This is a genomic window from Paenibacillus aestuarii, from assembly GCF_027789125.1.
In the GTDB taxonomy this organism is placed as follows: Bacteria; Bacillota; Bacilli; order Paenibacillales; family NBRC-103111; genus Paenibacillus_E; species Paenibacillus_E aestuarii.
This window is the reverse complement of sequence record NZ_JAQFVF010000049.1, coordinates 1-55962: the sequence shown is the minus strand read 5'-3', so window position 1 is coordinate 55962 and position 55962 is coordinate 1. Positions and strand designations below refer to the sequence as shown.

At 46.9% G+C, this 55962-nt stretch carries 73 protein-coding genes, 1 rRNA gene and 1 other annotated feature (1 of these 75 only partly in view); of the genes, 71 read left to right on the top strand and 3 right to left on the bottom strand.

Translation table 11 applies throughout. The features are described 5' to 3' along the window. The 4 genes from clpC to pssA form a co-directional block, all read left to right on the top strand. Window positions 1-933, top strand: partial view of an ATP-dependent protease ATP-binding subunit ClpC gene (clpC, locus tag O9139_RS20855; RefSeq protein ID WP_270881384.1) — the 3' end only. It extends 1509 nt beyond the left edge of the window; 933 of the gene's 2442 nt are visible here — the last part of the coding sequence; its start codon lies off the left edge, out of view; it ends in the stop codon at window positions 931-933. A gap of 180 nt (window positions 934-1113) precedes the next feature. Then, window positions 1114-2481 carry a DNA repair protein RadA gene (gene radA, locus O9139_RS20850; protein WP_270881383.1) on the top strand — a complete coding sequence of 456 codons (1368 nt, stop codon included), beginning with the start codon at window positions 1114-1116 and terminating at the stop codon, window positions 2479-2481. A 40-nt stretch (window positions 2482-2521) separates the two neighbouring features. Next, the gene (gene disA / locus O9139_RS20845) at window positions 2522-3601 is read left to right on the top strand and encodes a DNA integrity scanning diadenylate cyclase DisA (protein ID WP_270881382.1); all 1080 of its coding nucleotides are present in this window, start codon (window positions 2522-2524) and stop codon (window positions 3599-3601) included. Window positions 3602-3686: 85 nt separating this feature from the next. After that, window positions 3687-4439 carry a CDP-diacylglycerol--serine O-phosphatidyltransferase gene (pssA, locus tag O9139_RS20840; RefSeq protein ID WP_270881381.1) on the top strand — a complete coding sequence of 251 codons (753 nt, stop codon included), beginning with the start codon at window positions 3687-3689 and terminating at the stop codon, window positions 4437-4439. An 80-nt stretch (window positions 4440-4519) separates the two neighbouring features. Here pssA and O9139_RS20835 read toward each other — a convergent pair whose 3' ends face one another. Next, a complete protein-coding gene (locus O9139_RS20835) occupies window positions 4520-4915 on the bottom strand; it encodes a DUF1573 domain-containing protein (RefSeq protein WP_270881380.1) in 396 nt (131 codons plus the stop codon). Between the two features lie 153 nt (window positions 4916-5068). Here O9139_RS20835 and O9139_RS20830 point away from each other — a divergent pair, with 153 nt between their 5' ends. The 63 genes from O9139_RS20830 (at window position 5069) to O9139_RS20520 (ending at window position 52136) form a co-directional block, all read left to right on the top strand. Beyond that, the gene (locus O9139_RS20830; protein WP_270881379.1) at window positions 5069-6136 is read left to right on the top strand and encodes a PIN/TRAM domain-containing protein; all 1068 of its coding nucleotides are present in this window, start codon (window positions 5069-5071) and stop codon (window positions 6134-6136) included. Window positions 6137-6241: 105 nt separating this feature from the next. Beyond that, window positions 6242-6943 (top strand): 2-C-methyl-D-erythritol 4-phosphate cytidylyltransferase, encoded by a 702-nt coding sequence (ispD, locus tag O9139_RS20825; RefSeq protein WP_270881389.1) that lies wholly within the window; start codon window positions 6242-6244, stop codon window positions 6941-6943. A 2-nt stretch (window positions 6944-6945) separates the two neighbouring features. Next, the gene (ispF, locus tag O9139_RS20820; protein WP_270881378.1) at window positions 6946-7422 is read left to right on the top strand and encodes a 2-C-methyl-D-erythritol 2,4-cyclodiphosphate synthase; all 477 of its coding nucleotides are present in this window, start codon (window positions 6946-6948) and stop codon (window positions 7420-7422) included. A gap of 129 nt (window positions 7423-7551) precedes the next feature. Further along, complete coding sequence (gene gltX / locus O9139_RS20815; RefSeq protein WP_270881377.1) at window positions 7552-9006, top strand: glutamate--tRNA ligase; 1455 nt, start codon at window positions 7552-7554, stop codon at window positions 9004-9006. A 336-nt stretch (window positions 9007-9342) separates the two neighbouring features. After that, entirely contained in the window at window positions 9343-10014 is a 672-nt protein-coding gene (gene cysE / locus O9139_RS20810; protein WP_270881376.1) for a serine O-acetyltransferase, read from the top strand. Beyond that, window positions 9995-11395, top strand: a complete 1401-nt coding sequence (gene cysS / locus O9139_RS20805) for a cysteine--tRNA ligase (protein ID WP_270881375.1) — start codon at window positions 9995-9997, stop codon at window positions 11393-11395. Before cysE ends, cysS begins: the two co-directional genes overlap by 20 nt. Then, on the top strand, window positions 11392-11826 hold the full coding sequence (locus O9139_RS20800; RefSeq protein WP_270881374.1) for a Mini-ribonuclease 3: 435 nt from the start codon (window positions 11392-11394) through the stop codon (window positions 11824-11826). Before cysS ends, O9139_RS20800 begins: the two co-directional genes overlap by 4 nt. A gap of 49 nt (window positions 11827-11875) precedes the next feature. Next, window positions 11876-12616 (top strand): 23S rRNA (guanosine(2251)-2'-O)-methyltransferase RlmB, encoded by a 741-nt coding sequence (gene rlmB / locus O9139_RS20795; protein WP_270881373.1) that lies wholly within the window; start codon window positions 11876-11878, stop codon window positions 12614-12616. A 4-nt stretch (window positions 12617-12620) separates the two neighbouring features. Continuing rightward, window positions 12621-13133 carry an NYN domain-containing protein gene (locus tag O9139_RS20790; RefSeq protein ID WP_270881372.1) on the top strand — a complete coding sequence of 171 codons (513 nt, stop codon included), beginning with the start codon at window positions 12621-12623 and terminating at the stop codon, window positions 13131-13133. Between the two features lie 119 nt (window positions 13134-13252). Then, window positions 13253-13897, top strand: a complete 645-nt coding sequence (gene sigH / locus O9139_RS20785) for an RNA polymerase sporulation sigma factor SigH (protein WP_270881371.1) — start codon at window positions 13253-13255, stop codon at window positions 13895-13897. A gap of 253 nt (window positions 13898-14150) precedes the next feature. Beyond that, on the top strand, window positions 14151-14300 hold the full coding sequence (gene rpmG / locus O9139_RS20780; RefSeq protein WP_134756045.1) for a 50S ribosomal protein L33: 150 nt from the start codon (window positions 14151-14153) through the stop codon (window positions 14298-14300). Window positions 14301-14319: 19 nt separating this feature from the next. Beyond that, complete coding sequence (gene secE, locus O9139_RS20775; RefSeq protein ID WP_270881370.1) at window positions 14320-14532, top strand: preprotein translocase subunit SecE; 213 nt, start codon at window positions 14320-14322, stop codon at window positions 14530-14532. Window positions 14533-14557: 25 nt separating this feature from the next. After that, entirely contained in the window at window positions 14558-15091 is a 534-nt protein-coding gene (gene nusG, locus O9139_RS20770; RefSeq protein WP_188178396.1) for a transcription termination/antitermination protein NusG, read from the top strand. Between the two features lie 108 nt (window positions 15092-15199). Further along, complete coding sequence (gene rplK / locus O9139_RS20765; RefSeq protein WP_126144112.1) at window positions 15200-15625, top strand: 50S ribosomal protein L11; 426 nt, start codon at window positions 15200-15202, stop codon at window positions 15623-15625. A gap of 115 nt (window positions 15626-15740) precedes the next feature. Continuing rightward, on the top strand, window positions 15741-16433 hold the full coding sequence (gene rplA, locus O9139_RS20760) for a 50S ribosomal protein L1 (RefSeq protein ID WP_270881369.1): 693 nt from the start codon (window positions 15741-15743) through the stop codon (window positions 16431-16433). Window positions 16434-16487: 54 nt separating this feature from the next. Next, window positions 16488-16642: a sequence feature (ribosomal protein L10 leader region), on the top strand. A gap of 72 nt (window positions 16643-16714) precedes the next feature. Continuing rightward, a complete protein-coding gene (gene rplJ, locus O9139_RS20755) occupies window positions 16715-17224 on the top strand; it encodes a 50S ribosomal protein L10 (protein ID WP_270881368.1) in 510 nt (169 codons plus the stop codon). 45 nt (window positions 17225-17269) lie between these two features. Then, complete coding sequence (rplL, locus tag O9139_RS20750; protein WP_235120077.1) at window positions 17270-17632, top strand: 50S ribosomal protein L7/L12; 363 nt, start codon at window positions 17270-17272, stop codon at window positions 17630-17632. 126 nt (window positions 17633-17758) lie between these two features. After that, entirely contained in the window at window positions 17759-18358 is a 600-nt protein-coding gene (locus O9139_RS20745; protein WP_270881367.1) for a class I SAM-dependent methyltransferase, read from the top strand. 354 nt (window positions 18359-18712) lie between these two features. Then, entirely contained in the window at window positions 18713-22249 is a 3537-nt protein-coding gene (rpoB, locus tag O9139_RS20740) for a DNA-directed RNA polymerase subunit beta (RefSeq protein ID WP_270881366.1), read from the top strand. Window positions 22250-22319: 70 nt separating this feature from the next. Beyond that, window positions 22320-25940 carry a DNA-directed RNA polymerase subunit beta' gene (gene rpoC / locus O9139_RS20735; RefSeq protein WP_270881365.1) on the top strand — a complete coding sequence of 1207 codons (3621 nt, stop codon included), beginning with the start codon at window positions 22320-22322 and terminating at the stop codon, window positions 25938-25940. Window positions 25941-26118: 178 nt separating this feature from the next. Beyond that, window positions 26119-26370 carry a ribosomal L7Ae/L30e/S12e/Gadd45 family protein gene (locus tag O9139_RS20730; RefSeq protein ID WP_270881364.1) on the top strand — a complete coding sequence of 84 codons (252 nt, stop codon included), beginning with the start codon at window positions 26119-26121 and terminating at the stop codon, window positions 26368-26370. Window positions 26371-26528: 158 nt separating this feature from the next. After that, window positions 26529-26948: a 30S ribosomal protein S12 gene (gene rpsL / locus O9139_RS20725; RefSeq protein WP_028552020.1), complete on the top strand. Its 420-nt coding sequence runs from the start codon at window positions 26529-26531 to the stop codon at window positions 26946-26948. Window positions 26949-26992: 44 nt separating this feature from the next. Further along, the gene (rpsG, locus tag O9139_RS20720) at window positions 26993-27463 is read left to right on the top strand and encodes a 30S ribosomal protein S7 (protein ID WP_270881363.1); all 471 of its coding nucleotides are present in this window, start codon (window positions 26993-26995) and stop codon (window positions 27461-27463) included. Window positions 27464-27501: 38 nt separating this feature from the next. Next, window positions 27502-29577, top strand: a complete 2076-nt coding sequence (gene fusA / locus O9139_RS20715) for an elongation factor G (RefSeq protein WP_270881362.1) — start codon at window positions 27502-27504, stop codon at window positions 29575-29577. A 39-nt stretch (window positions 29578-29616) separates the two neighbouring features. Beyond that, the gene (gene tuf / locus O9139_RS20710) at window positions 29617-30807 is read left to right on the top strand and encodes an elongation factor Tu (protein WP_270881361.1); all 1191 of its coding nucleotides are present in this window, start codon (window positions 29617-29619) and stop codon (window positions 30805-30807) included. Window positions 30808-31046: 239 nt separating this feature from the next. After that, on the top strand, window positions 31047-31355 hold the full coding sequence (rpsJ, locus tag O9139_RS20705; protein WP_028557496.1) for a 30S ribosomal protein S10: 309 nt from the start codon (window positions 31047-31049) through the stop codon (window positions 31353-31355). A 45-nt stretch (window positions 31356-31400) separates the two neighbouring features. Then, window positions 31401-32024 carry a 50S ribosomal protein L3 gene (rplC, locus tag O9139_RS20700; RefSeq protein WP_270881360.1) on the top strand — a complete coding sequence of 208 codons (624 nt, stop codon included), beginning with the start codon at window positions 31401-31403 and terminating at the stop codon, window positions 32022-32024. A 17-nt stretch (window positions 32025-32041) separates the two neighbouring features. After that, the gene (gene rplD, locus O9139_RS20695; protein WP_270881359.1) at window positions 32042-32668 is read left to right on the top strand and encodes a 50S ribosomal protein L4; all 627 of its coding nucleotides are present in this window, start codon (window positions 32042-32044) and stop codon (window positions 32666-32668) included. Next, window positions 32665-32955, top strand: coding sequence for a 50S ribosomal protein L23 (gene rplW, locus O9139_RS20690; protein ID WP_188178383.1), 291 nt, complete (start codon window positions 32665-32667; stop codon window positions 32953-32955). Before rplD ends, rplW begins: the two co-directional genes overlap by 4 nt. 32 nt (window positions 32956-32987) lie before the next feature. After that, window positions 32988-33818, top strand: coding sequence for a 50S ribosomal protein L2 (rplB, locus tag O9139_RS20685; RefSeq protein WP_270881358.1), 831 nt, complete (start codon window positions 32988-32990; stop codon window positions 33816-33818). A gap of 39 nt (window positions 33819-33857) precedes the next feature. After that, on the top strand, window positions 33858-34136 hold the full coding sequence (rpsS, locus tag O9139_RS20680; protein ID WP_188178381.1) for a 30S ribosomal protein S19: 279 nt from the start codon (window positions 33858-33860) through the stop codon (window positions 34134-34136). A 31-nt stretch (window positions 34137-34167) separates the two neighbouring features. Then, entirely contained in the window at window positions 34168-34500 is a 333-nt protein-coding gene (rplV, locus tag O9139_RS20675; RefSeq protein WP_270881357.1) for a 50S ribosomal protein L22, read from the top strand. A 13-nt stretch (window positions 34501-34513) separates the two neighbouring features. Then, entirely contained in the window at window positions 34514-35176 is a 663-nt protein-coding gene (rpsC, locus tag O9139_RS20670) for a 30S ribosomal protein S3 (RefSeq protein ID WP_270881356.1), read from the top strand. A 3-nt stretch (window positions 35177-35179) separates the two neighbouring features. Next, window positions 35180-35614, top strand: coding sequence for a 50S ribosomal protein L16 (gene rplP, locus O9139_RS20665; protein ID WP_270881355.1), 435 nt, complete (start codon window positions 35180-35182; stop codon window positions 35612-35614). Then, window positions 35604-35801 (top strand): 50S ribosomal protein L29, encoded by a 198-nt coding sequence (gene rpmC / locus O9139_RS20660; protein WP_134756089.1) that lies wholly within the window; start codon window positions 35604-35606, stop codon window positions 35799-35801. Before rplP ends, rpmC begins: the two co-directional genes overlap by 11 nt. A gap of 32 nt (window positions 35802-35833) precedes the next feature. After that, window positions 35834-36097, top strand: a complete 264-nt coding sequence (rpsQ, locus tag O9139_RS20655; protein WP_270881354.1) for a 30S ribosomal protein S17 — start codon at window positions 35834-35836, stop codon at window positions 36095-36097. Window positions 36098-36130: 33 nt separating this feature from the next. After that, window positions 36131-36499: a 50S ribosomal protein L14 gene (rplN, locus tag O9139_RS20650; protein WP_270881353.1), complete on the top strand. Its 369-nt coding sequence runs from the start codon at window positions 36131-36133 to the stop codon at window positions 36497-36499. Window positions 36500-36538: 39 nt separating this feature from the next. Then, window positions 36539-36892 carry a 50S ribosomal protein L24 gene (rplX, locus tag O9139_RS20645; protein WP_270881352.1) on the top strand — a complete coding sequence of 118 codons (354 nt, stop codon included), beginning with the start codon at window positions 36539-36541 and terminating at the stop codon, window positions 36890-36892. A 32-nt stretch (window positions 36893-36924) separates the two neighbouring features. Further along, the gene (gene rplE, locus O9139_RS20640; RefSeq protein WP_270881351.1) at window positions 36925-37467 is read left to right on the top strand and encodes a 50S ribosomal protein L5; all 543 of its coding nucleotides are present in this window, start codon (window positions 36925-36927) and stop codon (window positions 37465-37467) included. 39 nt (window positions 37468-37506) lie between these two features. After that, the gene (locus tag O9139_RS20635) at window positions 37507-37692 is read left to right on the top strand and encodes a type Z 30S ribosomal protein S14 (protein ID WP_113022649.1); all 186 of its coding nucleotides are present in this window, start codon (window positions 37507-37509) and stop codon (window positions 37690-37692) included. Window positions 37693-37724: 32 nt separating this feature from the next. Next, window positions 37725-38123, top strand: a complete 399-nt coding sequence (gene rpsH / locus O9139_RS20630) for a 30S ribosomal protein S8 (RefSeq protein ID WP_270881350.1) — start codon at window positions 37725-37727, stop codon at window positions 38121-38123. A 29-nt stretch (window positions 38124-38152) separates the two neighbouring features. Beyond that, entirely contained in the window at window positions 38153-38695 is a 543-nt protein-coding gene (gene rplF / locus O9139_RS20625) for a 50S ribosomal protein L6 (protein ID WP_270881349.1), read from the top strand. Between the two features lie 62 nt (window positions 38696-38757). Next, window positions 38758-39126: a 50S ribosomal protein L18 gene (gene rplR, locus O9139_RS20620; protein WP_270881348.1), complete on the top strand. Its 369-nt coding sequence runs from the start codon at window positions 38758-38760 to the stop codon at window positions 39124-39126. Between the two features lie 29 nt (window positions 39127-39155). Continuing rightward, window positions 39156-39653 carry a 30S ribosomal protein S5 gene (gene rpsE, locus O9139_RS20615; RefSeq protein WP_235120097.1) on the top strand — a complete coding sequence of 166 codons (498 nt, stop codon included), beginning with the start codon at window positions 39156-39158 and terminating at the stop codon, window positions 39651-39653. An 11-nt stretch (window positions 39654-39664) separates the two neighbouring features. After that, the gene (gene rpmD, locus O9139_RS20610; protein WP_270881347.1) at window positions 39665-39853 is read left to right on the top strand and encodes a 50S ribosomal protein L30; all 189 of its coding nucleotides are present in this window, start codon (window positions 39665-39667) and stop codon (window positions 39851-39853) included. Window positions 39854-39889: 36 nt separating this feature from the next. After that, window positions 39890-40330 carry a 50S ribosomal protein L15 gene (gene rplO / locus O9139_RS20605; RefSeq protein ID WP_188178371.1) on the top strand — a complete coding sequence of 147 codons (441 nt, stop codon included), beginning with the start codon at window positions 39890-39892 and terminating at the stop codon, window positions 40328-40330. Then, complete coding sequence (gene secY, locus O9139_RS20600; protein ID WP_270881346.1) at window positions 40330-41634, top strand: preprotein translocase subunit SecY; 1305 nt, start codon at window positions 40330-40332, stop codon at window positions 41632-41634. The genes rplO and secY overlap by 1 nt, the downstream gene beginning before the upstream one ends. Window positions 41635-41719: 85 nt before the next feature. Beyond that, window positions 41720-42370, top strand: coding sequence for an adenylate kinase (locus tag O9139_RS20595; protein WP_270881345.1), 651 nt, complete (start codon window positions 41720-41722; stop codon window positions 42368-42370). Further along, window positions 42370-43122 carry a type I methionyl aminopeptidase gene (gene map / locus O9139_RS20590; protein WP_270881344.1) on the top strand — a complete coding sequence of 251 codons (753 nt, stop codon included), beginning with the start codon at window positions 42370-42372 and terminating at the stop codon, window positions 43120-43122. Before O9139_RS20595 ends, map begins: the two co-directional genes overlap by 1 nt. Window positions 43123-43141: 19 nt before the next feature. Continuing rightward, window positions 43142-43438: a KOW domain-containing RNA-binding protein gene (locus tag O9139_RS20585; protein ID WP_270881388.1), complete on the top strand. Its 297-nt coding sequence runs from the start codon at window positions 43142-43144 to the stop codon at window positions 43436-43438. 2 nt (window positions 43439-43440) lie between these two features. Then, window positions 43441-43659, top strand: a complete 219-nt coding sequence (gene infA / locus O9139_RS20580) for a translation initiation factor IF-1 (RefSeq protein ID WP_009676800.1) — start codon at window positions 43441-43443, stop codon at window positions 43657-43659. 106 nt (window positions 43660-43765) lie between these two features. Further along, entirely contained in the window at window positions 43766-43879 is a 114-nt protein-coding gene (rpmJ, locus tag O9139_RS20575) for a 50S ribosomal protein L36 (protein WP_003333770.1), read from the top strand. Window positions 43880-43897: 18 nt separating this feature from the next. Further along, on the top strand, window positions 43898-44266 hold the full coding sequence (gene rpsM, locus O9139_RS20570) for a 30S ribosomal protein S13 (RefSeq protein WP_270881343.1): 369 nt from the start codon (window positions 43898-43900) through the stop codon (window positions 44264-44266). 18 nt (window positions 44267-44284) lie between these two features. Further along, the gene (gene rpsK, locus O9139_RS20565) at window positions 44285-44680 is read left to right on the top strand and encodes a 30S ribosomal protein S11 (RefSeq protein WP_188178365.1); all 396 of its coding nucleotides are present in this window, start codon (window positions 44285-44287) and stop codon (window positions 44678-44680) included. 125 nt (window positions 44681-44805) lie between these two features. Beyond that, complete coding sequence (locus O9139_RS20560; protein ID WP_270881342.1) at window positions 44806-45750, top strand: DNA-directed RNA polymerase subunit alpha; 945 nt, start codon at window positions 44806-44808, stop codon at window positions 45748-45750. A gap of 24 nt (window positions 45751-45774) precedes the next feature. Beyond that, on the top strand, window positions 45775-46140 hold the full coding sequence (gene rplQ / locus O9139_RS20555; protein WP_270881341.1) for a 50S ribosomal protein L17: 366 nt from the start codon (window positions 45775-45777) through the stop codon (window positions 46138-46140). 98 nt (window positions 46141-46238) lie between these two features. Further along, window positions 46239-47000, top strand: coding sequence for a tRNA pseudouridine(38-40) synthase TruA (gene truA, locus O9139_RS20550; protein ID WP_270881340.1), 762 nt, complete (start codon window positions 46239-46241; stop codon window positions 46998-47000). Window positions 47001-47168: 168 nt separating this feature from the next. Then, window positions 47169-47606, top strand: coding sequence for a 50S ribosomal protein L13 (gene rplM, locus O9139_RS20545; protein WP_126144072.1), 438 nt, complete (start codon window positions 47169-47171; stop codon window positions 47604-47606). Between the two features lie 21 nt (window positions 47607-47627). Next, on the top strand, window positions 47628-48020 hold the full coding sequence (gene rpsI, locus O9139_RS20540) for a 30S ribosomal protein S9 (protein WP_270881339.1): 393 nt from the start codon (window positions 47628-47630) through the stop codon (window positions 48018-48020). 219 nt (window positions 48021-48239) lie between these two features. Further along, window positions 48240-48932 (top strand): phosphoadenylyl-sulfate reductase, encoded by a 693-nt coding sequence (locus O9139_RS20535; protein ID WP_270881338.1) that lies wholly within the window; start codon window positions 48240-48242, stop codon window positions 48930-48932. 40 nt (window positions 48933-48972) lie between these two features. Then, complete coding sequence (gene sat / locus O9139_RS20530; RefSeq protein WP_270881337.1) at window positions 48973-50145, top strand: sulfate adenylyltransferase; 1173 nt, start codon at window positions 48973-48975, stop codon at window positions 50143-50145. 96 nt (window positions 50146-50241) lie between these two features. Continuing rightward, on the top strand, window positions 50242-50997 hold the full coding sequence (cwlD, locus tag O9139_RS20525; protein WP_270881336.1) for an N-acetylmuramoyl-L-alanine amidase CwlD: 756 nt from the start codon (window positions 50242-50244) through the stop codon (window positions 50995-50997). 62 nt (window positions 50998-51059) lie between these two features. After that, on the top strand, window positions 51060-52136 hold the full coding sequence (locus O9139_RS20520) for an Mrp/NBP35 family ATP-binding protein (RefSeq protein WP_270881335.1): 1077 nt from the start codon (window positions 51060-51062) through the stop codon (window positions 52134-52136). A gap of 54 nt (window positions 52137-52190) precedes the next feature. Here O9139_RS20520 and gerD read toward each other — a convergent pair whose 3' ends face one another. Further along, window positions 52191-52940 carry a spore germination lipoprotein GerD gene (gene gerD / locus O9139_RS20515; protein WP_270881334.1) on the bottom strand — a complete coding sequence of 250 codons (750 nt, stop codon included), beginning with the start codon at window positions 52938-52940 and terminating at the stop codon, window positions 52191-52193. 135 nt (window positions 52941-53075) lie between these two features. Between gerD and O9139_RS20510 the strand changes: the two genes are divergently transcribed. Continuing rightward, window positions 53076-53666, top strand: coding sequence for a KinB-signaling pathway activation protein (locus O9139_RS20510; RefSeq protein WP_270881333.1), 591 nt, complete (start codon window positions 53076-53078; stop codon window positions 53664-53666). 29 nt (window positions 53667-53695) lie between these two features. Here the strand turns inward: O9139_RS20510 and pdaB are convergent, their stop codons facing one another. Continuing rightward, window positions 53696-54478: a polysaccharide deacetylase family sporulation protein PdaB gene (pdaB, locus tag O9139_RS20505; protein WP_270881332.1), complete on the bottom strand. Its 783-nt coding sequence runs from the start codon at window positions 54476-54478 to the stop codon at window positions 53696-53698. A gap of 112 nt (window positions 54479-54590) precedes the next feature. Between pdaB and O9139_RS20500 the strand changes: the two genes are divergently transcribed. From O9139_RS20500 to O9139_RS20490, 3 genes are all read left to right on the top strand, one after another. Continuing rightward, window positions 54591-55202 (top strand): stage II sporulation protein M, encoded by a 612-nt coding sequence (locus tag O9139_RS20500; protein WP_270881331.1) that lies wholly within the window; start codon window positions 54591-54593, stop codon window positions 55200-55202. A 163-nt stretch (window positions 55203-55365) separates the two neighbouring features. Beyond that, on the top strand, window positions 55366-55596 hold the full coding sequence (locus tag O9139_RS20495; RefSeq protein WP_270881330.1) for a hypothetical protein: 231 nt from the start codon (window positions 55366-55368) through the stop codon (window positions 55594-55596). Window positions 55597-55893: 297 nt separating this feature from the next. Beyond that, a 16S ribosomal RNA gene (locus O9139_RS20490) occupies window positions 55894-55962 on the top strand; the annotation flags it as partial.

The following is a 55962-nucleotide window of genomic DNA, read 5'->3' as shown; positions in this document are numbered from 1 at the left end:
GATATCCTTCACGAACGTGTGATCGGTCAAGAAGAGGCCGTCAAAGCCGTGAGCCGGGCAATTCGCCGGGCGAGAGCCGGTCTGAAAGATCCAAAACGTCCGATGGGCTCCTTCATCTTCTTGGGACCAACAGGTGTTGGTAAAACCGAGCTGGCGCGCGCACTCGCAGAGTCGCTATTTGGTGACGATAATGCCGTGATCCGCATCGATATGTCGGAGTACATGGAGAAACATTCGACGTCCAGACTGGTCGGAGCGCCTCCAGGGTATGTGGGCTATGAAGAAGGCGGTCAACTGACAGAGAAGGTGCGCCGTAAACCATATTCCGTTGTGCTGCTTGATGAGATTGAGAAGGCGCATCCGGAAGTGTTCAACATTTTGCTGCAGGTGCTGGAAGACGGCCGTTTGACCGATTCCAAAGGACGTACAGTTGACTTCCGCAACACGCTGATTATTATGACATCGAACGTCGGTGCGGAAGCGATCAAGAAGAACTCTTCCCTCGGTTTCACTGCAGCTAACGATGCGGGTAAAGATTACTCCAATATGAAAGACAAAGTTATGGGCGAGCTGAAGAAAAGCTTCCGTCCGGAGTTCTTGAACCGGATCGACGAAATCATCGTCTTCCACTCGCTAGATGAGAAGCACATTTCGCAAATCGTCAGCTTGATGGCCGATGATCTCCGCAAGCGCCTGAAAGAGCAAGAAGTGGACTTCGCCCTAACAGAGAAAGCGAAGATGTTCCTCGCCAAAGAGGGATATGATCCGACATATGGCGCGCGTCCGCTTCGCAGAGCGATTCAGAAGCATATTGAAGATCGTTTGTCTGAGGAGCTGCTCAAAGGCAATATCTCGAAAGGTGACTCCTTAACGATTGATGAAAGTGACGGCGAGCTTGTCGTTCGCAAAGGTGAAGGCGTAGCCGCACAATAATAAACAATGAAGGCATTTTGCCGTATCCTTTAGGGGTGGCGGCAAAATGCTTTTTTTGCTGTGAAAATGAGCGATTTTGTTACTTGCAGCCCTTTCACCTACATCTTAAAAATGGTAAACTTTATTTGGTAAGGATAGCCAGTTATTGTATGATTGTTTCACAAGGGAGCCAATTACGTCATGAGTAAACAGAAAACGAAGTTCTGCTGTCAGGAATGCGGTTATGAGTCGCCGAAATGGATGGGAAAATGCCCTGGCTGCCAGTCGTGGAATTCGATGGTGGAAGAGGTGGAAACGGTTGTTCGTACGCAGGGGATGAATTCATCCATTACGCGAACGAAAGAAAAACCGATGCCCCTCATACATATAGAAAGTAGCCCTGAACCTAGGGTTTTAACGAATAATAAAGAGCTGAATCGTGTGCTTGGCGGGGGAATCGTCCCCGGCTCCCTGATTCTCGTTGGCGGTGACCCGGGGATCGGGAAGTCAACCTTGCTGCTTCAAACTTCATTTGCGCTTACGCAGGCACAGCAAAAGGTGCTTTATATATCGGGTGAGGAATCGGTAAAACAAACGAAGCTTCGCGCAGACCGGTTGAACGCGTCATCTCCGCTGCTTTATGTGCTATGCGAAACGAATCTTGAGCTTATTGAAGAAGCAATTCAAGAGATCAATCCGGATTTCTTGGTGATTGACTCGATTCAAACCGTGTATCATCCGGCCATCGCCTCTGCACCGGGAACGGTGGGGCAAGTGCGGGAATGCACAGGCCACTTTATGAGAATAGCTAAAGGTAAAGGAATAGCAACCGTTCTGGTCGGGCATGTCACCAAAGAGGGGGCCATTGCGGGCCCGCGAATGCTGGAGCATATGGTCGACTGCGTGCTTTACTTTGAAGGGGAGAGGCATCACTCCTACCGGCTGCTCCGGGCAGTGAAGAATCGGTTTGGTTCGACGAATGAGATCGGTATTTTTGAAATGCAGGAAGCGGGCTTGGTGGAAGTCAGCAATCCGTCGGAATTGTTTTTATCCGAACGGCCTTTAGGGGTCGCAGGTTCTACGGTTGTAGCCAGTATGGAGGGGACTCGTCCGGTACTTGTAGAAATTCAGGCGCTGGTGTCGACGACGAACTTTCCATCGCCGCGAAGAATGGCTACAGGCATCGACCACAATCGGCTATCGTTAATTATGGCGGTGCTGGAGAAGCGCGTAGGTTTATTTCTGCAAAATCAGGACGCTTTTCTGAACGTGGCCGGCGGTGTCAAGCTGGATGAGCCGGCTGTCGATCTGGCCGTTGCGATCAGCATCGCCTCCAGTTTTAAAGATCAAGCTACACGTCCTTATGATGTGGTGTTCGGTGAAATTGGTCTAACCGGCGAGGTGCGCGGCGTATCGCGCATTGACCAACGGGTGAAGGAAGCGGAGAAGCTCGGATTCCGCCGAGTGATTATGCCGGAGAAGAGTCTCAAAGGCTGGACCCATCCGCCGGGTATGGAAATAATCGGAGTGAACACGGTGTCAGAAGCTCTTCAAGCTGCGCTGAGTTAACTCGTACGCCATTCAACTTGCAAGCTTCAGGAGGAAAATGATGACTAAAGAAGAGACAAAGCGAGACGTGATGAGCCAACTGCTGCAAATGGTAGCGCCAGGCACTCCGTTCCGCGATGGATTGGAGAATGTTCTGCGTGCCAAGACGGGAGCACTGATAGTGGTTGGCTATAGCCCGGAGGTGATGGAAATCGTTGACGGCGGTTTTTCCATTAACTGTGATTTCTCCCCCAACTATTTATATGAGCTTGCTAAGATGGATGGCGCTATTATTCTCAGTGAGGATTTGAAGCGAATCTTATATGCGAACACGCAATTAATTCCTGATTCCTCTATATCCTCGTCGGAGACGGGGATTCGCCACCGGACGGCGGAGCGTGTAGCGAAGCAGACGAATAAGCTTGTCGTTTCGATCTCGCAGCGGCGGAATATTATCACACTCTATCAAGGGAATTTGCGCTACGCGCTCAAGGACATCGGCGTGATACTGACCAAGGCAAACCAGGCGATTCAAACGCTGGAACGGTATAAGGTCGTACTCGATCAGTCCCTGACGAATTTAAGCGCATCGGAATTTGAAGAGCTTGTAACGCTTCATGACGTTACCAATGTAATTGCCCGCTTTGAGATGGTGCTGAGAGTAAAAACGGAAATTAACCGGTATATCAACGAGCTGGGGAATGAAGGCCGCTTGATCAGCATGCAGCTTGAGGAGCTGGTCGGCAATACCGAGCTGGAAGCACGGCTGCTGGTGAAAGACTATGTGCGCGAGCTGTCTGAAGACAAGGTGAAGGATATGCTGGCCGGACTGAAGCGCTTGTCTTCGGATGAATTGCTTGAGCCGCACCAAATCATTCGTTTGCTTGGTTACACGCATACGAATGCTATTCTGGAAGAACCGGTTTCGCCGCGCGGCTTCCGAGTGCTGGGCAAGATTCCGCGCCTGCCATCCATCATCATTGCCAACCTTGTCGAAAAATTCGGGTACCTGCCGCACATGATGATGGCGACCATCGAAGAGCTGGATGAGGTGGATGGAATTGGCGAAGTGCGTGCCCGCGCGATAAAAGAAGGATTAAAAAGAATTCAAGAGCAAGTCTTCATTGACAGACATATTTAAAGTAGATACAATCATAAAGTATCATTATTGAGGTTTTATTAAGATTGGATTAGGGTATAGTAAATCCAGAGGTGGACTAAAGCGTATGCTAACAAAATCAATTCCCAGCCTTTTTACAGTAGGGAACTTATTCCTCGGTGTTCTGTCGATTATTTTAGCCTTTAGTGGGAAGCACGGAATGGCGGCGGTGCTCGTTATTATCGCCATGCTGCTTGATGGACTGGACGGCCGTGTAGCCAGAGCGTTGAACGCGCAGAGCGAGTTCGGCAAAGAACTCGATTCGCTGTCGGACGTGATCTCTTTTGGCGTAGCGCCAGCGTTCATCATGTATGTGGTTGCGTTCAATGATCCAAGTGTGATCAGCCCGGCGTTTGCCTGGATCGTAACTGCAATCTTCCCGATTTGCGGTGCGCTTCGTTTGGCCCGCTTTAACGTAATTGCCGGTGTGCCAGGCTATTTCATCGGTCTCCCGATTCCGGCTGCGGGCGGTGTGCTTTGTACATTAGCTCTATTCGCAAGCGATATTAATGTGTACGTCTTGCTGGTGAGCACGGTGCTTCTCTCTTACTTAATGGTAAGCACAGTGAAGTACCCGAACTTCAAGAAGGCCGGCATTCCGAAAGCGGCGATTTGGGTGACACCGATCATAGTTGTCGTTGCCGTACTGATTGCTATTCAATGGCCTGAGTCGATTTCCAAAATGATCTTCGTACCGTTGCTGCTCTATGCATTGTATGGCTTAAAAAAAAACGTTGATGGCATCTTCATCCGCATCCGCCGCAAAAACAAGCAACGACGCGGGCATGAAGATACGAACTCCGTGAAATCGGACATCTAAGTGTTCAATCGCAATCAAAAAAGCATTTATTTTCTCTGAGTCCGTCTCAGAAGAAAATAAATGCTTTTCTTTTTTCATTGTCATGACATGTTGAAAAGTCCTAAAGTTGAGCACTTCTTGGATTCGTTCTCTACGACTTTCTCCAAATCCACATCCAAGAGGTTGCTCAGCGCTGACATGTAGAACAGGTTACGTCCAAGTTCAGCACTTACAATCTCCGCGCAGTTCTCGCATAAATGCCCTGTTACATGAGTGCCCAGCACGTCTTTGGCCTCATTCAGTGTCATCTCCGGATGATATTCCTGCTTGGCGGCGTGGACGCCGATACATCCGCATTCCGTGATGGATTTAACCACGGAACGGTTGGCCGCAGCGTTAGTTTGTTGGAATTTGGACAAGACATCGAGCAGACTTCGGTGACGGAGTAACAATTCAGACACTTGATCTTGAAACTGTTTTAAAGTCAAGGAACTCATTCCATCCACCTCGAGTGTGTTTGTATCTTCCAATTTCATTATAATGGAAGGTCTCTAATATTTCAATTTTCCGTAAAGATTCGTGATTAGCGATGGATAAATTGGAACATAATTGTAATATGGCATAAACATTGTTGATATGGAGGTGAAACTATGATGAGGAAATGGATACAAATCATTTTTGCCATCATGGGTGGAAGTTTAGGTTATGGGTGGAGCGATTCCATCATACAGCTGACTGGTTATACGGGCGCAGCAGGACAAGCGATGTGGATCAAAGGCTTGGGTGCAGTTGCGGCGTGCTTGATCGCGGCATGGGTGGCGAACGCCGGTATGAAGCTGTTGCTTCGCGGGGAAAGAAATATGGAGAGCATTCCGGCATTTGACTTGCTCGCCGGCACCGTAGGGCTGGTTATCGGGTTGCTAATTGCCGTGTTAGCGTTTCCGGTTCTGGAGAAAGCAACATGGATGGGCCCTTTTTTACCGGTTGTCGTAGCGGCTGTTCTGGCTGTGATGGGGTTCCGCATCGGTTACAGCAAGCGGGAAGAGCTTGTTCAAATTGTCAAGAACATACGTTCTGGCGGGCAGGATAAAGCCACTCATCGCCCTTATGAGGAGCACAAAATTTTGGACACGAGTGTCATTATTGACGGACGGATTGCGGACATTTGCAAAACGGGATTCATTGAAGGCACACTGGTCATTCCTGAATTCGTGCTGGAAGAATTGCAGCATATCGCAGATTCATCCGACTTGCTAAAACGCAATCGCGGCCGGCGCGGGCTGGACATTTTGAACAAGATCCAAAAAGAGCTGGAAGTGAAAGTCTTGATCTACGAAGGCGATTTCGAAGAAATCTCTGAGGTAGACAGCAAGCTTGTCCGCTTAGCCAAAGTGCTGCAAGGCAAAGTGATTACGAACGATTTTAATTTGAACAAGGTATGTGAATTGCAAGGAGTCTCAGTACTCAATATTAATGATCTTGCGAATGCGGTGAAGCCTGTCGTACTGCCGGGAGAAGAAATTATTGTTCAAGTCATTAAAGACGGCAAAGAGCATGGACAAGGCGTGGCTTATTTGGATGACGGCACGATGATTGTTGTGGAAGGCGGACGCGAGTTTATTGGCACGACGCTGGAAGTGATGGTGACGAGTGTGCTGCAGACTTCGGCGGGCAGAATGATTTTTGCCAAACCAAAACTATTGGAAAAAGCGCAGTAAAACCAGTATGATAGGGGGAGGTTAAACTAGGTTGCCCATAACATCTTCATCAAAGATGAAAAGGCAGCAAGGACGCAGGTTTCCTATGGAAACGCTCAGGGGGACATTATGGGGAAGCTAGGGGTTGTCATTGTCGCAGCGGGCAGAGGCTCGCGGATGCGTACAGCTGAAAGTAAACAGTATCTGCAGCTTGGACAGAAGCCGATTCTGGTACATACCTTGCAATTATTTCAAAACATACATGAAGTGGATGAAATCATTTTGGTTGTAGGTGAAGCGGATGTTGACCGCTGTAGAGGGTACGTTCAGTCGTATGCACTAACGAAAGTGACGAGTGTACAAGCCGGTGGCGCAGAGCGTCAGGATTCGGTGAAAAAAGGGATCGATGCCCTGGAAGCGGGAACCGAATGGGTGCTTGTGCATGACGGTGTACGGCCGTTCGCCGCTACCGAACATGTGATCGCATGCTACCGCAAAGCGCAGGAGACAGACGCAGCTGTATTGGCCGTGCCTGTGAAGGATACGATCAAGATCGTAAATGAAGCCAAGCAAATTCAATCAACGCCGGATAGACGAAGCTTGTGGGCGATCCAAACGCCGCAAGCTTTTCGGCTTTCTGTTTTGCGGGAAGCGCACGAGCGGGCTGAGGCCGAGGCTTTCATCGGAACCGACGATTCGATGCTAGTGGAAAGATTGGGGATCACGGTCCAGGTGGTCGAAGGGGACTATTATAATATTAAAATTACGACCCGGGAAGATCTGCCTTGGGCAGCGTGGATTTTAGAACATGTCAGAGGAGAGAGATAACGATGATTCGTGTAGGACAAGGGTTTGACGTGCACCAGCTGGTGGAAGGGCGGAAATGCATTATCGGCGGCGTAACGATTCCGTATGAGAAGGGGCTGCTCGGGCACTCCGACGCTGATGTGCTGCTGCATGCCATTAGCGACGCCATTCTTGGGGCGCTTGGCTTGGGGGATATCGGCAAGCATTTCCCGGATACGGCTGCGGAATTCAAAGATGCGGACAGCCTTGTGCTGCTTAAGCACGTCTGGCAGCTGGCCAAAGAGAAGGGCTACCGCCTCGGCAACGTCGATTCGACCATCATCGCCCAGAAGCCGAAGATGGCGCTATACATCCCGCAGATGGTCGAGATCATCGCAGAGGCGCTGGAAGCGGAGCGGGAGCAAGTGAATGTGAAAGCGACGACGACCGAGCAGCTCGGATTCACCGGGCGGGGCGAAGGGATTGCGGCGCAGTCGGTTGTTTGTTTAATTCGCAGCTAAGATGTGCTAGAATAGCAGTGATTACAGCTAGGGTCGTCCGATGATGCATGGAGCAGATTAGGCGAGCGAGATCGCCTTATGCAGTGCCGGACTGATTCCCGGGTACTAAAGGGGAAAGAGGGTTCTACGATGAATCAGCCTTTACGTGTGCGCTATGCGCCAAGTCCTACTGGACATTTACATATCGGCGGTGCCCGCACCGCATTATTTGATTATTTATTAGCCCGCCGCCATGGCGGTGCGTTTGTTGTCCGTTTCGAAGATACGGATCAGACGCGTCATAAGGAGTCGGGAATTAACGACCAGCTGAATGGGTTGAGATGGCTGGGCTTAGAGTGGGATGAGAGCGTCGATATCGGCGGTCCGTACGGTCCTTACCGTCAAATGGAGCGTCTGGATATCTATGCGACATATGTGAATCAAATGCTGGAAAGCGGACACGCTTATCATTGCTACTGCTCTGAACAGGATCTGGAGCAAGAGCGTGCCGAACAGGAAGCACGCGGCGAGATGGGCGGCTATTCGGGCAGATGCCGTACCCTGACGACAGAGCAAGTGGCGGCTTATCAGGCGGAAGGCCGCAAGCCGGCTGTTCGTTTCCGCGTGCCGGAGAACCGGATCATCGGCTTCGAAGATAAAGTGCGCGAGCACGTTGAATTCGATTCGAACGGGATCGGCGATTTCATCATTGCCCGTCCGGACGGCATTCCGACGTACAATTTTGCCGTTATTGTCGACGACCATTTGATGAAAATCAATTTGGTCATTCGCGGTGAGGAGCACCTGTCCAATACGCCGAGACAGATTCTGATGTACGAAGCGTTAGGCCTTCCGATACCGGAATTCGCCCATTTGGCCTTGATTCTAAATCAAGACCGCAAAAAAATGAGCAAACGTGATGAGTCCATCATCCAGTTTATTGAGCAGTATCGCGAGCTCGGCTATTTGCCGGAAGCTGTTGTGAACTTTATCGCACTGCTTGGCTGGTCGCCAGGCGGGGAAGAAGAGATCTTCACGAAGGAAGAGCTGATTGCGCAATTCAGCCTCGATCGTGTATCCAAGAGCCCAGCCGTGTTTGACATGGATAAACTGAATTGGATGAATAACTATTACTTGAAAAAGGCGCCGCTTTCCCAAGTGGTCGAGCTTTGTGTGCCCCATCTGCAAAAAGCGGGCTATCTGCAAGGAGAGCCGGATGCCGCGGCGATGGAATGGGTGACCGCCTTGGTCGGGCTCAACCAGGAGAGAATGCGCTTCGCGGCGGAGATCGTTGAGTTGTCCGCCATTTTCTTCCAGGGTGAGCCGACAGTCGACGAAGAGGCAGCCGCTGTATTGAAGGAAGAGCATGTCCCAGCCGTGCTGGCAGGATTCCTGCAGCAGGTGGAGCAAGCGGAAGCATTCACGGTTGAAGCGATTCCGGCCCTTTTGAAGCAAGTGCAAAAGGATACAGGCTTCAAAGGCAAGCAGCTCTTCATGCCGATCCGATCTGCTCTTACAGGTCAAGTGCATGGACCGGATCTGAACGTATCGCTTTATCTGCTCGGTAAAGAAAAAGTCGCTTCTCGTCTGCGGAACTTATTGTAAAGCGAAGCGCTTTTCGCTATACTGAATTCAATACCAAAAGCAACGATCAGGAGAGTACGTTTAACAAGGAATTCTCAGAGAGGATAATCGAGGCGCTTGTCGCTTCGGCTGCGAGTTATCCAATTCCCCTAAGCGGAAATGCACCTGGGAGCTGCCGCGCCGAATTCTCTTATTGGAGAAACGTAGGCGCTGCCGATCACCCCTCGTTACGGGGTTTGAGTTGGGAGACTTCCGAGTCACCAAGCAGAGTGGAACCGCGGGTTACTACGCCTCTGCAGCCTTATTGGCTGCGGGGGCTTTTTGTATTTTTTACTTCCAATTAAAGCAGGTGAAAGTATGTGGAAATCGATCAAATCCGATATCTCGGCGGTATTCGATAACGATCCCGCTGCGCGCAGCTGGTTCGAGGTTGTGTTTACGTATTCCGGTCTTCATGCCATATGGGCGCATCGTATCGGACATTGGTTCTACAAGAAGGGCATGTTCACGATAGCCCGCGTCATTTCCCAGTGGAGCCGATTCATGACGGGCATTGAGATTCACCCCGGGGCGACAATTGGCCAGCGGCTGTTTATCGACCATGGTATGGGGGTTGTGATCGGTGAAACTTGTGAAATTGGCGACGATGTGATTCTATACCAAGGTGTAACCTTGGGTGGTACCGGCAAAGAGAAGGGGAAGAGACATCCGACAATTGGCAATAATGTAGTTATTGGTTCAGGTGCCAAGATTCTGGGCTCCTTTACAGTGGGCGAGAATTCCCGCGTCGGATCGAATGCAGTTGTCATTCAGGAAGTGCCGCCGAACAGCACGGTTGTATGTATACCTGGTAAATTAGTGAAGCGGGACGGCGTTCGTGTGAACCGGTTGGATCATGCAAATTTGCCGGATCCGGTTATCGATATGTTTGACGGGCTGCAAGAGCAAATCAACGAGCTGAAGGAACAGCTTAGACTCGAAAGACAAAAGAATGGAGGAGCGAGACAACATGACGCTCAGAGTGTATAACACGCTAACGCGGAAGAAGGAAGATTTTGTACCGATTGAACCGAATAAGGTGAAAATGTATGTGTGCGGTCCAACCGTTTATAACTATATTCACATCGGAAACGGGCGTCCGGTCATTTTCTTTGATGTGGTGAGACGTTATCTGGAATCGCAAAATTACGAAGTTACGTATATTACGAATTTCACGGACGTCGATGACAAAATGATTCGTAAGGCCGAGGAACTGGGCCAAACCGTGCCGGAACTGGCAGAGACGTTCATCCAGGCGTTCTTGGAAGACATCCGGGCGCTAGGCGTAAATGAAGCGACGAAGAATCCGCGCGTTACCGAGAATATCCATGAGATCATCGATTTCATCGCTGCGCTGGTGGATACCGGCTATGCCTATGAAAGCGGAGGCGACGTCTACTACCGGACGACCAAGTTCGAGGAGTATGGCAAGCTGTCGCATCAGAACCTGGATGAGCTGCAGTACGGCATCCGTATTGAGGTTGACGACCGCAAGGAGAATCCGCAGGACTTCGTCCTCTGGAAAGCCGCGAAGCCTGGCGAGATTTATTGGGATAGCCCTTGGGGGCAAGGCCGTCCGGGCTGGCATATCGAGTGCTCGGCGATGGTGCGCAAGTACTTGGGCGAGACTATCGATATTCACGGCGGCGGACAGGACTTGACGTTCCCGCACCACGAATGCGAGATCGCACAGACCGAAGCGGTAACAGGCCATCCGATGGCGAATTACTGGATGCATAATGCATTCCTGAACATTGATAATGAGAAAATGTCCAAATCGCTCGGCAACGGCATCTTGATTCGCGATCTGATTCAGCGCTTGAAACCGCAAGTATTCCGTTTCTTCATGCTTTCCGCGCACTATCGCAACCCGCTGAATTTCAGCGATGAAAGCTTGAAGCAAGCTGCGAACGGATTGGAGCGCATTCAGAACGCATACGATAACCTGAAGCACCGGCTGGACACGGCTTCACAAACTGGTGAAGTGGAAGCGGCGATCACGGATCGCATCGCAGCTATCGCACGCCAGTTCGATGATAAAATGGACGACGATTTCAATACGCCGGATGCGATTACGGCCGTATTCGATTTGGTCGCCGAAGCGAATTTGTATTTGCAGCAGGAGCGGGTGAATGGCACAGCTGTGCAGCAATTCCTCGATCAGTTGCAAGCGTTCGATGCGGTTCTCGGTCTCCTGTCCCAAGCAGCGGATGAATTGCTCGATGAAGAAATCGAACAGCTGATCGTCGAGCGTACCGAAGCGCGCAAAACGAAGAACTGGGCGCGTGCCGACGAGATTCGTGACTTGCTCACGGAGAAAGGAATATTCCTCGAGGATACACCGCAAGGAATACGCTGGCGCCGCAAATGAGTCAATCTTTATCGGATATCGTGAACCTGTTCCATTTTCCGCCGTCCAAGAGCCCGAAGCTGTTGAATCCGCTTGTGCTGGCTTATATTGGTGACGCGGTGTATGAAGTCTATATCCGGCAATATGTGATTTCGGGTACGAACCATAGGCCGAATCATTTGCACAAAGCCGCGACACAGTTCGTCTCCGCCAAAGCGCAGTCCAAACTATTGGAACGATTGATGCCGATGTTGACTGAAGAGGAGATCGATATCGTGAAGCGGGGACGCAATGCGAAATCAGGAACAACGGCCAAGAACGCGGATGTGCTGGAATACCGGCACAGCACCGCGTTCGAGTGCCTGATCGGCTATTTGTATTATCAGCAATCGTTCGATCGATTACGAGAAATATTGGATGTTGCCCTGCCTCAGCCATCGTCTGAGGCTTAATGGAACAAGTCAGTTTTGCCTCAGGGCAAAATATGAAGGAGAGAGTGGAATGGCAGAAGAATATATCGGCGGAAAGCACTCCGTTCTGGAGGCGCTACGCTCCGGCCGAACGATCAATAAAATTTGGATCGCCGAAAATGCACAGAAGCAATTCGCCGGACCGATTGTCGCGGAAGCTAAAAATCACGGCATCATCGTGCAGTTCACGGACAAGCGCAAGTTGGATCAGATGGCCGAAGGCCTGGTGCATCAAGGCGTTGTGGCGCAAGTCGCCGCGTATGAGTACGTCGAAATCGAAGATATTTTGGCCAAAGCGAAAGCAAAAGGCGAGGAGCCTTTCATCCTTATTTTGGATGAGATTGAAGATCCGCATAATTTGGGCTCCATCCTGCGGACAGCCGACTGCACAGGGGTGCATGGCGTTATTATACCCAAACGCCGCTCGGTTGGACTCACGGCTACAGTTTCCAAAACTTCAGCAGGAGCCGTTGAGTATGTACCGGTAGCCCGCGTGACGAATATTGCCCAAACGATTGAGCAATTGAAAGAAGAGGGCGTATGGATTGCGGGGACGGACGTTTCCGGAGCGCAGGACGTGTACAAAGCCAACTTTAAAATTCCGATTGCCTTGGTAATTGGCAATGAAGGCAAAGGGGTTGGCCGCCTGATCAAAGAGAAGTGCGACTTTCTGGTGAAGCTGCCGATGTCAGGCCAAATCAACTCACTGAACGCGTCGGTTGCCGCGGGAGTTCTTATGTATGAAGTGGTCAGACAACGATTATTGAGCTGATGGCATGGAAGAGTTCTTGATTGTAGACGGTTATAATATCATAGGCGCTTGGCCTCAGCTCAGCAAGCTGAAGGATACTGACCTGGAACAGGCAAGGGACAAGCTGATCCATATGTTAGCCGAGTATCAATCCTTCTCCGGCATGAAAGTATATCTGGTATTCGATGCCTATATGGTGCCGGGTCTTGGCAAGAAGTATGTGCAGAGCAAGCTCAGTGTTTTATACACCAAGGAGAAGGAGACCGCGGATGAGCTCATTGAGCGTCTGGTCACCAATCTGATGGGTCGGCGCAGGGAAATCTATGTGGCTACTTCCGATATGATCGAGCAGCATGTCATCTTTGGCAAAGGGGCTCTCCGCCTGCCGGCCGGGGAGCTTCTCGTCAAGATCAATCAGAGCCGCAAAGAGGTCAGGCAGCGGATCCAGCCGGAAACGTCAACGAAACGAAATCCTTTGGACGGCAAGTTGAACGACAACATGAAAGAACTCTTCGAGCGGTGGCGCAGAGGCGAGTGAATATACTCCAAATGCTAGAAATGGCGCGGTTCCCCGTTGACGATGAAAGAATTCATACTGTATACTTAACCTATCCTTAGAGAGAAATTGGGTAGTCCTGCAGGCCGGAGGGATTGTTGGTGAGTGTCGACCTCAAAGAACTGAGAATGTACGATTATGACTTAAAGCCAGATGAAGACATAGTCGAAGCAGTCCGTGAAGGCAGTAGTGAAGCGCTGGAATACCTCATCAATAAATATAAGAACTTTGTACGTGCGAAGGCGCGTTCTTATTTTTTGATCGGCGCAGATCGGGAAGACATTGTGCAGGAGGGCATGATAGGTTTATATAAATCGATTCGTGACTTCCGAGGAGACAAGTTAGCCTCTTTCAAAGCTTTTGCTGAACTGTGCATTACCAGGCAGATCATCACGGCCATTAAGACGGCGACTCGGCAGAAGCACATTCCTCTAAATTCCTACGTTTCATTGGACAAGCCTATTTACGATGAAGATTCCGATCGTACGCTGCTTGATGTGATAAGCGGCTCCCGGGTCACGGATCCGGAAGAACTGATTATTAATCAAGAAGAGTTTACAGGTCTCGAGGATAAGATGGGCGAAATACTTAGCGACCTGGAACGCAGAGTGCTCATGCTCTATCTCGATGGCAGGTCTTATCAAGAGATTGCCGTAGACCTTGATCGTCATGTCAAGTCGATTGATAATGCACTACAACGCGTGAAGCGCAAGCTCGAACGTTATTTAGAAGTTAGAGATTTATAGCTTGTACATTGAAATCACCCGCGGCGCGGGTGCTTTTCTTTTTGCTTACGTTTAACAAAGCCCAGTGTCGTCTATAATGATGATACTCTTGCAATCTTGTCTCTATGCATAGAATGACGGCAAGTGAGATACTTCTTCCTTGACACCCCGATGTGGATTGTGATAAAGTATTTCAGGTAGCCCTGAAAGTCGCTTTCTTTTTGATGCGCTTAGAAGGGCTTTAATTAGAAAGTGTCTGTAGGAGGTGTACATCATGCGGGTAATCATCACATTAGCGTGCACAAATTGCAAACAAAGAAACTATGCATCCACTAAAAATAAGCGCAACAATCCCGACCGTATTGAGTTGAAGAAATATTGCAGATTCTGCAATGAACATACTGCTCATCGCGAGACTAGGTAGTTCTTTGGAGGTGTAGTTTGTGGCGTTCTTGGCTAGAATGAAACAAAGCTTCGGATCCACGTTTTCCTTCTTCACCGACAGCTGGTCAGAACTTAAGAAGGTCAAGTGGCCAAGTCGCAAAGAAATGATTACCTACACGCTCGTCGTTATTGGTACGGTAGCTTTTGTTGCTATTTATTTCTTTGTATTGGACTTTGGTATCTCAAGTTTGCTGCGCCTTGTTTTTAAATAAACAGGACTATAGGTGAATTTATTTTATGGAAAAAAGATGGTACGTCGTACATACCTATTCGGGGTATGAAAACAAAGTAAAAGCCAACCTTGAGAAACGCGTTGAATCTATGGAAATGCAGGACAAGATCTTCCGTGTGCTCGTGCCGATGGAAGAGGAACTGGTAAACAAAGACGGTAAGAAAAAGACCGTTATGCGTAAAGTTTACCCGGGTTATGTTCTTGTGGAAATGATTCAAACGGACGACTCTTGGTACGTTGTACGAAACACGCCGGGAGTTACAGGATTTGTAGGATCTACGGGTTCTGGCTCTAAACCGACTGCACTTCTGCCTGAGGAAGTGGAAGCCATCCTGAAGCATATGGGTATGGAAGAGCCGAAGGCGAAGATCGACTTCGAACTCAAAGAAACCGTACGCGTCAAGGTGGGTCCTTTTGCAAACTTTGTGGGCTCGGTCGAAGAGATCGTAGCGGACAAAGGGAAGCTGAAGGTACACGTCAATATGTTTGGTAGAGAAACCCCGCTTGAGTTGGATTTCAACCAAGTGGAGAAGCTATAAAACGAGACAACCAAGGGTTTCTACCAGGTCTATTCCTCGGGATAGACCTTCGTTAGTGGGAGGGTTTGCGCCTAACCGACTGATAACTAGTGCAAGGAGGTGTACAACATGGCAAAAAAGGTTATTAAAATCGTGAAGCTGCAAGTTCAAGCTGCGAAAGCAAATCCAGCACCACCAATTGGTCCGGCCTTGGGTCAAGCAGGTGTGAACATCATGGCTTTCTGTAAAGAGTTTAACGCTCGTACTGCTGATCAAGCTGGTTTGATTATCCCAGTTGAAATCACTGTATTCGAAGACCGTTCCTTTACATTCATCACTAAAACGCCTCCGGCTGCAGTTCTTCTTCGCGTCGTTGCTGGTATCGAAAAAGGATCCGGTGAACCGAACAAAAAGAAAGTTGCAACTGTGAAGCGCGCGAAAGTTCGCGAAATCGCTGAACAAAAAATGCCTGACCTGAATGCTGCATCCGTTGAGGCTGCTATGCGTATGGTTGAGGGTACTGCTCGCAGCATGGGTATCGTCATCGAAGACTAATTCCGTAAGGAATGCGACGCCGTAAACGCTAGTTTATGAACCAGGCTTTCCCGGAAAGCTTGCAGGTCGCTCGGTGGGAGGATAATCCGCTAATACCACTAAGGAGGATTTTATAATGCCTAAACACGGTAAAAAATACCGCGAAGTTGCTCAGCTTGTAAATGCTGAAACTTTGTACGATCCGTCAGAAGCAATCGAGCTTGTTAAAAAGACAGCTCCTGCGAAATTTGATGAAACTGTAGATGTTGCAGTTCGTCTGGGTGTAGACCCAAGAAAACAAGACCAAGCTGTTCGTGGTGTCGTTGTACTTCCACACGGTACTGGTAAAACTAAGCGTGTCCTTGTATTTGCTAAAGGTGAGAAAGCGAAAGAAGCGGAAGCTGCTGGCGCGGACTTTGTTGGCGATCAAGACATGATCAACAAAATTCAACAAGGTTGGTTCGAGTTCGACGTTTGCGTAGCGACTCCTGACATGATGAGTGAAGTTGGTAAACTGGGCCGTATTCTCGGGGGTAAAGGTTTGATGCCAAACCCTAAAGCAGGCACAGTTACATTCGACGTAACGAAAGCTGTTCAAGAGATCAAAGCTGGTAAAATCGAATACCGCCTTGATAAAGCAGGTCAAATCCATGCTCCGCTTGGTAAAGTATCCTTCGAAGCTGACAAGTTGCAAGAAAACTTCAAAGCTTTGGTTGATGCGCTTCTTAGAGCGAAGCCTGCAGCTGCTAAAGGTGTATACCTGAAAAGCATCGCAGTATCTTCCACTATGGGACCTAGCGTACGTGTAAACCTGCAATCCTTCAGATAAGAAAAACCATCCAGTTGACTTCGGTCGCTGGTCATGATAATCTATCTAAGGTCTTAAAAGTGAATATGCAAACCGTAGACAGTAGGTGCTGATAAGCTTAATTTCCTACCGAGGTGTTATGATATATATTGCGATTCTTTTGTACGTCAAGAGAAAAGTGAACACATCATGCCTTCGTAGCGTCTACGAAGGCATTTCTTATTTGTAAAGATGAGAAATGCTGATGCTCCTACTGTTTGCGAAATCGAAGATACAAAATGCAAAAGAAGTGAGGTGTACCTATGGCAAACGCGAATACTATTGCAGTGAAAGAACAAGCTGTCGCTGAAGTTACAGAGAAGCTTAAATCTAGCTCCTGCACAATCGTAGCTGACTACCGCGGTTTGAACGTAGCTCAAGTAACTCAGTTGCGTAAATCCCTGCGCGAAGCTGGCATCGAATTTACAGTTCTGAAAAATACATTGGCAAGACGCGCAACAGCTAATGCTGAGCTGACTGATTTGGATGAGTACTTGACTGGTCCAACAGCTATTGCTTTCAGTAAAGATGATGTTGTGTCCCCTGCTAAAATTTTGACGGAATTTGCGAAAAAGAACGATAAATTGAGCGTGAAGGCTGGCGTGGTTGAAGGCCGCGTAGTTGGATACGATCAAATTAAAGCTCTTGCGGACCTGCCTTCCAAAGAAGGTTTGCTCTCCATGTTGCTTAGCGTTCTTCAAGCTCCTGTTCGTAACTTTGCACTTGCTGTTAAAGCAGTTGCTGAGAAAAAAGAAGCTGAAGGTCAGGCTTAATTTCGAATTAAAACTAAATTTATTAATGATAACGGAGGTTTAACCATGAGCAACGCACAAATCTTGGAAGCCATCAAAGGCATGACTATTTTGGAACTGAACGACCTGGTTAAAGCAATTGAAGAAGAATTCGGCGTAACTGCAGCAGCTCCAGTAGCTGTAGTAGCAGGTGGCGCAGCAGCAGTTGAAGAAGCACAAACTGAGTTCGACGTAATCTTGACTAACGCAGGTGCTTCCAAAATCAACGTTATTAAAGTAGTTCGCGAAATCACAGGTCTTGGCCTGAAAGAAGCGAAAGACTTGGTAGACGGCGCTCCTAAGCCAATCAAAGAAAAAGTTGGCCAAGAAGAAGCAGAAGCTGTAAAAGCAAAACTTACAGAAGCAGGCGCAACTGTAGAAGTGAAGTAATTTCTTTCTATAAAGAGAACCTCTTGAAGCTTGACTTCAAGAGGTTTTTTTACCGCATAGGAAAGTCTGGCGAATATGCGGGTTTCGGAGATTTTCCTATCGGTAGAAGATGAGGAGGAAAAGTACGTGTCCGAACATTATTACACACAACGCCCCACGGTTCAGCGTGATCTTCATACGATGAAGGAGATGCTGCGCGGCCGCGAGCTCGTCTTTACTACGGACGCGGGGGTATTTTCAAAAAAAGGTGTAGATTACGGAAGTAAGCATTTGATTGAAACGATGGAGTTTGACAATCAGGCCAGAGTGCTTGATGTCGGCTGTGGGTACGGGCCTATTGGGTTGAGTGCCGCGTTGATGTGTCCACAAGGACATGTCACTATGGTGGATATAAATGAACGAGCCATTGAACTTGCCAAAGAAAATGCAAAACGCAATGGCATCGCCAATGTAACGATTGTCCAAAGCGATCTGCTGGAGAAGGTGCAAGGCGAGCGGTTTGATGTGGTCTTGACCAACCCGCCGATTCGCGCGGGCAAGGAAGTGGTGCACCGTATTTTCACCGATGCTTATGATTGCTTGGTTGAAGGCGGTTCGATCTGGGTCGTAATCCAGAAGAAGCAAGGTTCTCCTTCTGCAATGGCAAAGTTGGAACAGGTGTATGGAGAAGTAATTGAAGTCTCGAAAGATAAAGGATACCGGATTCTAAAAGCGACAAAAAGGTAATGACTTATTTTCGAGGGAATTTGTTTGACTTGACATTTCGTTTGTGGTATCATTAAAAAATGTCAGTATTAAGATGGGACACATGTCTTTAGTTAACAAAAATGTCAAGTCTTTTTTTCGTCCGAGATGCATAAAATTTTAAACTGTAACGTATAATGTTTGAATTTTAGGCAACTCTAACAGGATGAGAAGAAATTAATGGAAAAGTCTTGTCGAACATCAGAGAAAAACCTCCATCCATACAGTCGCTTGATTCGGACGGGCTCCAATATAGGAGGCGTCCTGAGTGTACGTCGGTAGAAGTTTTTCTTCTTTCTTTTTATTTATTGAGTAGACTTGAGGGGTGAATGAAAGTTGGCGGGACATCTTGTTCAATTTGGACGACGTAAACGCAGGACTTATGCACGTATTAATGAGGTGCTGGGCATTCCAAACCTGATTGAAATCCAGCAAAAATCGTATGAGTGGTTTTTGGAAGAGGGACTTAGAGAGATGTTTCAGGATATCTCCCCGATTCAGGATTTCACAGGCAACCTGGTGCTTGAATTTATTGACTACAGCTTAGGAGAGCCTAAGTATTCAGTTGATGAATCCAAAGAACGCGACGTAACCTATGCGGCGCCGTTAAGAGTCAAAGTCCGTTTGATTAATAAGGAAACTGGTGAAGTCAAGGAACAAGAAGTGTTCATGGGTGATTTCCCGATCATGACGGAAACAGGGACTTTTATCATCAACGGTGCGGAGCGTGTAATCGTCTCCCAGCTCGTTCGTTCACCCAGTGTTTATTATAGCACCAAAGTGGATAAAAACGGCAAAAAAACTTACACAGCTACGGTTATTCCTAACCGTGGAGCTTGGCTGGAGCTTGAGACGGATGCAAAGGATATTATCTATGTGCGTATCGACCGCACACGTAAAATCCCTGTTACCGTTCTGCTTCGCTCTCTAGGTTTCGGGACAGACGCTGAGATCCTGGATTTGCTTGGCGATGATGAATACATTCGTAATACGCTGGATAAAGACAACACGGATTCTACGGAAAAAGCGTTGATCGAAATCTACGAGCGTCTTCGTCCGGGTGAGCCGCCTACGCTTGATAATGCGCGGAGCTTGCTTGTTGCGCGTTTCTTTGATCCAAAGCGTTATGACCTGGCGAACGTAGGTCGTTATAAAATCAATAAAAAGCTTCACATCAAAAATAGATTGTTTAATCATCGTCTGGCTGAAACTTTGGTGGATGCGGAGACGGGAGAAATTATCGCTGAGGCTGGTCAGTTGTTGGATCGCCGTACGTTGGATGAGATCCTTCCTTTCATTGAGAAGGGCGCTGGCTTCAAAGAGTTCTCCATTCCTAATGGCGTAACAGAAGCGGACAGTATTCCTGTGCAATGCATTAATGTCTATTCGCCGAATGAAGATGGCAAAGTTGTGAAGGTGATTTCGAACGGAGTTATTGATAAATCCGTGAAGAATATTACGCCTGCCGATATCATCTCGTCCATTAACTATTTCATTAACTTGCTGCACGGCATTGGCAACACGGATGACATTGACCACTTGGGTAACCGTCGTCTGCGTTCTGTTGGTGAATTGCTGCAGAACCAATTCCGTATCGGTTTGTCCCGTATGGAACGTGTAGTGCGTGAGCGGATGTCCATTCAAGATGCGAATGTCATTACACCGCAAGCTTTGATCAACATTCGTCCTGTAATCGCATCAATCAAAGAGTTCTTCGGAAGCTCCCAGCTCTCGCAATTTATGGACCAAACGAATCCGCTTGCCGAATTGACGCATAAACGCCGTCTATCCGCACTCGGACCGGGCGGTTTGACGCGTGAGCGCGCGGGCATGGAAGTTCGTGACGTGCATCACTCTCACTATGGTCGTATGTGTCCGATTGAAACTCCAGAGGGTCCGAACATCGGTTTGATCAACTCGTTGTCGACATTTGCTCGTATCAATGAGTATGGCTTCATCGAGGCGCCATATCGTTGGGTAGATCCGAAGACGAGTCAAGTAACGGAGCAAATCGTATATATGACTGCGGACGAAGAGGATAACTACGTTATCGCTCAAGCGAACGCTGAATTGACGGAAGACAATAAATTCGTTGAAGAAGCGATTATTGTTCGTTACAAGGATGACAACTTAACGCTTCCGGTTGAGCGTGTCGACTACATGGACGTTTCGCCTAAGCAAGTCGTGTCCGTAGCGACGGCGCTTATTCCGTTCTTGGAAAACGATGACTCCAACCGCGCCCTCATGGGATCCAACATGCAGCGTCAAGCGGTTCCTCTCTTGATCCCTAAAGCTCCGCTTGTAGGTACGGGAATGGAGCATAAGGTTGCTAAGGACTCGGGAGTATGTATTGTCTCCAAATTCGATGGAATTATTGAAAAGGCCGCTGCTAATGAAATCTGGTTGCGCCGCCAGGAAATGGTGGACGGCAAGCTCGTTAACGGCAATCTCGTTAAATATAAATTGCATAAGTTCATGCGCTCTAACCAAGGTACGTGCATTAACCAGCGTCCAATTGTGAAAAAAGGACAGATCGTCAAAGTTGGCGATATTCTGGCTGATGGCCCTTCGACAGAGCAAGGCGAATTGGCCTTGGGCCGCAACGTCGTCGTCGCCTTCATGACGTGGGAAGGCTACAACTACGAGGATGCGATTCTCCTGAGCCAAAAACTGGTGAAAGAAGATGTGTACACATCCATTCACATCGAGGAATATGAGTCCGAAGCGCGTGATACGAAGCTTGGACCGGAAGAAATCACACGCGACATCCCGAACGTAGGGGAAGACGCGTTGAAAAATCTCGACGAGCGCGGCATCATCCGTGTCGGTGCCGAGATCGGCGCTGGCGATATCCTCGTCGGAAAAGTTACACCTAAAGGTGTGACAGAGCTGACGGCTGAAGAAAGATTGCTGCATGCGATCTTCGGTGAGAAGGCGCGTGAAGTTCGTGACACTTCCCTCCGTGTACCGCATGGTACGGACGGTATTGTCGTTGACGTTAAAGTGTTTACCCGTGAGAACGGCGATGAGCTGCCTCCAGGTGTAAATCAATTGGTTCGTGTCTATATCGCGCAAAAACGGAAAATTTCCGAAGGCGATAAAATGGCCGGACGTCACGGTAACAAAGGGGTCGTGGCCCGTATTCTTCCTGAAGAAGATATGCCGTTCATGCCGGATGGTACGCCGGTTGAGGTCGTCTTGAACCCGCTGGGGGTTCCATCGCGGATGAACATCGGTCAGGTACTCGAGGTTCACTTGGGTATGGCATCCAGATTCCTGGGTATTCACGCTGCAACGCCGGTGTTTGACGGTGCGCGCGAGTATGACGTTTTCGACACGATGGAAGAAGCTGGTATGCAGCGCAACGGTAAGACGATGCTGTACGACGGACGTACAGGTGAGTCGTTCGAACGTGAAGTTACTGTCGGCGTCATGTACATGATCAAATTGGCGCACATGGTTGACGATAAAATCCATGCCCGTTCCACAGGCCCTTACTCGCTTGTTACACAGCAGCCGCTGGGTGGTAAAGCACAGTTCGGTGGTCAGCGTTTCGGGGAGATGGAGGTATGGGCGCTTGAAGCATACGGAGCCGCTTATACATTGCAAGAAATTCTTACCGTGAAGTCCGATGACGTTGTGGGTCGTGTGAAAACATATGAATCCATCGTTAAAGGCGAGAATGTTCCAGAACCTGGTGTTCCTGAGTCGTTCAAAGTTTTGATCAAAGAGCTTCAAAGCTTGGGTATGGATGTTAAGATCCTTTCCGGCAACGAAGAAGAGATCGAAATGAAGGAAATGGATGACGAGGATGAAGTCACCAGCGATAAATTGAACCTGAATTTAGAAGGATCCGAATTAGGGGTCGAATAATCTTTTTCGCAATAGATCGAGCACGATTCACTGCATAGCAAGGTTTAAATTCTTAAAGGAGGGTTGCTCCTTGATGGACGTTAACAACTTCGAGTTTATGAAAATCGGCTTGGCATCGCCCGATAAAATTCGCTCTTGGTCCCGTGGGGAAGTAAAGAAGCTGGAAACAATTAACTACAGAACTTTAAAACCTGAGAAAGAAGGTCTTTTCTGTGAAAAGATCTTCGGACCTACGAAAGATTGGGAATGTCATTGCGGAAAATACAAGCGCGTCCGTTATAAAGGCGTTGTTTGTGACCGCTGCGGCGTAGAAGTAACCCGTCAAAAGGTGCGTCGTGAACGCATGGGTCACATTGAGCTTGCCGCTCCTGTGTCTCACATCTGGTATTTCAAAGGGATTCCAAGCCGCATGGGCTTGGCCCTGGATATGTCTCCAAGATCTTTGGAGGAAATCATTTATTTTGCTTCCTACGTTGTAACGGATCCAGGGGATACACCTCTTGAGAAGAAACAACTGTTGTCGGAAAAAGAATACCGTAGTTACCGTGAGAAGTACGGCTATGCGTTCCAAGCGGGTATGGGTGCAGAAGCAGTGAAAAAGCTGCTGATGGACATCGATATCGACCGTGAAGTAGAGACGCTGAAAGAAGAGCTGAAAACTGCTCAAGGTCAGCGCCGCAACCGTGCGATCAAACGTTTGGAAGTTATGGAAGCATTCCGTAACTCCAAAAACTTGCCTGGTTGGATGGTTCTGGATGTACTTCCTGTCATCCCGCCTGAGCTTCGCCCGATGGTTCAGCTCGACGGTGGTCGCTTTGCGACTTCCGACTTGAACGATCTGTATCGCCGTGTTATTAACCGTAACAACCGTCTCAAAAGATTGCTCGACCTGGGCGCTCCGGACATCATCGTGCAAAACGAGAAGCGGATGCTGCAGGAAGCCGTTGACGCTTTGATCGACAACGGTCGCCGCGGTCGTCCGGTAACGGGACCTGGTAACCGTCCTTTGAAATCCCTCAGCCATATGCTGAAGGGTAAACAAGGCCGTTTCCGTCAAAACCTGCTCGGTAAACGTGTTGACTACTCCGGTCGTTCGGTTATCGTCGTAGGTCCTAACCTGAAGATGTACCAATGTGGTCTCCCGAAGGAAATGGCGTTGGAATTGTTTAAGCCTTTCGTGATGAAAGAGCTCGTAAATAAAGGTTTGGCCCACAACATCAAGAGTGCGAAGCGCAAAGTTGAACGCGTAAGCCCGGATGTATGGGATGTACTGGAAGAAGTTATTAAGGAGCACCCAGTTCTATTGAACCGTGCCCCTACGCTGCACAGACTCGGGATTCAGGCGTTCGAGCCGATTCTCGTTGAAGGTCGCGCCATCAAGCTGCATCCGCTCGTATGTACAGCGTACAACGCTGACTTTGACGGTGACCAAATGGCCGTTCACGTTCCGTTGTCATCCGAAGCGCAAGCAGAAGCACGCGTGCTGATGCTGGCTTCCGGTAACATTTTGAACCCGAAAGACGGTAAGCCGGTTGTTACGCCTTCACAGGACATGGTCTTGGGAAGTTTCTACTTAACAACGGACAACAAGTACGCCAAAGGTGCAGGTTCGATTATCAGAACCATCCATGAGGCTGTATCTTCCTATCAATCGGGCAAAATGGCGCTTCACGCCAGAGTTGCGATTCCTGCTAGAGCTTTGAACAAAACGAGCTTCACGGATGAGCAGCAAAATGCGATGTTGATTACAACAATTGGGAAAATTATTTTCAACGAAATCTTCCCTAGCGATTTCCCATTCATCAATGAACCGACCAAAACAAACTTGTTAACCGGTATTCCGGACTCTCACTTTGTATTCGAGAAGGGCGCTGATCTTAAAGCGATTATGCTTGAGCGCAATGAGAACAAAGCGGTAGGTAAAGAGTACTTGGGCTCGATCATTGCTGAGTGCTTCCGCAAATACCATACAACGCAAACTTCGATGATTCTTGATAAAATCAAGGAACTCGGCTTCACTTACTCGACTAAAGCTGGTATTACCGTTGCCGTATCCGACGTTGTCGTTCCAACTGAAAAAGAAGGAATTCTCAAAGAGTGTGAAGAGAAAGTACGCGTTGTTACGAACCAATACCGCCGTGGTTTGATTACTGATGAAGAACGTTATGACCGTGTTATTGCCATCTGGAGTAAAGCGAAAGACGAAATCACGGAAATCCTGATGAAGTCCCTCGACAAGTACAACTCGATCAACATGATGGTTGAGTCCAAAGCACGGGGTAACAAATCGCAGATTACTCAGCTTGGCGGTATGCGGGGTCTGATGGCTAACCCATCCGGTAAAATCATGGAGTTGCCGATTAAGTCGAACTTCCGTGAAGGTCTGACGATCTTGGAATACTTTATTTCCACGCACGGTGCCCGTAAAGGTCTTGCCGATACGGCGCTGCGTACAGCGGACTCGGGTTACTTGACTCGTCGTCTGGTTGACGTTGCACAAGACGTTATTGTCCGTGATGAAGATTGCGGTACGGATAAAGGCTTCACTGTAAGCAAAATTCAAGACGGTAAAGAGGTTATTGAGGATCTCTACGACCGTATTGAAGGCCGCTACGCATTCGAGACACTTCGTCACCCACAAACAGGTGAAGTGATCGTTCAACGCAATGAATTGATTGAGTCCGGTATTGCAGATGCGATCATAGAAGCTGGCATTGAAAAACTTCAAATCCGTTCAGTATTGAGCTGCCGTTCCCGTCATGGCGTATGTAAAAAATGCTACGGCCGTAACTTGGCGACAGGTCAATTCGTCGAAATCGGGGAAGCTGTCGGTATTATCGCCGCTCAATCCATCGGTGAGCCAGGAACGCAGCTGACGATGCGTACGTTCCATACCGGTGGTGTTGCCGGAGACGATATCACACAAGGTTTGCCGCGTATTCAAGAGCTTTTCGAAGCGCGTAATCCTAAGGGTCAAGCGATCATCTCTGAGATCGATGGCGTGATCAAAGAAATCCGCGAAGCTAAGGATCGTCGTGAAATCGAAGTCCAAGGTGAAGCGGAATCCAAAGTGTATGCAGTTCCTTACGGCTCTCGTGTTCGTGTCACAGCCAACCAGCACATTGAAGCTGGTGATGAGTTGACAGACGGATCGATTGACCCGAAAGACATGCTGCGTATTAAAGGTATCCGCGGCGTGCAGAACTACATTCTGCAAGAAGTACAGCGCGTATACCGTAACCAAGGGGTAGAAATCAACGATAAGCATATCGAAGTTATGGTCCGCCAGATGCTTCGCAAAATCCGTATCGTTGATGCCGGGGATACAACGCTGCTTCCAGGTTCCTTCGTAGACATTCATGAATACGAAGAAGCTAACAAAGTGGCCCTGTTCGCAGGCAACGAGCCAGCTGTCGCTAGACCGATCTTGCTCGGTATTACGAAGGCCTCCTTGGAGACCGATTCCTTCTTGTCCGCGGCATCTTTCCAAGAGACCACTCGTGTCTTGACGGATGCAGCTATTAAGGGTAAAGTCGACCAATTGCTCGGTCTCAAAGAGAACGTTATTATCGGTAAGCTGATTCCAGCTGGTACGGGTATGCCGCGCTACCGGAATATCCGCATTACGGATCCTAACGAAGTTCTTGTGGCAGATGAAGACATGCAAAAAGAAACAGTTGCTGTTGAGTAGTTTATAATTGCAAGGATACGGGAAAGCCACCAGAGATGGTATGCTTTCCCGTTCACTTGTCAATTATGAAGAAACGATGAATGTAGAACTATATTCTTGACACGCTAATTTCAAAATGCTAATATATCGTAGTGTGCCTAAGTTACTATCTTTTCCTGCGCTTTGGAGGATGAGCTTTATGTCTTATGATAAAGTCAAACAGGCAAAGAACGTATCTGTTGGCGCGAAGAAAGCGACAAAGACGGTTGAACAAGGTAAGGCAATCGAAGTTTTTGTTGCCAAAGATGCAGATCCGCGATTGACGATAAAGCTGGTAAGCCTCTGTAAGAAGATGGAAGTGCCGGTAACCTATGTGGATTCTATGAAGATGCTAGGTAAAGCGTGTGGTATTGAAGTTGGAGCTGCGGTAGCAGCTGTTGTAAATGAATAAGATCAAAAGTGTTTTTGTTAACGGAAATGATTCGTAGGTTTACATAAACCTTGCATCGGATTCTTGGCAAAGACTTTTCATTTGCTCATTTACGACTCGCCTGGATCTGTGGGCTTGAAACACAATAAGATTTATACATGTAGGGAGGAGGTGGCGATATGCCAACAATTAACCAACTAGTACGTAAAGGTCGTCAAGCTAAGGTGGATAAGTCTAAATCCCCGGCTTTGCAAAAAGGTTTTAACGCTTTGAAAAGAGAGGCAACGGATTTGAGCGCTCCTCAAAAACGTGGTGTCTGCACTCGTGTGGGTACAATGACTCCTAAGAAGCCTAACTCCGCACTTCGTAAATATGCCCGTGTTCGTTTGACGAACCGTGTAGAGGTGACAGCTTACATTCCTGGTATCGGTCACAACCTGCAAGAACACAGCGTTGTATTGATCCGTGGAGGTAGGGTAAAAGACCTTCCAGGGGTACGTTACCACATCGTTCGTGGTGCTCTGGATACTTCCGGTGTTAACAACCGTAAGCAAGCTCGTTCCAAGTACGGTACTAAGCGTCCTAAAGTTAAAAAATAAGACTTCCCAAATAGGGATGATCCTTTCGAGAAAGGGGGATAACTATGCCTCGTAAAGGTCCAGTTACTCGCAGAGACGTATTGCCAGATCCGATTTACAATAGCAAACTTGTTACTCGTCTTATCAATCGTATCATGATTGATGGGAAAAGAGGGGTGGCTCAGTCCATCTTATACAACGCTTTTAACCTCGTGAAAGATCGTACAGGTAAAGAGCCGATGGAAGTGTTCGAAGCAGCGATTAAAAACATCATGCCGGTATTGGAAGTTAAAGCTCGCCGCGTAGGCGGAGCGAACTACCAAGTTCCGATTGAAGTTAAGCCTGAGCGCCGCACAACATTGGGTCTTCGTTGGTTGGTTAACTATTCCCGTCTTCGCGGTGAGAAGACGATGGAAGAAAGACTGGCTTTCGAAATCATCGATGCTAGCAACAACACAGGTTCTTCCGTTAAGAAACGTGAAGATACTCACAAAATGGCTGAAGCGAACAAAGCGTTTGCTCACTATCGTTGGTAGAATCTTGATTCACATATTGAAAGGAGAAATAACGACCTATGGCTAGAGAGTTCTCCTTAAAGAATACGCGTAATATCGGGATTATGGCGCATATTGATGCGGGTAAAACTACAACTACAGAGCGCATTCTGTACTACACTGGTAAAGTTCACAAAATCGGAGAGGTGCACGAAGGTGCGGCTACGATGGACTGGATGGAACAAGAACAAGAGCGCGGGATTACAATTACTTCCGCCGCTACGACTGCGCAATGGAATGGTCACCGCATCAATATCATCGATACCCCGGGGCACGTTGACTTTACCGTTGAGGTAGAGCGTTCCCTTCGCGTGTTGGATGGAGCAGTTGGCGTATTTAGTGCGAAAGAAGGCGTTGAGCCTCAATCCGAGACAGTTTGGAGACAAGCTGATAAGTACCACGTACCTCGGATCGCTTACGTAAACAAAATGGACATCATTGGCGCAGATTTCTTGGGCGTAGTTGATTCCATGCGTCAAAAACTGGGTGCAAATGCAGTTGCTATTCAACTTCCAATCGGTGCTGAGAACGAGTTCAAAGGTATCATTGACTTGGTTGAACAAGTAGCGTATATGTACAAAGACGATCTTGGTAAGGATATCGAGAAAGTGGAAATTCCTGCTGAGTTCAAAGATAAAGTAGAAGAACTGCGATTGGAACTTGTCGAGAAAGTTGCTGAGCTTGATGAAGAGCTTACAATGAAATATCTCGAAGGTGAAGAACTGACAGTTGCTGAAATTAAAGCAGCGCTTCGCAAAGGTGTTTGCGACGTTAAGATCTTCCCAGTAATCGTAGGTTCCTCCTACCGTAACAAAGGTGTTCAATTGATGTTGGATGCGGTTATTGATTACCTGCCAGCTCCAATTGATGTGCCTGACATCAAAGGTGTGCTTGACGATGGTACTGAAGTGGTTCGTAAGTCTGCTGACGATCAACCGTTCGCAGCTCTTGCTTTCAAAATCATGACAGATCCTTTCGTTGGTCGTCTGACTTTCTTCCGCGTTTACTCCGGTGTCTTGAGCTCGGGTTCCTACGTGCTTAACGCTACCAAAGGCAAACGTGAGCGCGTTGGTCGTATTCTGCAAATGCATGCGAACAGCCGTCAAGAAATCAGCGATGTATACTCTGGTGATATCGCAGCAGCTGTTGGTCTGAAAGATACAACAACTGGGGATACACTTTGTGATGAGAAGAATCCAGTTATCCTTGAGTCCATGAACTTCCCTGAACCGGTTATTCAGCTTGCTGTTGAACCGAAGACGAAAGCGGACCAAGATAAAATGGGTATCGCATTGCAAAAACTTGCTGAAGAAGATCCGACTTTCCGTGCTCATACAGACGAAGAGACAGGTCAAACGATCATCGCGGGTATGGGTGAGCTTCACCTTGAGATCCTCGTTGACCGTATGCTTCGTGAGTTCAAAGTAGAAACGAATGTCGGTAAACCGCAAGTTGCTTATCGTGAAACATTCCGTGCAGCAGCTAAAGTTGAAGGTAAATTCGTTCGCCAATCCGGTGGCCGTGGTCAATACGGACATTGTTGGGTGGAGTTCGAACCTCAAGAAGCTGGTACTGGTTTCGTCTTCGAAAGCAAAATCGTGGGTGGATCTATTCCTAGAGAATACATCGCTCCGATTCAAGCGGGTATCGAAGAGTCTATGAAGAACGGGGTTATCGCAGGATTCCCACTCGTAGACATCAAAGCTACAGTTGTCGACGGTTCCTACCACGATGTTGACTCCAACGAAATGGCGTTCAAAATCGCAGGTTCCATGGCGCTTAAAGCGGCAAAAGACAAATGTAAGCCGGTTCTTCTTGAGCCAATCATGAAAGTGGAAGTTACTGTACCTGAAGAGTACATGGGCGATGTTATGGGTGACCTTAACTCCCGTCGTGGACGCATCGAAGGTATGGATAACCGTCACGGAGCACAAATCATCCGCGCTAAAGTGCCTTTGTCCGAAATGTTTGGATACTCCACAACACTTCGTTCCAGAACACAAGGCCGTGGTGTTTACTCCATGGAAATTTCCCACTATGAAGAAGTTCCTAAATCCATTGCAGAAGAAATTATTGCAAAGGGCAAAGGCGCTTAATAATAAACTAATAGTCACTCTAAGGAGGATTCGTTTAAAATGGCAAAGGCTAAATTTGAACGTACAAAACCGCATGTTAACATCGGTACTATCGGTCACGTTGACCATGGTAAAACAACTCTGACTGCTGCTATCACAACAGTATTGTCCAAGCGTTATGGCGGTGCTGCAGTAGCATTCGACCAAATCGATAAAGCTCCAGAAGAGCGCGAGCGCGGTATCACAATCTCCACAGCTCACGTTGAGTACGAAACTCCTAACCGTCACTACGCACACGTAGACTGCCCAGGTCACGCTGACTATGTTAAAAACATGATCACTGGTGCTGCGCAAATGGACGGAGCGATCCTGGTAGTATCCGCAGCTGACGGTCCTATGCCACAAACTCGTGAGCACATCTTGCTCTCCCGTCAAGTAGGCGTACCTTACATCGTTGTATTCTTGAACAAATGCGACATGGTTGAAGACGAAGAGTTGCTTGAACTGGTTGAGATGGAAGTTCGCGACCTTCTTAACGAGTACGAGTTCCCAGGCGATGATACTCCAATCATCCGCGGCGCAGCTCGTGAAGCTCTTCAAAACCCAGACGGTCCTTGGGCTGACAAAATCGTTGAGTTGTTCGAGCAAGTTGATACTTACATCCCAACTCCAGAGCGCGACACTGACAAGCCTTTCCTTATGCCAGTTGAGGACGTGTTCTCCATCACTGGTCGTGGTACAGTTGCTACAGGCCGTGTTGAGCGTGGTACTGTTAAAGTACAAGACGAAGTTGAAATCGTTGGTATCGCTGAAGAAACTCGCAAATGCATCGTAACAGGCGTAGAGATGTTCCGCAAATTGCTTGACTCCGCTCAAGCAGGCGACAACATCGGTGCTCTTCTTCGTGGTGTAGACCGTAAAGATATCGAGCGTGGCCAAGTTCTTGCTAAAGTAGGTTCCGTTAAACCTCACACGAACTTTTCCGCTCAAATCTACGTTCTGACTAAAGAAGAGGGTGGCCGTCACAAGCCTTTCTTCACAGGCTACCGTCCACAATTCTACTTCCGTACAACTGACGTAACTGGTATCATCAGCCTTCCAGAAGGTACTGAGATGGTTATGCCTGGTGATAACATCACAGTAACAGTTGAATTGATCAACCCAATCGCTATCGAAGAAGGTACTCGCTTCGCGATTCGCGAAGGCGGACGTACTGTTGGTGCGGGTGCGGTTGCTGCAATCTCCAAGTAATCCCTTTTATATAGAAGAACACTCGTCGTTTTTGCGGCGAGTGTTTTTTTTGTACTTTAGCCTAAAGATTCGCTTGCAATTGCCTATAATATTTTATATAATATAAAACGTTGGTCTGAGACGTTGCGATGATGTGAGAGGTTGCCGACACACCCGGATCCTTTGCCATGGTGAAGGCGTTGGAGAATTTTCACGGAGTATGTCCGATACTAAATTGGGCGATAGAAGGAGGGACTTATATGGCAAAGCAAAAAATTCGTATCCGTTTGAAAGCTTATGATCACAGAATCATCGATCAATCAGCTGAGAAAATCGTGGAAACTGCCAAGCGTTCCGGTGCAGGTGTATCCGGTCCGATTCCGCTTCCAACTGAGAAGCAAATCATCACGATTCTTCGTGCGGTGCACAAGTACAAGGATTCGCGTGAGCAATTCGAAATGCGTACGCATAAGCGTCTTATCGATATTGTGAATCCTACACCACAAACAGTTGATGCTTTGATGCGACTAGACTTACCGTCTGGTGTAGACATCGAGATCAAACTGTAAAACAACTATAGAATATACGTTTAAGAAGGAAAAGAGGTGTCAACGATGAAAGGTATCTTAGGAAAAAAACTTGGGATGACACAAGTGTTTACTGCTGAAGGTAACGTAGTTCCTGTAACTGTTATTCAAGCCGGTCCTTGTGTGGTTCTTCAAAAGAAAGATGTGGATAACGACGGTTATGAGTCGATCCAAATCGGTTTTGACGATGTTAAAGCAAGCCGTATCATCAAGCCAGAGCTTGGCCATGCGAAAAAAGCAGGGACAACACCTAAGCGCTACGTTAAAGAAATCCGCGGCGTTCAGATGGCTGAGTACGAAGTTGGCCAAGAGTTGAAGGCTGATCTGTTCGCAGAGGGCGAATTCGTTGACGTAACAGGTACTTCTAAGGGTAAAGGTTTCCAAGGTAACATCAAAAGACATAACCAATCCCGCGGACCAATGGCTCACGGTTCCCGTTACCACAGAGGTCCAGGTTCCATGGGTTCCATTCAAGCGAACCGCGTACCTAAAGGCAAAAACTTGCCAGGACACATGGGTGACCAAACTGTAACATTGCAAAACCTGCAAATCATTAAAGTGGACGCTGAGCGTAACGTATTGCTTGTTAAAGGTTCCATTCCTGGTCCTACAAACAGCTACGTAAGCGTGAAATCCGCTGTTAAAAAGTAAGAAAGGAGGAATAACTGATGCCAAAAGTAGCTTTATATAACGTAACAGGCGCACAAGTAGGTGAAGTTGAACTGTCTGATGCAGTGTTCGGAATCGAACCTCACGTACATGCAATCCATGAAATGGTATTGCTTCAACAAGCTGCAGTTCGTCAAGGTACTCACAAAACTAAAGGTCGTTCTGAAGTTCGCGGCGGCGGACGTAAACCTTGGAAACAAAAAGGTACAGGACGTGCTCGTCAAGGTAGTATCCGTGCTCCACAATGGAAAGGCGGCGGTACAGTATTTGGACCGACACCTCGCAGCTACGGCTACAAATTGCCAAGAAAAGTTCGTCGTTTGGCGATTAAATCCGCTTTGTCTTCGAAAGTTATCGATAACGAATTGATCGTATTGGATCAACTTCAATTGAACGCTCCTAAGACAAAAGAATTCGCAGCAATTTTGAACAACCTGAAAGTTGAAAGAAAAGCACTTGTAGTTGGTTTGGATACTGACTCCAACGCAGCTCTTTCCGCTCGTAACATCCCAGGTGTGAAATTCATCGCTGCTGATGGACTCAATGTTCTGGATGTCATGCTGTATGACAAACTGATCATTACGAAAGACGCTGTACAGAAAGTAGAGGAGGTGCTTGCACAATGAAAAATCCACGCGACATTATCAAGCGCCCGATCATCACTGAGCGTACAAGCGACCTGATGGCTAACAAGAAGTACGTTTTCGAAGTCGATCTTCGCGCTAACAAAACGGAAATCAAACAAGCTATCGAAGCAATCTTTAAAGTGAAAGTTACAAATGTAAACACACTTAGAATGCCTGCTAAGCCTAAACGCTACGGCCGTCACTTTGGCTACACTTCCGAGTGGAAAAAAGCAATTGTGTCCCTGAGTGCAGAAAGCAAAGAATTGGAATTCTTTGAGTCCGTATAATATACATTTCTTGAAGTAAGGAGGGAATCGGAGTGCCAGTTAAAAAGTATAAACCAACGTCCCCGGCTAGACGTGCAATGTCGGTTTCTACATTCGAAGAAATCACAACATCTACACCGGAGAAGTCCTTGCTAGCTCCTTTGAGCAAAAACGCTGGACGTAACAACCAAGGTAAAATTACAGTTCGTCATCACGGTGGCGGTCACAAACGTAAATACCGGATTATCGATTTCAAACGTACCAAAGATGGAATACCAGGACGCGTTGCTACAATCGAGTACGATCCAAACCGTTCCGCTAACATCGCATTGATCAACTATGCTGATGGTGAGAAAAGATACATTATCGCTCCTAAAGGTCTTAAGGTAAACGATCAAATCGTATCCGGACCACAATCCGATATCAAAGTAGGTAACGCTCTTCCATTGGAAAACATTCCAGTTGGTACAGTTATCCACAACATTGAGTTGAAACCAGGTAAAGGTGCACAGTTGGTGCGCGCTGCTGGAACAGAAGCTCAATTGCTTGGTAAAGAAGAAACTTACGTAACAATCCGTTTGTCTTCTGGTGAAGTTCGTAAAGTTCTTAAAGTTTGCCGCGCTACAATCGGTTCTGTAGGTAACGAAGACCACGAGCTTGTTAAGATCGGTAAAGCTGGTCGTAACCGTTGGAAAGGCAATCGCCCACAAGTCCGCGGGGTTGTAATGAACCCTAACGATCACCCACACGGTGGTGGTGAAGGACGCGCGCCAATCGGTCGTAAATCGCCTATGTCTCCTTGGGGCAAACCGACACTTGGTTACAAAACTCGTAAGAAAAACAAAGCATCCAACAAATACATTGTACGCCGTCGTACGAAGTAATAATAATTATCGCGAGGTTCAAGGAAGGGAGGAACACCCATGGGTCGCAGCTTAAAGAAAGGTCCATTTATCGATGGATACTTACTGAAAAAAGTGGAAGACTTGAACACTTCCGGCAAGAAAGTCGTTGTTAAGACTTGGTCCCGTCGTTCTACAATTTTCCCACAATTCGTTGGTCACACTTTCGGAGTGTACGATGGAAGAAAACACGTGCCTGTGTATGTAACTGAAGATATGGTAGGACACAAGCTTGGTGAGTTCGCACCAACTCGTACGTACAAAGGTCACGACGACGACAAGAAAACCGGAAAACGCTAATCGCATTTTTTAACCGAGAGGAGGTACTACCATGCAAGCTAAAGCAGTTCTTAACCACGCTCGGATTGCTCCTCGTAAAGCACAATTAGTGATTGACTTGATTCGGGGAAAAGCGGTAGGTGAGGCGATCGCAATTCTGCGTCACACACCTAAAGCAGCTTCTCCAGTTCTGGAGAAACTTCTGAACTCCGCAATTGCCAATGCAGAGCATAACTATTCGTTAGATCCTAATAAATTAGTGATCACTCAAGCGTTTGTTAACCAAGGACCGACTATGAAAAGGTTCCACCAACGTGCGATGGGTCGCGCAAGTGCAATTAGAAAACGTACCAGCCACATTACATTAGTGGTATCTGAGAAATAAGGAGGGATAACGTGTGGGTCAGAAAGTAAACCCGGTAGGTCTTAGAATCGGTATTATTCGCGATTGGGAGTCCAAATGGTTCGCAGAAAAAGATTTCGGAACTCTGCTGCTTGAAGACGTAAAAATCCGCGAATACTTAAAGAATAAATTGAAGGATTCTGCAGTATCCCACATCGATATCGAGCGCGCGGCTAACCGTGTGAACGTTACGATTCATACTGCGAAACCTGGTATGGTTATCGGTAAAGGCGGATCTGAAGTTGAAGTTATTCGCAACTACATCGCAGCTTTGTCCGGTAAAAAAGTACACATTAACATCTCTGAAATCAAAAGCCCTGACCTGGATGCAATCCTTGTTGCTGAGGCCATCGCACTTCAATTGGAGCGTCGTGTATCTTTCCGTCGCGCTATGAAACAAGCGATCCAAAGGACAATGAGATCCGGTGCTAAAGGTATTAAAGTTGCAACTAGCGGACGTCTTGGCGGTGCTGAGATTGCCCGTACGGAAGGATATAGCGAAGGAACAGTTCCACTTCATACACTTCGCGCGGATATCGACTACGGTACTGCAGAAGCACACACTACGTACGGACGTATTGGTGTAAAAGTATGGATTTATCGTGGAGAGGTTCTTCCGACAGCTAAGAAAAAGGCTCAGCCGGAAGGAGGAAACTAAATCATGTTAGTACCTAAACGTGTAAAACACCGTAAAGAACACCGCGGTAACATGAAAGGTCGGGCTAAAGGCGGTACTGAAGTCGCTTTTGGCGAATACGGCTTGCAAGCGATGGAACCGGCTTGGGTAACCAACCGTCAAATCGAGTCCGCCCGTATTGCCATGACACGTTACATCAAACGTGGTGGTAAAGTGTGGATCAAAATTTTCCCAGCTAAACCAATTACACAAAAGCCGCTTGAAGTTCGTATGGGTAGCGGTAAAGGTAACGTGGAGAAATGGGTTTCCGTAGTAAAACCAGGTAAAATTTTGTTTGAACTTGCTGGTGTAAGCGAAGAAGTTGCTCGCGAAGCAATGCGTCTTGCTGCTCACAAGCTTCCAATCAAAACGAAGTTCGTGAAGAGAGAAGAAGTGGGTGGTGAAGTAAATGAAGGCTAGTGAATTCCGCAACTTAACCACTGCTGAGATCGAGCAAAAAGTCAATGGTTTTAAAGAAGAACTCTTTAACCTCCGTTTTCAACTAGCTACTGGTCAATTGGACAACCCGACTCAAATCCGCGACTTGCGTAAAGAGATCGCTCGTGCCAAGACTGTTTTGCGTGAAAGAGAATTGGGGATCGGGTAACCGTACCATATCTAGAAGGGAGGCTTCCTTAAATGGCTGAACGCAATGAGCGTAAAGTACAGGTAGGTAAAGTTGTCAGCGATAAAATGGATAAAACCATCGTTGTTGCTGTTGAAACTTATAAAAAACATGATCTCTATCACAAGAGAATCAAATATACGAAGAAATTCAAGGCTCATGATGAGAACAACACAGCGCAAATCGGCGATACTGTGAAAATCATGGAGACTAGACCGCTTTCCAAGGACAAAACTTGGAGACTGGTTGAAATCGTAGAAAAAGCTGTTATTATCTAACAAAAAGCATGAACCCCGAAAGGAGGGAATACGATGATTCAACCATTTACTCGTTTGACGGTTGCTGACAACTCCGGTGCAAAGCAATTGATGTGTATCCGTGTTTTGGGTGGTACAGGTCGTCGCGTAGGTCACATTGGTGATTTGATCATCTGTTCGGTAAAAGAAGCAACACCAGGCGGCGTTGTCAAAAAAGGTGACGTTGTTAAAGCGGTAATCGTTCGTACGAAGAGCGGTGCTCGCCGTAAAGACGGATCTTACATCTCTTTCGATGAGAACGCAGCTGTAATCGTGAAAGAAGATAAAAGTCCTCGCGGAACTCGTATCTTTGGACCAGTTGCACGCGAACTTCGTGACAAAGACTTCATGAAGATCGTATCCTTGGCTCCAGAAGTTATCTAATAGAGCGTTTCAAGTAGTCTGTAGGAGGTGTACAACACAATGCCAAGAACCAAGAAGAGACTTGAGTCTCATAACAATAAACTGCACGTGAAAAAAGACGATACGGTTTTTGTAATCACAGGTAAAGATAAAGGCAAAAAAGGCCGCGTTATCGCAGCTTACCCTCGTGAAAACCGCGTCTTGGTTGAAGGTGTGAACATGGTTAAGAAACATGCGAAACCTTCCCAACTTAACCCACAAGGCGGCATCTTGAATCAAGAAGCTCCAATCCACGTTTCCAACGTGATGCTGGTTGATCCTAAGAGCGGCAAGCCTACTCGCGTAGGTTACAAAGTATTAGATAACGGTACTAAAGTTCGCGTAGCGAAAAAATCCGGTGAAGTCATCGACTAATACAAGAAACACGGAAAGGAGGCAACTGAAAGATGTCAGCAAGAATGAAAGATCGTTATTTGAATGAAATTACTCCTGCGTTGATCCAAAAGTTCAACTACTCCACAGTAATGCAAGTACCTAAGATTGAGAAAATCGTTATCAACATGGGTGTTGGTGAGGCGGTTTCCAACTCTAAAGTTCTTGATGCTGCTGTTGAAGATCTTCAAAAGATCGCAGGTCAAAAACCGGTTGTGACAAGAGCGAAAAAATCCATCGCGGGTTTCAAGCTTCGTGAAAATATGCCAATCGGTGTGAAAGTGACACTTCGCGGCGAGCGTATGTATCACTTCTTGGATAAGCTCTTCAACGTTACGCTTCCACGCGTACGTGACTTCCGTGGTATTTCCAACAAAGCCTTTGACGGCCGCGGAAACTACACACTGGGTCTGAAAGAGCAATTGATCTTCCCAGAAATCGAGTATGATAAAGTAGATAAAGTTCGTGGTATGGACATCGTTATCGTTACGACGGCTAAGTCCGATGAAGAAGCTCGCGAGCTTTTAACACAACTCGGCGCTCCTTTCGTAAAATAGGCTAATGAGCCGTACCTACCTCAGGAGGTGGAATATTAAGTGGCAAAAACTTCGATGAAAATCAAGCAACAACGTGCTCCGAAGTTTAAAGTTCAAGCATACACACGTTGCGAGCGTTGCGGTCGTCCGCATTCCGTGCTTCGCAAGTTTAAAATTTGCAGAATTTGTTTCCGCGAATTAGCATACAAAGGTCAGATTCCAGGCGTGAAAAAAGCTAGCTGGTAATCACCCTATTTTCGGGAAGGAGGTTTACACAAATGGTCATGTCAGATCCAATTGCAGATATGTTAACACGCATCCGTAATGCCAACATCGTTCGTCATGAGACAGTTGAGATCCCAGCATCCAAGGTGAAAAGGGAAATCGCTGAAATCCTCAAAAAAGAAGGTTTCATCCGTGACGCTGAGTACGTTGAAGATAACAAACAAGGAATCATTCGTTTGTTCCTGAAATACGGTTCAAACAATGAGCGTGTTATCTCCGGTTTGAAAAGAATTTCCAAACCAGGACTGCGCGTATACACAAAATCACAAGAAATCCCTCGCGTTTTGGGCGGACTAGGGATTGCCATCATCTCCACATCTAAGGGAGTTATGACGGATAAAGATGCTCGTCAATCCAAAGCTGGCGGAGAGGTTATCTGCTACGTTTGGTAATACAATTGTAATTGAATGGAGGTGCAAACATGTCTCGTATTGGTCGTAAGCCAATCACCATTCCAAGTGGTGTAAATGTAACACTAGACAATACTTTGATCACAGTTAAAGGCCCAAAAGGTACTTTGTCTCGTGAACTTCATAAAGATATGAAAGTGAATGTTGTCGAAAACGAGATTTCTGTTGAGCGTCCTTCCGATAACAAACTACACCGCTCCCTGCATGGTACAACACGTTCTGTTGTTGCCAACATGGTTAACGGTGTAACGGAAGGTTTCTCGAAATCTTTGGAACTCGTAGGCGTTGGTTACCGTGCGAATAAAACTGGTGATAAACTGGTTCTTAACGTAGGGTACTCCCACCCGGTAGAATTCACACCTGAGACTGGGATCGAGTTCGAAGTTCCTTCGAACACGAAGATCATCATCAAAGGTATCGACAAAGAATTAGTAGGTGCTACTGCTGCTAAAGTTCGCGCAGTTCGTGAACCAGAGCCTTATAAAGGTAAAGGTATCAAGTATGAAGGCGAACGCATCCTTCGTAAAGAAGGTAAAGCTGGTAAGAAGAAGTAAGACCGATAGATCGCGGGTAACAACTCTCGCATCATAAGATGATGAAAGGAGTGCAAGTAATCATGATTACTAAAGGCGATAAAAATAAAGCCCGTCTGAAAAGACACCTTCGCGTTCGTAAGAAAATCGAAGGAACAACTGCTCGTCCACGGTTGAACATCTTCCGTTCTTCCAAACACATGTATGCTCAATTGATCGATGATACGACTGGCGTCACTGTAGCATCCGCTTCGACTCAGGACAAAGAACTGAAAGCTGAAGTAGGTAACGGTGGTAACGTAGAAGCTGCTCGTAAAGTTGGCGAATTGATCGCAAAACGTGCAAAAGAAAAAGGTGTTGAGCAAGTCGTTTTCGACCGCGGCGGATACCTTTACCACGGACGCGTTCAAGCTTTGGCTGACGCAGCTCGTGAAGCAGGATTACAATTCTAGGAAAAACGATATATAAGGAGGTAAAAGACTTGCGCGTAGATCCGAATACTTTAGAACTTACAGAAAAAGTTGTTAATATTAACCGCGTTGCTAAAGTAGTAAAAGGCGGACGTCGTTTCAGCTTCAGCGCACTTGTTGTCGTAGGCGACGGCAATGGCTGGGTTGGTGCAGGAATCGGTAAAGCATCCGAAGTTCCAGACGCGATCCGTAAAGGCATTGAAGATGCGAAAAAGAACTTGATTCACGTTCCAATCGTAGGAACTTCCATTCCTCACCTTGTAACTGGCCGCTTTGGCGCAGGCCGCGTATTGTTGAAGCCAGCTTCCCAAGGTACTGGAGTTATCGCTGGTGGACCGGTTCGTGCGGTTCTTGAACTTGCCGGTATCGGCGACATTTTGACAAAATCCCTTGGCTCTTCCAACTCCATTAACATGGTTAACGCTACGCTTGAAGGCTTGAGCCGCTTGAAAAAAGCGGAAGAAGTTGCTAAGCTTCGCGGTAAAACAGTTGAAGAGTTATTAGGATAGGAGGGGTAAACATGGCGAAACAATTACAGATTACCCTGAAACGCAGTGTGATTGGCCGCCCTGAAACTCAACGTGTTACAGTGAAAACTCTTGGTCTGCGCAAGCTGAACCAAACAGTTGTTCACCAAGACAACGCTGCTATCAGAGGTATGGTTAATCAAGTAAGTCATTTGCTTGAAGTTAAAGAAATCGAAGCATAAATTGCTGATATTAAGATTTAGAGGAGGTGTGCAACGATGAAGTTACATGAACTAAGTTCTGCAACTGGTGCTCGTCACACTCGTAAGCGTGTTGGTCGTGGTACAGGTAGCGGTATGGGTAAAACATCGACTCGCGGACATAAAGGTCAAAATGCACGTTCCGGTGGAGGCGTTCGTCCTGGATTCGAGGGTGGACAAAATCCGTTGTACCGTCGTTTGCCTAAGCGTGGTTTCAACAACCGCTTCCGCACTGAGTTTGCTATCGTGAACCTTGAAGATTTGAACAACTTCGCAGCTGGTACAGAAGTTACTCCAGAAGTATTGCTGGAAACTGGTATTGTAAAAGCTCCTAAAGACGGCATCAAGATTTTAGGAAACGGTGAAATTACAGTAAAGTTAACCGTTAAAGCGAATAAGTTCTCTCAATCCGCAATTGAGAAAATCCAAGCTGCCGGCGGTCAAACCGAGGTGATTTAATGTTCAATACCATATCCAACATCTTTAAAGTAGAGGATCTGCGTAGAAGAATATTATTCACACTCTTCTTGCTGATCGTCTACAGAATAGGTGCCTTTATTCCGGTGCCTAACATCAATACAGATGTTTTAAAACTTCAAGACCAAGCGAATCAGAGCGATGTCTTTGGTTTGCTTAACACGTTTTCAGGTGGGGCGCTCTTTCAATTCTCTATTTTCGCGATGGGGATTATGCCTTACATCACCGCTTCCATTATCGTTCAGCTTTTGTCCATGGATGTAGTCCCGCGCTTTGCGCAATGGGCAAAAGAGGGCGAAGTCGGAAGAAAAAAGATGACGCAGATCACACGTTACGGTACGATTGTATTAGGCTTGATTCAAGCCTTCGGTTTATCCATTGGATTTAGCAGACTTTACAGCGGTCTAGTGATTAACCCAGGCTTTACAACCTTCGCTCTAATTGCGATTGTACTGACAGCAGGTACTGCCTTCTTGATGTGGCTTGGAGAGCAAATTACGGAGTTTGGGATTGGAAACGGTATTTCCATAATCATCTTTGCTGGTATCGTCGCGGCGATTCCTACTGGCATCCAACAGATATACAAAACGCTGTTCGCGACTGAGGGCGCGTTGTTCTTGAACATCGTGAAACTCGTTATCATCGCATTGGTTGTGATTTTGATCATCGCCGGTGTCATCTTTGTACAGCAAGGGGTTCGTAAGATCCCTGTACAATATGCCAAACGGGTTGTTGGTCGTAAAATGTATGGCGGTCAAACGACGCACATTCCTTTGAAAGTGAATGCTGCGGGTGTAATTCCAGTAATCTTCGCTTTGTCACTATTGATGTTCCCTCCTACAATAGCGAGCTATTGGAGAGGTAACGTGGTTGCTGAATGGATCATCTCGAACTTGAGCTTGAACCAAACGGCGCCGCTAGCGATTGTACTTTATGTACTGTTGATTATCGGGTTCACATACTTCTACACCTTCGTTCAAATCAATCCAGTACAGATGGCCGATCAGATGAAAAAGAACGGTGGATACATACCGGGAATTCGTCCTGGTAAAACAACTTCTGTTTATCTGACTCGTGTAATGACTAGAATCACTTTGTCCGGTGCATTGTTCTTATCCGCGATCTCCATTCTTCCGATGCTTTTCGGAGGACTTGCAGGTCTGCCGAACTCAGTCAAAATTGGTGGAACATCCTTGCTAATCGTAGTAGGCGTTGGTCTTGAGACGATGAAACAAATCGAGAGCCAATTGATCAAGCGTCATTACAAAGGTTTTATCAATAAATAGCAAATAGGTTCTGATGGTGCGTTTCATGCGACATCGGCACCTATTGTGCTGTTCGTATTGCCGAGTGCGATGGGAGGGAGTCAAAGTGAACGTAATTTTTATGGGTCCTCCTGGTGCAGGCAAAGGTACACAGGCGGAAAAAATCGTAAGTGAATTTCAAATTCCTCATATTTCTACGGGAGACGCATTCCGTTTGGCGATGAGCCAAGGAACGCCGCTCGGTATCGAGGCCAAAGGCTATGTGGATAAAGGACTGCTGGTCCCTGATGAAATCACGAATGGTATTGTGAAAGAACGGCTTGCACAGCCGGATTGCGACAAAGGCTTTTTGCTTGACGGGTTCCCAAGAACCATTGCTCAAGCTGATGCTTTGAATGAAATCGTCCAATCCCTGGGTAAGAAGATTGAATTAGTCATCAATCTATCCGTCGATCGCAGTTTTCTGCTTGCGAGATTGACTGGCCGAAGAATCTGTAAATCCTGCGGAGCTACGTATCATGTGATCTTCAATCCACCAAAGCAAGATGGCGTATGTGATAAATGTTCTGGTGAATTGTATCAACGGTCGGATGATACGGAAGAAAAAGTGGGTACCCGTTTGGACGAATATACGAACAAAACGGCTCCACTGCTGGATTACTACCAAAAGAGGGAATTATTGCGTGAGGTTAACGGAGAACAAGACATTCATGCGGTAACCGAACAAATTAGCTCACTGCTACGAGGTCTAGCGTAATGATCATTTGTAAGTCCGAGGTTGAACTGGACCTAATGCGAGAAGCAGGTCGGATCGTAGCAGATACGCACCGCTTGCTGGCAAGGGCGATTCGTCCGAACATTACAACGAAAGAACTTGATCAGATCGCAGAGGAATTCATTCGCAGTCAGGGAGCAATTCCATCTTTTAAAGGCTACAACGGTTTTCCGGGCAGCATTTGTGCTTCTGTCAACGAAGAATTAGTTCATGGTATTCCTGGTCCACGAAAGCTGGCTGAAGGTGATATCATTAGTATTGATATTGGCGCTCAGTATAAAGGCTATCATGGGGATTCCGCATGGACATATCCGGTGGGTGAAGTATCCGAGACCGCCAAGCGCTTGCTGGAGGTAACGGAGAGATCGCTTTACCAAGGATTAGCGGAAGCCAAACCGGATGCCAGGCTCTACACGTTGTCGCATGCCATCCAAACCTGTATTGAAGATGCAGGCTTCTCCGTAGTAAGAGAGTATGTCGGGCACGGAATAGGAACGGAGCTTCACGAAGAACCGCAAATTCCGAACTACGGTGTTCCGAACAAAGGCCCTCGATTGAAACCGGGCATGGTCTTAGCCATTGAACCGATGGTGGTTGTTGGCGAAAGGTTTGTCAAAACACTTGAAGACGACTGGACCGTAGTAACAGCGGACGGAACACTTTGTGCTCATTTTGAACATACGATTGCAATAACGGCAGCTGGTTATGAAATATTAACTTTGCCCAAAGCGTAGGTGATGATGAGTGGATCGTATGACTCCCGAGTTAGGCCAGATCGTAAAGGTGCTTCGCGGTAAAGATCCCGGAGAATATGCGGTCGTCATCGGAATTGTTGATACTCGCTTTGTCTGGCTTGCAGACGGTGATAAGCGCAAATTCGATCAACCGAAGAAGAAGAACCTGACACATCTTCAATTACAAGAAACGATCAGCAGCGAAGTCGAGTCCAGCATCAGGGAAACGGGTCGTGTAACTAATGGGAAGCTGCGTCATGCACTTGCCAAATTCGCTGAACAAACGCAAGTTGAAGCACATGAGAAAGGAGAATGACTGTGGCCAAAGAAGATGTAATTGAAGTAGAAGGTACAGTGATTGAACCTCTTCCGAATGCAATGTTTAAGGTTGAATTGGAAAATGGTCATAAAATTCTAGCCCACGTATCCGGTAAAATCAGAATGCATTTTATTCGCATTTTGCCAGGAGACAAGGTTACCGTAGAATTATCGCCTTATGATTTAACACGAGGCCGTATAACCTACCGTTTTAAATAAATGCTCGGCTTTTAAGTAAGTTACTCTCTCGAGACGTATGCTTACGAAGCAAGTTTTCTTACGAAAACGCAACATGGTGCTTACGAATCTTTAAGGAGGGGTTATCATGAAGGTTAGACCATCGGTTAAACCAATTTGTGAAAAATGTAAAGTCATTCGCCGTAAAGGCAATGTCATGGTTATTTGCGAAAATCCGAAACACAAACAAAAACAAGGATAAAAGGAGGTGCAGCCTTAGATGGCACGTTTAGCTGGAGTTGACTTACCTCGTGACAAACGAGTAGTTATTGCTTTGACTTACATTTTTGGTATCGGCAATACAACAGCTCAAAAAATCGTTGCAACAACTGGTATCAACCCTGATACTCGCGTTCGCGATTTGACTGAAGATGAAGTGAGCAAAATCCGTGATGTAATCGATAAAACGTTGAAAGTAGAGGGTGATCTTCGTCGTGAGATTTCCTTGAACATCAAACGTCTGATCGAGATTGGATCCTACCGTGGTCTTCGTCACCGCCGTGGTCTTCCTGTTCGCGGACAACGTACTAAAACTAACGCTCGTACACGTAAAGGTCCTCGTCGTACAGTAGCTAATAAGAAGAAATAATAAAGGGGGTTAGAGCTAATGGCAAAACCTAAAAAAGTAGTCCGTACGAAACGTCGTGACCGTAAAAATATTGAGTCCGGAGTAGCCCACATTCGTTCCACGTTTAACAACACGATTGTGACTATTACGGATCCTCACGGAAATGCAATTTCCTGGGCAAGTTCAGGAAACCTTGGTTTCAAAGGTTCCCGTAAAAGTACGCCTTTTGCAGCGCAAATGGCAGCTGAGTCCGCAGCTAAAGCAGCTATGGAACACGGTCTGAAAACAGTTGAAGTCATGGTTAAAGGGCCAGGTGCTGGCCGCGAAGCAGCGATTCGTTCTTTGCAAGCAGCAGGTCTTGAAGTAAACCTGATTAAAGACGTGACTCCGGTTCCTCACAATGGCTGCCGTCCTCCAAAACGTCGTCGCGTATAATTCAGGATCACTTTGTAGTATAAATATCTTAAAATCGTGAATAATGGTTTTGAAGGATAGGCATACTATGAAATTTCACCGAAGTATCCAGAGGGAAACGACGTTTTGAATGGAGGGTACATTTCATGATCGAAATCGAAAAGCCAAAAATAGAAACTGTAGCGTTAAGTGAGGACGGCGCCTATGGCAAGTTTGTCGTGGAGCCGTTGGAGCGTGGCTACGGTACAACCTTAGGTAACTCACTACGTCGTATCTTACTGTCCTCTTTACCGGGTGCTGCAGTAACCTCTGTCCAAATCGATGGCGTTTTGCATGAGTTTTCAACGATTCCTGGCGTGCTTGAGGATGTTACGGAAATTATCCTTAACCTGAAAGGCTTATCGTTGAAAATTCACTCCGATGAGGAGAAAGTGCTTGAAATTGATGCTGAAGGAGAAGGTACGATCACAGCAGCGGACATCCGCGGTGATAGTGATGTGGAGATCCTTAATCCGGATCTGCATATTGCCACATTATCTCCTGATGCGCGACTTCACATGAGGATTCATGCGGGCAGAGGTCGCGGTTACGTTCAATCGGACAAAAATAAGCGCGAAGATCAACCAATCGGAGTGATCCCCATTGATTCGATTTACACGCCTATTACTCGGGTAAACTACAGTGTAGAAAATACTCGCGTCGGCCAAGTGACTAACTATGACAAACTGACCCTCGAAGTGTGGACCGATGGAAGTATTCGACCTGAAGAAGCGGTAAGTTTGGGCGCTAAAATCTTGACTGAGCACCTGATGCTGTTCGTCGGCTTGACGGATGAAGCAAAGGATGCCGAGATTATGGTGGAGAAAGAAGAAGATAAGAAAGAGAAAGTTCTCGAGATGACGATCGAAGAACTGGATCTCTCTGTTCGCTCTTACAACTGCCTGAAGCGTGCAGGTATCAATACCGTGCAAGAGCTGATTACCAAGACAGAAGAAGATATGATGAAAGTGCGTAACTTGGGTCGCAAATCTCTTGAAGAAGTTCAAGAGAAGCTCGAAGAGCTTGGCTTAGGCTTACGTACCGAGGAATAATCCAGTCAGAAGGAGGTTAATTCAATGAACTACAGGAAATTGAACCGCGATTCCAGTAATCGTAAAGCATTATTCCGTGATCTGGTAACAGATCTGTTCATACATGAACGCATTCAAACAACCGAAGCAAAAGCAAAAGAAATTCGTTCCATCGCTGAGAAGCTTATCACTTTAGCGAAACGCGGAGATCTTCACGCACGCCGTCAGGTGGCTGCTTTTGTTCGCAGAGAAGCAGTTAACGAGAACCAAGATGCTATCCAAAAGCTCTTCTCTGAATTGGCTACTCGCTACTCCGAGCGTCCAGGCGGATACACGCGTATCCTGAAACTGGGACCACGCCGCGGTGACGCAGCACCAATGGTTTACCTAGAGCTTGTAGATCGAGCATAAGACGGATGGGAAAGGGTGGACGGAATCATTGATTCTGGTGAAGCCCTTTTTTTGCAGTCTCCGATAAATGAGAATGAAGACTCACGGAGGAACATGCGGTGAGAAATCTTCGTTTCACCATTAGCTACGATGGAACAGCTTATTCAGGTTTTCAGATCCAGCCTAATGCAGATACGATCCAATACCGTTTGGAACAAGCCGTACATATGCTGACCGGCGAAACGGTAAAGGTCGTCTCTTCAGGGCGGACGGATGCTGGGGTACACGCGAAGGCTCAAGTCATTAATTTTATCACGACCTCTAAAATTCCTGTCGAGCGCTGGTGCTTGGCTCTGAACAGTAGACTACCCAAGGATATCGTCGCACATACCGCGGAAGAAGTACCTCTTTCTTTCCATTCCCGCAAAGCCGCGAAGCGCAAGACGTACTGTTTTACGATTCGCACGGCGCGCTTCCCTGATGTCTTTCACCGGAACTATGAATACCATCATCCTACGCATTTGAATGTGGAAGCCATGAGAGAGGCGCTCCCTTGCTTGCTAGGTGAGCATGATTTCACTTCGTTTTGCACGGTAAGGACAGATAAGGAAGTAAAGGTTAGAACGCTGTACGAGGCTCGCCTGGAGGCGGAGATCGATGATCTCTCGCTTAACGGAGGAATCAGTCGACTACGGTTGTATGTAACGGGTAATGGGTTCCTCTATAACATGGTCAGGATCATCGCAGGGACGCTTCTGCAGATTGGTGAGGGGAAGAGAGCCAGCAGCGATATGCAGCGGATTCTCGAAGCTCAGGATCGCAGCAAGGCAGGCCCTACGGCAGAGGCAATGGGCTTGATGTTGTGGAAAGTCGAGTACTAAGAAGCAAAATCATAGCTTGCGTCCATAGAGGATTTCGTGTAGAATATAACTTGGCGTTTCGTGATCGGCTATCCCACAGCCCCAGGTCATGAGTTCTGCCACAACCATCCATCAGATTATGTTTGACATTGACGATTATGTATTGAGATATATTTAGGAGGATTAAGCATGCGCACCACATATATGGCTAAGCCAAATGAAGTAGAGCGTAAATGGTACATCGTTGACGCTGCTGGCCAAACTCTTGGCCGTCTGGCAAGTGAAGTTGCTAGCATTATCCGCGGAAAACATAAGCCGGAGTTCACTCCGCATGTTGATACTGGGGATTTTGTAATTGTTATCAACGCTTCTCAAATCAAGTTGACTGGTAAGAAAATGCAGAACAAAATGTACTACCGTCACTCCCTGTATCCAGGTGGTTTGAAAGTGACTTCTGCACAGGACCTGCTGAACAGCAAGCCTGATCGCATGATTGAGTTTGCCGTTCATGGTATGCTTCCTAAGAACCGTCTTGGCGACAGCATGAAAACAAAGCTGAAAGTCTACGGTGGAGCAGAGCATCCACACCAAGCACAACAACCAGAAGTTTGGAATCTTCGCGGATAATTATAAGGGAGGACTGTTTTCGTGGCACAAGTTCAATATTATGGAACGGGTCGTCGTAAACATTCGGTAGCGCGTGTGCGCCTTGTACCGGGTGAAGGACGCATCATCATTAATAAACGTAATCTGGACGAATATTTCGGTCTGGAAACATTGAAACTGATCGTTAAACAACCTTTGACATTGACTGAAACACTGGGCAAATACGATGTTTTGGTTCTTGCAAACGGTGGTGGAATCAGCGGACAAGCAGGAGCAATCCGTCACGGTATTTCCCGTGCGTTGCTGAAAGCTGACCCTGAATTCCGTGGTTCTTTGAAAAAAGCGGGCTTCCTGACTCGTGACCCTCGTATGAAAGAGCGTAAGAAATACGGCTTGAAAGCTGCTCGTCGCGCTCCTCAATTCTCCAAACGTTAATACATGCGCGTCTTGGACGCCTACGAAACCTTTTCAGCATTTTGCTGGAAAGGTTTTTTTATTTTCACATCTGGGCGCTGTGAGTCGTATACTGATTTCATGGAATTGTAAAGTTAATCCCAAAATGATCAAAAGTCATTGACATCGCATTGTACTCCGTTATAATAAGAGTAAATTCTTATAATAATAGTCGGAATTAAAGTGAAGGAGGACTCCAGCATGAATCTTTTTGAGAAAGAAGCATTTGTTACGAAAGCTGCGGAGGAGTATGAACAACAATCGCCGGAAGCGGTGCTTAAGCTTGCAATTGAAACTTTCCCTAACCTCACTCTAGCTTGCAGCTTCGGCGCCGAAGATGTTGTTCTGGTTGATATGCTGCAAAAATTGAATCCGAATGTGGATATTTTCTACCTGGATACGAACGTTCATTTTGCTGAAACTTATGAAACAAGAGACCGTCTTGAGAAGCACTACGGGAAGAAGTTCGTGCAAGTTCTGCCTAAGCTTACACTTGAAGAGCAAGCTGCTCAATTCGGGGATGAGCTTTGGAAGAGCGATGCGAACAAATGCTGCGGCATTCGTAAAGTGGATCCATTGACGGATATATTGAGAAACTACGATGCCTGGATTACCGGTATCCGCCGCGATCAAGCGCCAACCCGGGCTAACGCGAAAAAGGTTGAATACGACGTGAAATTCGGCTTAATTAAATTCAACCCTCTTGCTGATTGGACCAGTGAAGATGTGTGGAACTATATCCGCACCAACGATGTGATTTACAATCCGCTGCATGATCGTAACTACCCAAGTATCGGCTGCGAGCATTGCACACGTCCGGTAGCTCCTGGCGAAGATCCACGCGCGGGGCGTTGGGCAGACAGTGAGAAGACGGAGTGCGGGCTTCATAAATAAATAGTTTCCTCTATCTTATCAACAACGGAGGTCGTTCGGAATGACGACGATGAACCCTCATGGCGGACAATTAATTAACCGCTTAGTTGCTGAAAAAGACGAAGCTGAAGTCGTAGCACTTGCCAATACACTAACTCAAATCCCAGTGAACAATTGGACGATATCGGATTTAGATTTGATAGCTGTTGGCGCCTTTTCGCCGCTGACAGGATTTATGGAAGAGCGGGATTATCACTCTGTTGTAGAAAACATGAGACTTGCGAACGGTACGGTATGGAGCATTCCCATTACATTATCAGTAAAGCCTGAAGTCGCGGATAGATTAGAAATCGGTCAGCAGATCGCACTTGTTGGAGAAGAGGACCACGTCATTTATGCGGTCATGGATGTCTCGAGCATTTACACCGTGGATCAACAGAATGAAGCGATCAAAGTGTTTAAAACTGACGATCCAGCGCATCCTGGTGTAGCTAAGCTGTATGCCAGACCAGCAACGAATATTGGCGGTTCGATTCAGCTGCTGAATCGTCCAAAACCGAAAAAATTCGAATCCTTCTACTTCGATCCCGCTGATACACGCCGCATTTTCGCTGAAAGAGGCTGGAAAACGGTCGTTGGCTTCCAAACGCGCAATCCTGTGCACCGCGCTCATGAATATATTCAAAAATCAGCGATGGAAATCGTCGACGCACTCTTCCTAAACCCGTTGGTTGGGGAGACTAAATCCGACGATATTTCCGCTGATGTACGGATGAGGAGTTACCTAGTATTGCTGGAGAATTACTATCCACAGGATCGTACCTTCCTTGGCGTCTATCCCGCGGCTATGCGCTATGCAGGGCCTCGGGAAGCGATTCTGCACGCGATTGTGCGCAGAAATTATGGCTGCACGCATTTCATCGTCGGACGCGATCACGCGGGCGTAGGCGATTACTACGGGACCTACGAAGCGCAGCAGATCTTTAGTCTTTTTACAGCGGAAGAGATCGGCATTACCCCGTTATTTTTCGAGCACAGCTTCTTTTGTACAAAATGCGGTAATATGGCCTCGAGCAAAACGTGCCCGCACGATAAGTCCGAACATTTGCATCTTTCCGGCACCAAGGTGCGCGGCTTGCTGCGGAATGGCGAATGCCCGCCTCCTCAATTTACGCGCCCAGAGGTTGCGCAAGTCTTGATCGAGGGCTTGCGAGACCCTGAATACCAAGTCTAAGCAAGTATCAAGCAAGTCTGCCTCGCAAGGTATATTTGTCCACCCTGTCCCATATAGATGTTACAGAGTCTATGGGGAACAGAGGTGGATTTTTTTATGCGCAAAAGAAAGAGCAGGCTCGTTGTCTGGCTGACCCCTCACAGCAGCTTGAAACTTGTACTATCGGCCTTATTAATGGCTCTGGTCGTATTTATCTACACCTATGAGCTCCCTGCATCCAAGACGTGGTCGGATTGGACGCTCCCGCTGTCAGGTAAGACGATTGCTCTGGATGCGGGCCATGGCGGGCCTGATGGAGGTGCTGAGAGCAAAGACGGTATCATCGAGAAAGATATCAATCTGGCGATTACCTTGCAGCTCCGTGACTACCTGCAGCAGGCTGGGGCGCTTGTCGTCATGACCAGGGAGACGGATACAGACTTAGCCGACCCTGGTACGAAAGGCTACAGCAAAAGAAAGACACAGGATCTGCATAACCGGGCGGATTTAACGAATGACAAGAAAGCCGATATGTTTCTGAGCGTACATTTGAACAGTATTCCTTCACAAAAATGGAGAGGCGCACAAACGTTCTACTATCCGAACAACCCGAACAATTCCAACTTAGCCGCTTTGATTCAGAACGAATTGAAGAAGAATTTGGAGAATACCGACCGAATCGCGAAGGAAGCGGATAAAACGGTCTACTTGCTGAAGACCTTATCCATTCCTAGTGCCCTTGTTGAAGTGGGCTTCCTGTCCAATCCCGAAGAGGCGAGGCTGCTGGCAAGCGAACAATATCAGAAAAAAGTGGCCGCTTCCATCTATCAGGGGGTTCTGCGCTATTACAGCGGGGAAAAAGTTGGTTCCTAATCGATTTATGATATAATTAAAGCCGCATAGATACTTTGTCCTAATGAAGGTGTGGTGTGGCTATGATCAACAAAGATCAATTGTTAGAAGCTTTAAAACCTCTTATTGACCCTCAGTACCAAAAAAGTATGACTGATCTTAACCTAGTTCGAGATATTATGATTAAGGAAGACGGCGTATCGTTAACCTTGATTACAACGACGGATGATGAGGCCTATAAGCAGCAGGCGAAATCAGCCATCAGCCTAAGCTTGAAGCCGCTGGGCGTGGAACAGGTACATATACGATTTCGGGCGATTACAGACTTTGAACGTAATCAGCTGAATGAGGCGCTGCAACCGGCCGCGCAACAAGCGGATGCTGCTCCACAAACGATTCTGGGTGAGCAGTCCAAAGTCAAATTCATTGCCATTGCCAGCGGTAAAGGCGGCGTGGGCAAATCCACGGTGACCGTCAATCTAGCTGTTGCTCTTGCCCGGCAAGGGAAGAAAGTCGGCATTGTCGATGCTGATATTTACGGCTTCAGCATTCCCGATATGATGGGGATCGAGGAGCAGCCTCAATTGGTAAACAATGCGATCATTCCTGTTGAGCGCCATGGGGTGAAAGTGATTTCTATGGGCTTCTTTGTTCAGGATAATGCGCCGGTAATTTGGCGCGGGCCGATGCTCGGCAAGATGCTTCGCAACTTCTTCCACGAAGTCAATTGGGGAGATGTGGAGTATATTCTTTTGGACTTGCCGCCTGGAACTGGTGACGTTGCCTTGGACGTGCATCAGATGATTCCGCAAAGCAAAGAAATCATTGTCACGACACCGCATGCGACAGCTGCGTTTGTCGCGGCTAGAGCAGGGGCGATGGCGGTATCGACGAATCACGACATTTTGGGTGTTGTCGAGAATATGTCTTACTATGAGTGCAAATCCTGCGGCTCAAAAGATTATGTTTTTGGCAAAGGGGGAGGCGCTAAACTTGCGGAGAACTTGCATAGCGAGCTGCTTGCACAAATCCCTCTGGGAGCGCCTGACAACCATATCTCGGAGAAGGACTACTCCCCATCCGTTTATAAAGCGGATACGACGGCAGGCCAGATCTATCTGGATGTAGCTGCAAACATTATTTCCAAATTAGAAGCTTAATATAGGATAAAGGGACTTTCAGCCGTCAAGCTGCTAGTCCCTTTATTTATATGTTTACGAGCTGCTGCCGGAATCATCTTTCTTCTCGCCGCTCTCTTGTTTTTTCTGATCTCCCGAACCGCCACTATCCTTCTCCTTATCACTGCCGCCTTTTTGCCCTTCTTTTTTACCGCCCGTAGATAGCTGCTCAGGCTTGCTTTGTTGATCAATGGCAGCTTTCAACAGATCGACCATTTGGGCTTTAAACAATGGACTTTGCAAGGCTTCCTGCATAACTGTCATCATTTGTTGTCGATATGCAGCGGTTTTCATCACATCCAAAACCATTTTCTCATAATCAGGGTTTTTCATGACATCAACGAGAGACTTTTGGTAATCAGGATCCTTCATCAATTCTTTGTACATTTGCTTCGTGTCTTTTTGGATCGCTTTGGCGAAGTCACCGGCGAACTTAGGGTCTTTCATCATATCCTGTAGAAATTTGTTGTTTTCCTCCGCAGTCAATACATCCTTTACAGCCATCTGCAGCTGCAAGGATTCATTGGCCGAGAGCAGTTTGATTTGCGATTGGCCAGCTAATCCAGCAGCTCCGACATCCCCATTCATAATGCTGCGGTTAGCGGCACTAATGGCCTTCTTGCCATCGTCAGACTTCAGGATGTCGAGTACCATCGATTTAGTTTCTTTATACGTGTTGCCCTGTGATTGATTTTGTGAAGAGTTATCCGTTCCACATGAAGAGAGAAGTACGGCGAACAGGATAATTGGAATGACTTTGAGCTTTCCCAGCCTTTTTATCAACATGAAAGCTTACTCCCTTCCCTTGCTTGATACCGATAGTATGTGTGGTTCAAGAGATATTATCACGGCCACTCATTGGCTTTTTAGGTAAAACGTTGGTACAATTAGCAATTAGAGTTCATTATGGGGGTTTTCAACGTGACTTTGCGAAAATGGTTTCATATGTTCTGGACTACCTTGTTAATCGGCATGATCGTTTCAACGGTAATTGGACTTATTCTGCAATATTCGGACCAGGAATTTTCGTTGATGGGGCTGTCAGCAGTCGGCTTTAATGTCATGAACATGCTGCTAGGCGGTGCTACGATCAGCGTGTTGAGTCAAATGGGCTTCTTCGCTTATCTAATTGTCAGATTCATTGCGGCAGGGATCATTCGTTCCAAAACGGTGTGGGATCTTCTTCAATTGACCATTGTGATCGTCGTCCTTTTTGATCTTGCTTATTTGCGGATGACAAGCTTCGAAGGATCTTTTCTCGGTTACTTGGTTCTTCCGGTTATCATCCTCATTATTTCTTTAGGCGTTGCTTACTGGAAAGTGTCCATGACTAATCGGAATGCGTTCATTCCAACTTTATTTTTCATGTCCGCCGTCTCCGTTTTGGAAGCTGTGCCAGCGCTCAAACTCGACAATTCAGCTTCCAGCCTCTTTATGTTGGCTCCGCTGTTAGTCTGCAATGCATGGCAAATCCTAATACTCCATAAAATATTGGAAAATAAAAAGAGCTAATTGGTTAATTAGCTCTTTTTCTATAGGCATTAGTGGATATGTTTCATCGCTTGATCTTCCACCGGTTTGGATTCCACATGCGTCTGTTTAATCATTTCGCTAACAGTAACAAATTGATAGCCTTTTGCTTTTAACTGATCGATGATTTGGGGGAGGGCTTCGTGCGTTTGCTGGGAGGAATCGCTGGCATGCATCAACACGATATCACCGGGATGAGCTTTCGATACCACGCGGTCGACAATTTTGTCGACACCAATATTCATCCAGTCCATCGAATCCGTGTCCCACTGGATAACCGAATATCCGAGTTCACCCGCGATGCGAAGCACTCTTTTGTCGAAATCACCGTTAGGCAAGCGCAGCAGATTCGGCTCTTTTCCAATCAATTCAGTGAGAATGCCATGGGCCGTAGTGATTTGCTTGCGAATCTCCTCATCGCTGAAGGTACTGTAGTTGTCATGTTTATTGCCATGGCTGCCGATCTCAAAACCGTCTTTTTTAATATGCTCGACGATATCCGGATGGCTTTTGCTCCAGGGAGATGAGAGAAAGAACGTTGCATTTTTCACGCCTTTACTTTCAAGCACTTGCAAAATCGGTTCGGGCCGCTTGTCCCCCCAGCTGATGTCGAACGTGAGTGCAATTACCTTCTTATCTGTTTGCACGCTATATATAGCGGCGGGTTCTCCTGAGGAAAACACGGAGATGTTGTTTTGTTCCGAATACACAATGGCTGCCGCGAACATGATGGCAACAGCTATAAAGATAAACTGTTTTAATTTGCGGGCATTAACGACAAAGAAATAATTCACTGTAGCCGGCTCCTCCTTCATGCCTTACAACGGGTAAGGCTTGTATTTCTGTTTATCATCAATGTATGCTCGTACACATCCTACTTATTCTTCAAATCAAGGAGGAAATCAAATGAAAATGAAAGAGTTATTCAATCACTTTAAAGAAATGAAGCACTATTTTATTGTGACCGTACTGGTGTTCGCATTTAGTTTTTACTTGGGATGGGCGAATTCAGATCAGTTCACGAACTTTTTGAATAATCAGCTCAGAGGGATTAAATCCATTAGCCAGTCGCTGAGCGGCAAAGAGAATCCTCAATTCTGGTTCTTTATCGTCATTTTCTTGAATAACGCCATCAAATCCATCTTGATTGTTTTCTTAGGTCTTGGATTCGGGTTACTGCCGCTATTTATGCTGATTGCGAACGGTATGATATTGGGTTATGTGCTCTCGCTGCAAAATCACGGAAATACATTCGCCCTTATTCTAAAAGGGATTGTGCCGCACGGGATCATCGAGATTCCTGTTATTTTGATGGCTTGTGCTTATGGTTTGAAATTAGGGATGCTAGTGTGGAAAGCGGGAATACAAATGTTCGTGCCCGTCCAACTAAGAACCGCACGCTCAGAGCTTTCTAGAGTGCTTCGTTTGACGAAGCCGTTGGCTGTTCTTATTGCCGTTTTACTACTGATTGCAGCTATTATCGAAAGCACGTTGACATATTGGTTGGTGCAAATGTAAATAATTTTCAGATCTCTTGTCATAAAAATGGGAAAATCTGAGCATAACAGTAATGCAATTTGAATGTAAGCCATAAAGCCTTGCATTAGGGACATCTGTTAGCGCGTTAAGCTGCCGGGATGCCCTATCTGTATCTACAGTCGAGAGGGGTTTGAATGGATGTATGCTCGGATTTCTATTCAATGATCGGGAGTGCAGAGAGTTAGATTATGTACTTCGAAAAGAATTAGATGAAATGCTGTTCGATTTAAACGACAAGCGAATCGATCAGGAAATTAAAGGTGCTATTGAATCTAGATACAAAGTAATATTTCGGATGTATGCGCGTTTGGCCACGCCAAAGGAGATTTCCAAATACGCCAGAAATCGCAATTACCAAGTTGAAAAAAAATAGAGGGTGGAGGCTTGACTTGCCCTCTTCAATTATGTTAATTTAGATTTCGCCGCTTCGATGAGGGGCAATGATTACTGTGTTTTGAATGTTTTGAAAAAAATAAGAAAAACACTTGCAATCGATCAGGCGAATGTGCTATATTATAAAAGTCGCCGCTAAAACGGTGGCGGAATTAAAAGAAGTGAATTGATCTTTGAAAACTGAACAACGAGTGAGAAGCAAGTCGAGCAATCGACTCTAAACTTTAAAAGAGATTAACAATCTCGTCAGGTTTAAATGAGCTATTCAGATTCATCCTTTTTGGAGAGTTTGATCCTGGCTCAGGACGAACGCTGGCGGCGTGCCTAATACATGCAAGTCGAGCGG

Coding starts and splice junctions, on each gene's coding strand:
- sat (WP_270881337.1), top strand. CDS start 48,973: ATGACGACGATGAACCCTCATGGCGGACAATTAATTAACCGCTTAGTT.
- rpmC (WP_134756089.1), top strand. CDS start 35,604: ATGAAGGCTAGTGAATTCCGCAACTTAACCACTGCTGAGATCGAGCAA.
- rpsK (WP_188178365.1), top strand. CDS start 44,285: ATGGCAAAACCTAAAAAAGTAGTCCGTACGAAACGTCGTGACCGTAAA.
- rplF (WP_270881349.1), top strand. CDS start 38,153: ATGTCTCGTATTGGTCGTAAGCCAATCACCATTCCAAGTGGTGTAAAT.
- rplE (WP_270881351.1), top strand. CDS start 36,925: ATGTCAGCAAGAATGAAAGATCGTTATTTGAATGAAATTACTCCTGCG.
- rplJ (WP_270881368.1), top strand. CDS start 16,715: ATGGCAAACGCGAATACTATTGCAGTGAAAGAACAAGCTGTCGCTGAA.
- rplC (WP_270881360.1), top strand. CDS start 31,401: ATGAAAGGTATCTTAGGAAAAAAACTTGGGATGACACAAGTGTTTACT.
- rplM (WP_126144072.1), top strand. CDS start 47,169: ATGCGCACCACATATATGGCTAAGCCAAATGAAGTAGAGCGTAAATGG.
- tuf (WP_270881361.1), top strand. CDS start 29,617: ATGGCAAAGGCTAAATTTGAACGTACAAAACCGCATGTTAACATCGGT.
- rpmG (WP_134756045.1), top strand. CDS start 14,151: ATGCGGGTAATCATCACATTAGCGTGCACAAATTGCAAACAAAGAAAC.
- rpmD (WP_270881347.1), top strand. CDS start 39,665: ATGGCGAAACAATTACAGATTACCCTGAAACGCAGTGTGATTGGCCGC.
- O9139_RS20585 (WP_270881388.1), top strand. CDS start 43,142: ATGACTCCCGAGTTAGGCCAGATCGTAAAGGTGCTTCGCGGTAAAGAT.
- rplA (WP_270881369.1), top strand. CDS start 15,741: ATGCCTAAACACGGTAAAAAATACCGCGAAGTTGCTCAGCTTGTAAAT.
- rlmB (WP_270881373.1), top strand. CDS start 11,876: ATGGCAGAAGAATATATCGGCGGAAAGCACTCCGTTCTGGAGGCGCTA.
- cysE (WP_270881376.1), top strand. CDS start 9,343: ATGTGGAAATCGATCAAATCCGATATCTCGGCGGTATTCGATAACGAT.
- rplO (WP_188178371.1), top strand. CDS start 39,890: ATGAAGTTACATGAACTAAGTTCTGCAACTGGTGCTCGTCACACTCGT.
- rplL (WP_235120077.1), top strand. CDS start 17,270: ATGAGCAACGCACAAATCTTGGAAGCCATCAAAGGCATGACTATTTTG.
- O9139_RS20520 (WP_270881335.1), top strand. CDS start 51,060: ATGATCAACAAAGATCAATTGTTAGAAGCTTTAAAACCTCTTATTGAC.
- rplQ (WP_270881341.1), top strand. CDS start 45,775: ATGAACTACAGGAAATTGAACCGCGATTCCAGTAATCGTAAAGCATTA.
- rplX (WP_270881352.1), top strand. CDS start 36,539: ATGCCAAGAACCAAGAAGAGACTTGAGTCTCATAACAATAAACTGCAC.
- rpsS (WP_188178381.1), top strand. CDS start 33,858: ATGGGTCGCAGCTTAAAGAAAGGTCCATTTATCGATGGATACTTACTG.
- O9139_RS20790 (WP_270881372.1), top strand. CDS start 12,621: ATGGAAGAGTTCTTGATTGTAGACGGTTATAATATCATAGGCGCTTGG.
- disA (WP_270881382.1), top strand. CDS start 2,522: ATGACTAAAGAAGAGACAAAGCGAGACGTGATGAGCCAACTGCTGCAA.
- rplD (WP_270881359.1), top strand. CDS start 32,042: ATGCCAAAAGTAGCTTTATATAACGTAACAGGCGCACAAGTAGGTGAA.
- rpsQ (WP_270881354.1), top strand. CDS start 35,834: ATGGCTGAACGCAATGAGCGTAAAGTACAGGTAGGTAAAGTTGTCAGC.
- cysS (WP_270881375.1), top strand. CDS start 9,995: ATGACGCTCAGAGTGTATAACACGCTAACGCGGAAGAAGGAAGATTTT.
- ispF (WP_270881378.1), top strand. CDS start 6,946: ATGATTCGTGTAGGACAAGGGTTTGACGTGCACCAGCTGGTGGAAGGG.
- rpsH (WP_270881350.1), top strand. CDS start 37,725: ATGGTCATGTCAGATCCAATTGCAGATATGTTAACACGCATCCGTAAT.
- rpsG (WP_270881363.1), top strand. CDS start 26,993: ATGCCTCGTAAAGGTCCAGTTACTCGCAGAGACGTATTGCCAGATCCG.
- rplW (WP_188178383.1), top strand. CDS start 32,665: ATGAAAAATCCACGCGACATTATCAAGCGCCCGATCATCACTGAGCGT.
- pssA (WP_270881381.1), top strand. CDS start 3,687: ATGCTAACAAAATCAATTCCCAGCCTTTTTACAGTAGGGAACTTATTC.
- rplV (WP_270881357.1), top strand. CDS start 34,168: ATGCAAGCTAAAGCAGTTCTTAACCACGCTCGGATTGCTCCTCGTAAA.
- O9139_RS20500 (WP_270881331.1), top strand. CDS start 54,591: ATGAAAATGAAAGAGTTATTCAATCACTTTAAAGAAATGAAGCACTAT.
- gltX (WP_270881377.1), top strand. CDS start 7,552: ATGAATCAGCCTTTACGTGTGCGCTATGCGCCAAGTCCTACTGGACAT.
- rpsJ (WP_028557496.1), top strand. CDS start 31,047: ATGGCAAAGCAAAAAATTCGTATCCGTTTGAAAGCTTATGATCACAGA.
- O9139_RS20560 (WP_270881342.1), top strand. CDS start 44,806: ATGATCGAAATCGAAAAGCCAAAAATAGAAACTGTAGCGTTAAGTGAG.
- rpsM (WP_270881343.1), top strand. CDS start 43,898: ATGGCACGTTTAGCTGGAGTTGACTTACCTCGTGACAAACGAGTAGTT.
- map (WP_270881344.1), top strand. CDS start 42,370: ATGATCATTTGTAAGTCCGAGGTTGAACTGGACCTAATGCGAGAAGCA.
- cwlD (WP_270881336.1), top strand. CDS start 50,242: ATGCGCAAAAGAAAGAGCAGGCTCGTTGTCTGGCTGACCCCTCACAGC.
- rplP (WP_270881355.1), top strand. CDS start 35,180: ATGTTAGTACCTAAACGTGTAAAACACCGTAAAGAACACCGCGGTAAC.
- O9139_RS20730 (WP_270881364.1), top strand. CDS start 26,119: ATGTCTTATGATAAAGTCAAACAGGCAAAGAACGTATCTGTTGGCGCG.
- secY (WP_270881346.1), top strand. CDS start 40,330: ATGTTCAATACCATATCCAACATCTTTAAAGTAGAGGATCTGCGTAGA.
- rplK (WP_126144112.1), top strand. CDS start 15,200: ATGGCAAAAAAGGTTATTAAAATCGTGAAGCTGCAAGTTCAAGCTGCG.
- gerD (WP_270881334.1), bottom strand. CDS start 52,940: ATGTTGATAAAAAGGCTGGGAAAGCTCAAAGTCATTCCAATTATCCTG.
- O9139_RS20830 (WP_270881379.1), top strand. CDS start 5,069: ATGATGAGGAAATGGATACAAATCATTTTTGCCATCATGGGTGGAAGT.
- O9139_RS20835 (WP_270881380.1), bottom strand. CDS start 4,915: ATGAGTTCCTTGACTTTAAAACAGTTTCAAGATCAAGTGTCTGAATTG.
- fusA (WP_270881362.1), top strand. CDS start 27,502: ATGGCTAGAGAGTTCTCCTTAAAGAATACGCGTAATATCGGGATTATG.
- rplR (WP_270881348.1), top strand. CDS start 38,758: ATGATTACTAAAGGCGATAAAAATAAAGCCCGTCTGAAAAGACACCTT.
- O9139_RS20495 (WP_270881330.1), top strand. CDS start 55,366: ATGCTCGGATTTCTATTCAATGATCGGGAGTGCAGAGAGTTAGATTAT.
- rpsL (WP_028552020.1), top strand. CDS start 26,529: ATGCCAACAATTAACCAACTAGTACGTAAAGGTCGTCAAGCTAAGGTG.
- radA (WP_270881383.1), top strand. CDS start 1,114: ATGAGTAAACAGAAAACGAAGTTCTGCTGTCAGGAATGCGGTTATGAG.
- nusG (WP_188178396.1), top strand. CDS start 14,558: ATGGAAAAAAGATGGTACGTCGTACATACCTATTCGGGGTATGAAAAC.
- O9139_RS20800 (WP_270881374.1), top strand. CDS start 11,392: ATGAGTCAATCTTTATCGGATATCGTGAACCTGTTCCATTTTCCGCCG.
- rpmJ (WP_003333770.1), top strand. CDS start 43,766: ATGAAGGTTAGACCATCGGTTAAACCAATTTGTGAAAAATGTAAAGTC.
- O9139_RS20535 (WP_270881338.1), top strand. CDS start 48,240: ATGAATCTTTTTGAGAAAGAAGCATTTGTTACGAAAGCTGCGGAGGAG.
- rplN (WP_270881353.1), top strand. CDS start 36,131: ATGATTCAACCATTTACTCGTTTGACGGTTGCTGACAACTCCGGTGCA.